This window comes from Bacillus sp. 7884-1 (assembly GCF_002272245.1).
Lineage (GTDB): Bacteria > Bacillota > Bacilli > Bacillales > Cytobacillaceae > Neobacillus.
On record NZ_NPDD01000116.1, the window covers coordinates 1 to 57,671 of the forward strand.

At 36.8% G+C, this 57,671-nt stretch carries 50 protein-coding genes and 7 pseudogenes (1 of these 57 running past the window's edge); 15 read left to right on the forward strand and 42 right to left on the reverse strand.

Annotated elements, in window-relative coordinates:
* Positions 1 to 198: 198 nt before the first annotated feature.
* Positions 199 to 279: pseudogene (locus CHI06_RS30485) on the reverse strand (LysE family translocator); the annotation flags it as partial.
* Positions 280 to 716: 437 nt separating this feature from the next.
* Here CHI06_RS30485 and CHI06_RS14245 point away from each other — a divergent pair.
* Together CHI06_RS14245 and CHI06_RS14250 are read left to right on the forward strand one after the other, a co-directional pair.
* Positions 717 to 1,637, forward strand: coding sequence for a hypothetical protein (locus tag CHI06_RS14245; protein WP_095249224.1), 921 nt, complete (start codon positions 717 to 719; stop codon positions 1,635 to 1,637).
* A 4-nt stretch (positions 1,638 to 1,641) separates the two neighbouring features.
* On the forward strand, positions 1,642 to 2,376 hold the full coding sequence (locus tag CHI06_RS14250) for an SH3 domain-containing protein (RefSeq protein WP_095249225.1): 735 nt from the start codon (positions 1,642 to 1,644) through the stop codon (positions 2,374 to 2,376).
* A gap of 158 nt (positions 2,377 to 2,534) precedes the next feature.
* Here the strand turns inward: CHI06_RS14250 and fbp are convergent, their stop codons facing one another.
* From fbp to CHI06_RS14270, 4 genes are all read right to left on the reverse strand, one after another.
* A complete protein-coding gene (fbp, locus tag CHI06_RS14255; RefSeq protein WP_095249226.1) occupies positions 2,535 to 4,466 on the reverse strand; it encodes a fructose-1,6-bisphosphatase in 1,932 nt (643 codons plus the stop codon).
* Between the two features lie 239 nt (positions 4,467 to 4,705).
* Positions 4,706 to 5,275 carry an MFS transporter gene (locus CHI06_RS14260; RefSeq protein ID WP_257009297.1) on the reverse strand — a complete coding sequence of 190 codons (570 nt, stop codon included), beginning with the start codon at positions 5,273 to 5,275 and terminating at the stop codon, positions 4,706 to 4,708.
* A gap of 150 nt (positions 5,276 to 5,425) precedes the next feature.
* Complete coding sequence (locus CHI06_RS14265; RefSeq protein WP_257009298.1) at positions 5,426 to 6,031, reverse strand: hypothetical protein; 606 nt, start codon at positions 6,029 to 6,031, stop codon at positions 5,426 to 5,428.
* A 197-nt stretch (positions 6,032 to 6,228) separates the two neighbouring features.
* A complete protein-coding gene (locus tag CHI06_RS14270) occupies positions 6,229 to 7,047 on the reverse strand; it encodes a helix-turn-helix domain-containing protein (RefSeq protein ID WP_095249227.1) in 819 nt (272 codons plus the stop codon).
* A 132-nt stretch (positions 7,048 to 7,179) separates the two neighbouring features.
* Here CHI06_RS14270 and CHI06_RS14275 point away from each other — a divergent pair, with 132 nt between their 5' ends.
* From CHI06_RS14275 to CHI06_RS14285, 3 genes are read left to right on the forward strand one after another with little or no spacing between them, the layout of a single operon-like run.
* On the forward strand, positions 7,180 to 8,340 hold the full coding sequence (locus tag CHI06_RS14275; RefSeq protein WP_095249228.1) for a Gfo/Idh/MocA family protein: 1,161 nt from the start codon (positions 7,180 to 7,182) through the stop codon (positions 8,338 to 8,340).
* A 25-nt stretch (positions 8,341 to 8,365) separates the two neighbouring features.
* Positions 8,366 to 9,091 (forward strand): ThuA domain-containing protein, encoded by a 726-nt coding sequence (locus tag CHI06_RS14280; protein WP_095249229.1) that lies wholly within the window; start codon positions 8,366 to 8,368, stop codon positions 9,089 to 9,091.
* A 60-nt stretch (positions 9,092 to 9,151) separates the two neighbouring features.
* Positions 9,152 to 10,243 (forward strand): Gfo/Idh/MocA family protein, encoded by a 1,092-nt coding sequence (locus CHI06_RS14285; protein ID WP_095249230.1) that lies wholly within the window; start codon positions 9,152 to 9,154, stop codon positions 10,241 to 10,243.
* Between the two features lie 198 nt (positions 10,244 to 10,441).
* On the opposite strand, the gene CHI06_RS14290 is transcribed toward CHI06_RS14285, so the two are convergent.
* The 13 genes and pseudogenes from CHI06_RS14290 to CHI06_RS14355 form a co-directional block, all read right to left on the reverse strand.
* Positions 10,442 to 11,218: a sulfite exporter TauE/SafE family protein gene (locus CHI06_RS14290; RefSeq protein WP_095249231.1), complete on the reverse strand. Its 777-nt coding sequence runs from the start codon at positions 11,216 to 11,218 to the stop codon at positions 10,442 to 10,444.
* A 51-nt stretch (positions 11,219 to 11,269) separates the two neighbouring features.
* Positions 11,270 to 11,497: a sulfurtransferase TusA family protein gene (locus CHI06_RS14295; RefSeq protein WP_095249232.1), complete on the reverse strand. Its 228-nt coding sequence runs from the start codon at positions 11,495 to 11,497 to the stop codon at positions 11,270 to 11,272.
* A 28-nt stretch (positions 11,498 to 11,525) separates the two neighbouring features.
* Positions 11,526 to 12,660 (reverse strand): annotated as a pseudogene (locus CHI06_RS14300) (MBL fold metallo-hydrolase).
* 40 nt (positions 12,661 to 12,700) lie between these two features.
* A complete protein-coding gene (locus CHI06_RS14305) occupies positions 12,701 to 13,276 on the reverse strand; it encodes a sulfurtransferase TusA family protein (protein WP_095249234.1) in 576 nt (191 codons plus the stop codon).
* Positions 13,277 to 13,328: 52 nt separating this feature from the next.
* Positions 13,329 to 13,625, reverse strand: a complete 297-nt coding sequence (locus tag CHI06_RS14310) for a rhodanese-like domain-containing protein (RefSeq protein WP_095249235.1) — start codon at positions 13,623 to 13,625, stop codon at positions 13,329 to 13,331.
* Positions 13,626 to 13,652: 27 nt separating this feature from the next.
* Positions 13,653 to 14,015 (reverse strand): rhodanese-like domain-containing protein, encoded by a 363-nt coding sequence (locus tag CHI06_RS14315; protein ID WP_095249236.1) that lies wholly within the window; start codon positions 14,013 to 14,015, stop codon positions 13,653 to 13,655.
* Positions 14,016 to 14,061: 46 nt separating this feature from the next.
* A complete protein-coding gene (locus CHI06_RS14320) occupies positions 14,062 to 14,541 on the reverse strand; it encodes a DsrE/DsrF/DrsH-like family protein (RefSeq protein ID WP_095249237.1) in 480 nt (159 codons plus the stop codon).
* Between the two features lie 117 nt (positions 14,542 to 14,658).
* Positions 14,659 to 14,922: a metal-sensitive transcriptional regulator gene (locus CHI06_RS14325; RefSeq protein ID WP_095249238.1), complete on the reverse strand. Its 264-nt coding sequence runs from the start codon at positions 14,920 to 14,922 to the stop codon at positions 14,659 to 14,661.
* 13 nt (positions 14,923 to 14,935) lie between these two features.
* Entirely contained in the window at positions 14,936 to 15,307 is a 372-nt protein-coding gene (locus tag CHI06_RS14330) for a hypothetical protein (RefSeq protein WP_095249239.1), read from the reverse strand.
* A gap of 493 nt (positions 15,308 to 15,800) precedes the next feature.
* Complete coding sequence (locus CHI06_RS14340; RefSeq protein ID WP_095249240.1) at positions 15,801 to 16,397, reverse strand: SAM-dependent methyltransferase; 597 nt, start codon at positions 16,395 to 16,397, stop codon at positions 15,801 to 15,803.
* A gap of 14 nt (positions 16,398 to 16,411) precedes the next feature.
* Positions 16,412 to 16,975, reverse strand: a complete 564-nt coding sequence (locus tag CHI06_RS14345; protein WP_095249241.1) for a redoxin domain-containing protein — start codon at positions 16,973 to 16,975, stop codon at positions 16,412 to 16,414.
* An 18-nt stretch (positions 16,976 to 16,993) separates the two neighbouring features.
* Positions 16,994 to 17,662 carry a hypothetical protein gene (locus CHI06_RS14350; RefSeq protein ID WP_095249242.1) on the reverse strand — a complete coding sequence of 223 codons (669 nt, stop codon included), beginning with the start codon at positions 17,660 to 17,662 and terminating at the stop codon, positions 16,994 to 16,996.
* Positions 17,663 to 18,039: 377 nt separating this feature from the next.
* A complete protein-coding gene (locus CHI06_RS14355; RefSeq protein WP_095249243.1) occupies positions 18,040 to 18,450 on the reverse strand; it encodes an Lrp/AsnC family transcriptional regulator in 411 nt (136 codons plus the stop codon).
* Positions 18,451 to 18,580: 130 nt separating this feature from the next.
* On the opposite strand from CHI06_RS14355, the gene CHI06_RS14360 reads away from it, so the two are divergent.
* The 6 genes and pseudogenes from CHI06_RS14360 to CHI06_RS14380 all read left to right on the forward strand — a co-directional run bounded on the left by CHI06_RS14360 (position 18,581) and on the right by CHI06_RS14380 (position 23,519).
* On the forward strand, positions 18,581 to 19,348 hold the full coding sequence (locus CHI06_RS14360; RefSeq protein WP_095249244.1) for an MBL fold metallo-hydrolase: 768 nt from the start codon (positions 18,581 to 18,583) through the stop codon (positions 19,346 to 19,348).
* Positions 19,349 to 19,772: 424 nt separating this feature from the next.
* Positions 19,773 to 20,062, forward strand: a pseudogene (locus CHI06_RS14365) (MFS transporter); the annotation flags it as partial.
* Positions 20,046 to 20,264 (forward strand): hypothetical protein, encoded by a 219-nt coding sequence (locus CHI06_RS14370; RefSeq protein WP_257009299.1) that lies wholly within the window; start codon positions 20,046 to 20,048, stop codon positions 20,262 to 20,264. The pseudogene CHI06_RS14365 and the gene CHI06_RS14370, both read left to right, overlap by 17 nt.
* Positions 20,248 to 21,450: an MFS transporter gene (locus tag CHI06_RS14375; RefSeq protein WP_095249245.1), complete on the forward strand. Its 1,203-nt coding sequence runs from the start codon at positions 20,248 to 20,250 to the stop codon at positions 21,448 to 21,450. Before CHI06_RS14370 ends, CHI06_RS14375 begins: the two co-directional genes overlap by 17 nt.
* Before the next feature lie 139 nt (positions 21,451 to 21,589).
* A pseudogene (locus CHI06_RS30490) lies at positions 21,590 to 21,948 on the forward strand (MBL fold metallo-hydrolase); the annotation flags it as partial.
* Positions 21,949 to 22,209: 261 nt separating this feature from the next.
* Positions 22,210 to 23,519: pseudogene (locus CHI06_RS14380) on the forward strand (MFS transporter).
* 162 nt (positions 23,520 to 23,681) lie between these two features.
* On the opposite strand, the gene CHI06_RS14385 reads toward CHI06_RS14380, so the two are convergent.
* The 9 genes and pseudogenes from CHI06_RS14385 to CHI06_RS14425 all read right to left on the reverse strand — a co-directional run bounded on the left by CHI06_RS14385 (position 23,682) and on the right by CHI06_RS14425 (position 31,519).
* A complete protein-coding gene (locus CHI06_RS14385; RefSeq protein ID WP_095249246.1) occupies positions 23,682 to 24,314 on the reverse strand; it encodes a nitrite reductase in 633 nt (210 codons plus the stop codon).
* Positions 24,315 to 24,362: 48 nt separating this feature from the next.
* A complete protein-coding gene (locus CHI06_RS14390) occupies positions 24,363 to 24,797 on the reverse strand; it encodes an OsmC family protein (protein WP_179292623.1) in 435 nt (144 codons plus the stop codon).
* An 86-nt stretch (positions 24,798 to 24,883) separates the two neighbouring features.
* On the reverse strand, positions 24,884 to 27,316 hold the full coding sequence (locus CHI06_RS14395; RefSeq protein WP_095249248.1) for a heavy metal translocating P-type ATPase: 2,433 nt from the start codon (positions 27,314 to 27,316) through the stop codon (positions 24,884 to 24,886).
* Between the two features lie 125 nt (positions 27,317 to 27,441).
* Positions 27,442 to 27,597, reverse strand: coding sequence for a copper ion binding protein (locus CHI06_RS14400; RefSeq protein WP_095249249.1), 156 nt, complete (start codon positions 27,595 to 27,597; stop codon positions 27,442 to 27,444).
* A 75-nt stretch (positions 27,598 to 27,672) separates the two neighbouring features.
* Positions 27,673 to 28,005 (reverse strand): metal-sensitive transcriptional regulator, encoded by a 333-nt coding sequence (locus CHI06_RS14405; protein WP_095249250.1) that lies wholly within the window; start codon positions 28,003 to 28,005, stop codon positions 27,673 to 27,675.
* A gap of 279 nt (positions 28,006 to 28,284) precedes the next feature.
* Positions 28,285 to 28,878, reverse strand: a complete 594-nt coding sequence (locus tag CHI06_RS14410) for a cytochrome c biogenesis CcdA family protein (RefSeq protein WP_306453814.1) — start codon at positions 28,876 to 28,878, stop codon at positions 28,285 to 28,287.
* A 141-nt stretch (positions 28,879 to 29,019) separates the two neighbouring features.
* Positions 29,020 to 30,136 (reverse strand): annotated as a pseudogene (gene mnmA, locus CHI06_RS14415) (tRNA 2-thiouridine(34) synthase MnmA).
* A 58-nt stretch (positions 30,137 to 30,194) separates the two neighbouring features.
* On the reverse strand, positions 30,195 to 30,737 hold the full coding sequence (locus CHI06_RS14420) for a cysteine hydrolase family protein (RefSeq protein WP_095249251.1): 543 nt from the start codon (positions 30,735 to 30,737) through the stop codon (positions 30,195 to 30,197).
* Positions 30,738 to 31,078: 341 nt separating this feature from the next.
* A complete protein-coding gene (locus CHI06_RS14425) occupies positions 31,079 to 31,519 on the reverse strand; it encodes an Lrp/AsnC family transcriptional regulator (protein WP_095249252.1) in 441 nt (146 codons plus the stop codon).
* A 121-nt stretch (positions 31,520 to 31,640) separates the two neighbouring features.
* Here CHI06_RS14425 and CHI06_RS14430 point away from each other — a divergent pair, with 121 nt between their 5' ends.
* Positions 31,641 to 32,192, forward strand: a complete 552-nt coding sequence (locus tag CHI06_RS14430; protein WP_095249253.1) for a cysteine hydrolase family protein — start codon at positions 31,641 to 31,643, stop codon at positions 32,190 to 32,192.
* A gap of 365 nt (positions 32,193 to 32,557) precedes the next feature.
* Here CHI06_RS14430 and CHI06_RS30495 read toward each other — a convergent pair whose 3' ends face one another.
* Positions 32,558 to 32,815: a Uma2 family endonuclease gene (locus CHI06_RS30495; RefSeq protein ID WP_306453817.1), complete on the reverse strand. Its 258-nt coding sequence runs from the start codon at positions 32,813 to 32,815 to the stop codon at positions 32,558 to 32,560.
* A gap of 305 nt (positions 32,816 to 33,120) precedes the next feature.
* Positions 33,121 to 33,999: an AraC family transcriptional regulator gene (locus CHI06_RS14440; RefSeq protein ID WP_095249254.1), complete on the reverse strand. Its 879-nt coding sequence runs from the start codon at positions 33,997 to 33,999 to the stop codon at positions 33,121 to 33,123.
* A gap of 207 nt (positions 34,000 to 34,206) precedes the next feature.
* Between CHI06_RS14440 and CHI06_RS14445 the strand changes: the two genes are divergently transcribed.
* Positions 34,207 to 35,511: an alpha-glucosidase/alpha-galactosidase gene (locus CHI06_RS14445; protein WP_095249255.1), complete on the forward strand. Its 1,305-nt coding sequence runs from the start codon at positions 34,207 to 34,209 to the stop codon at positions 35,509 to 35,511.
* 223 nt (positions 35,512 to 35,734) lie between these two features.
* Positions 35,735 to 36,436 carry a YesL family protein gene (locus tag CHI06_RS14450; RefSeq protein ID WP_095249256.1) on the forward strand — a complete coding sequence of 234 codons (702 nt, stop codon included), beginning with the start codon at positions 35,735 to 35,737 and terminating at the stop codon, positions 36,434 to 36,436.
* 488 nt (positions 36,437 to 36,924) lie between these two features.
* Here CHI06_RS14450 and CHI06_RS14455 read toward each other — a convergent pair whose 3' ends face one another.
* The 10 genes from CHI06_RS14455 to CHI06_RS14495 form a co-directional block, all read right to left on the reverse strand.
* The gene (locus CHI06_RS14455; protein WP_095249257.1) at positions 36,925 to 37,917 is read right to left on the reverse strand and encodes a glycoside hydrolase family 43 protein; all 993 of its coding nucleotides are present in this window, start codon (positions 37,915 to 37,917) and stop codon (positions 36,925 to 36,927) included.
* Between the two features lie 100 nt (positions 37,918 to 38,017).
* Entirely contained in the window at positions 38,018 to 40,387 is a 2,370-nt protein-coding gene (locus tag CHI06_RS14460; protein ID WP_095249258.1) for a glycoside hydrolase family 2 TIM barrel-domain containing protein, read from the reverse strand.
* A 127-nt stretch (positions 40,388 to 40,514) separates the two neighbouring features.
* Positions 40,515 to 42,095: an extracellular solute-binding protein gene (locus tag CHI06_RS14465; protein WP_095249259.1), complete on the reverse strand. Its 1,581-nt coding sequence runs from the start codon at positions 42,093 to 42,095 to the stop codon at positions 40,515 to 40,517.
* A gap of 73 nt (positions 42,096 to 42,168) precedes the next feature.
* Positions 42,169 to 43,071, reverse strand: a complete 903-nt coding sequence (locus CHI06_RS14470; RefSeq protein ID WP_095249260.1) for a carbohydrate ABC transporter permease — start codon at positions 43,069 to 43,071, stop codon at positions 42,169 to 42,171.
* A gap of 15 nt (positions 43,072 to 43,086) precedes the next feature.
* Entirely contained in the window at positions 43,087 to 43,983 is an 897-nt protein-coding gene (locus CHI06_RS14475) for an ABC transporter permease (protein ID WP_257009307.1), read from the reverse strand.
* Between the two features lie 706 nt (positions 43,984 to 44,689).
* Positions 44,690 to 47,836: a glycoside hydrolase family 2 TIM barrel-domain containing protein gene (locus CHI06_RS14480; RefSeq protein ID WP_095249262.1), complete on the reverse strand. Its 3,147-nt coding sequence runs from the start codon at positions 47,834 to 47,836 to the stop codon at positions 44,690 to 44,692.
* 182 nt (positions 47,837 to 48,018) lie between these two features.
* Positions 48,019 to 49,056: a LacI family DNA-binding transcriptional regulator gene (locus CHI06_RS14485; protein WP_095249263.1), complete on the reverse strand. Its 1,038-nt coding sequence runs from the start codon at positions 49,054 to 49,056 to the stop codon at positions 48,019 to 48,021.
* A 254-nt stretch (positions 49,057 to 49,310) separates the two neighbouring features.
* Complete coding sequence (locus CHI06_RS30505; protein ID WP_306453815.1) at positions 49,311 to 49,538, reverse strand: Beta-galactosidase C-terminal domain; 228 nt, start codon at positions 49,536 to 49,538, stop codon at positions 49,311 to 49,313.
* A 125-nt stretch (positions 49,539 to 49,663) separates the two neighbouring features.
* The gene (locus CHI06_RS14490) at positions 49,664 to 51,349 is read right to left on the reverse strand and encodes a beta-galactosidase (protein ID WP_257009308.1); all 1,686 of its coding nucleotides are present in this window, start codon (positions 51,347 to 51,349) and stop codon (positions 49,664 to 49,666) included.
* A gap of 92 nt (positions 51,350 to 51,441) precedes the next feature.
* On the reverse strand, positions 51,442 to 53,739 hold the full coding sequence (locus CHI06_RS14495) for a glycoside hydrolase family 127 protein (RefSeq protein ID WP_095249264.1): 2,298 nt from the start codon (positions 53,737 to 53,739) through the stop codon (positions 51,442 to 51,444).
* 154 nt (positions 53,740 to 53,893) lie between these two features.
* On the opposite strand from CHI06_RS14495, the gene CHI06_RS14500 reads away from it, so the two are divergent.
* Positions 53,894 to 54,766, forward strand: coding sequence for an AraC family transcriptional regulator (locus tag CHI06_RS14500; RefSeq protein ID WP_095249265.1), 873 nt, complete (start codon positions 53,894 to 53,896; stop codon positions 54,764 to 54,766).
* A gap of 210 nt (positions 54,767 to 54,976) precedes the next feature.
* Here CHI06_RS14500 and CHI06_RS31090 read toward each other — a convergent pair.
* The 3 genes and pseudogenes from CHI06_RS31090 to CHI06_RS14515 form a co-directional block, all read right to left on the reverse strand.
* Positions 54,977 to 55,333 (reverse strand): annotated as a pseudogene (locus CHI06_RS31090) (CAP domain-containing protein); the annotation flags it as partial.
* A gap of 985 nt (positions 55,334 to 56,318) precedes the next feature.
* Positions 56,319 to 57,092 carry a glycoside hydrolase family 43 protein gene (locus CHI06_RS14510; protein WP_095249266.1) on the reverse strand — a complete coding sequence of 258 codons (774 nt, stop codon included), beginning with the start codon at positions 57,090 to 57,092 and terminating at the stop codon, positions 56,319 to 56,321.
* A 57-nt stretch (positions 57,093 to 57,149) separates the two neighbouring features.
* Positions 57,150 to 57,671: the 3' portion of an alpha/beta hydrolase gene (locus tag CHI06_RS14515; protein ID WP_095249267.1), read on the reverse strand. 285 nt of this gene lie beyond the right edge of the window; 522 of the gene's 807 nt are visible here — the last part of the coding sequence; its start codon lies off the right edge, out of view; it ends in the stop codon at positions 57,150 to 57,152.

Here is a 57,671-nt window from a genome sequence, read left to right on the forward strand (position 1 = left end):
AAATCAATATTTTTAGTGGAGTATTTTCTCTTAAAATGGGGGGAAATAAGCACAATTAATAGAATTTTATGAAAATACAGAAAATTAATTGATTAAAATATGTATAAAGGACTAGTTACGTATATGGTATTTTTGGACATTTTTTCACTATGTAGAAATATAATATTTATTGCCAAAATTGGAAAACAAATAAACGCCTGTCGATAATATGACGATATTAGTAGGTCCTGGTGTAAAAGTAACAATAAAACAGTATATTAAAAAAGATGTAATATTCATGAGGAAAACTCCTTTCAAGGTAATCTCATAGAATTATACATCTTGAAAGTAAATGGCTGATAGTATATTATTGCAGGATTATTCTATAAAGTTAACTCTACAAATTTTGGGTGCCGATACGTATTATTTCATTGTGTAGCATAAAATAAAGGCTTTGTTATCTTTGATTTTAAATAAAAGCTTAGGAGGTCTTCTTTCTTTCAAGCAAAACCCCTTTGAGAGAAGGGGTTTTTTTCACACTTTTATCTCGTTTTAGGTGAAAAAAGAAATCTACTTATTCATAATAAGTGGTGGTTATAACCTGTCTAGTAATCTTTTGAACTTTATAACCAAAGAATGCAAAGATAGGGGGGCTTTTCTTCCGATTGTCTGCATAGAATGTAGACAAGGATAAGTGCTCTCTCAATGAAAATAGTTAACCTGGAGGGAATAACCTAATGCATTTTATTGAAGATGTTAAAGACGTGAAATTTAGTTTTTTGGAAAAACCGCCAGCGTCGTCTATGACTTATGCCTTTGTTTATGTTAATGATCACAATAAATACTATGCAGTTAAAAATGGAGAGCGTTTGTCACGTAGTGAATTGCGAATTGGCAAATATAAAAGGGTTTATACAGTTAATATGCAGCAGCAAACCATCACCTACAAGGAGGAAGTCCCATCGGCTACAAGAGGAAGAAGGTTTTCTGTCAATTTGTTTATCGACATTGCCGTTGAACACCCCGAACGGGTAGTTCAACAAAATGCAGGAGAAATTGGCAACATTATTAACAATAATCTGCCCTTCTGGGTGGAGTCGGAAGCAAGATTTTATTCTATAGAAGAGGATCTGAGTTTTGCCCGGCATATTGAAGAATTTTTTCAAACCTCGCCATTAGTCAAGGTGTTAAGAGAGGCTGGTATTGTTGTTCGAAATGTTCGTGTTTTGATCCGGCAAGGTATTCGGGACCAGCGTCATGATGTGGCCATCGCCGATTTAGACCGGAGCGCAGAACTATCTGCCTATCAAGAGGCTCTGGACTTGGAGGAGGCACGCCGGATTTCGGCCTCAATTAAAGAAGCCCTCCAAGCAGGTGATTTTATCACTGCTGGGAAGCTTGGAGAAAAGAATGAAATGGCAAAGCGGTTAGTGGAATCGGAGTTTAGCCAAAATCAAGCCTTCAAATATGAGGTAAACAAACAACTTTTTAACTTAATCAACGATCACTCTATTGACCAGTTTGAGGCAGAACAAAGATTGGCCAAGCTAAAAAAGCTATTCCCCTATCTCCCCGACAATCTGGAAAACATCAATAGAAAAAAACAGATTTCTGGTCCAAGGAGAGAACTTCCATCGTATTTAAATAAAGGAGATTAGGATTGTGGAATCCATTTTAAATCAGCTTTTTTGGATCTGGTCACTTATTTCTGTCCTGCCGGAATGGATGCGTATTTTTTTGGCTCTCTTTGTGCTCCTGCAGGTCGCAAGGCTGAGTTTGTTGTACATGGTTCCTCCCTTCTTAAACTTGTTGTGCCGTTTGTTGAAAAAAATGCTTTATCTCCTTTCTTACCCAATCATGGCACCTCTTAGCACGATGCAAAGAAGCCGGAGAGAAGCAGGAAAATCTGGAATCCCTGTTTGGATTGATATCATTGAAGGAATGTTTGCCTTGTTCGAAAGATTTTTCAACAAAATGATTCAGCTTTTCATGAAACGGAAAAGGAATAAGACAAGGATTAAAAGATGGACCTTCTATTCTGCCACAGCTTTAGTGATTTTGCTTACTGCTGCAATCATGAACAATCCAAATGAGTGGTATACACAAAAATGGAAGAAAGCTGATGTATGGTTAAACCAAGAACATGTGCACATACAAGCAACCGGGGCTTCCCCTGATCAAAAAGAATTAATTTTAAATAAGAATTATGAAGAAGGCGGGAATATTCGTGAAGTTCCCGCACTCACCGCGCCCCGTCTATACACTATTACAAATGGAGAAATAATGCTCTTTTTGAATGAAGAACAAGTAGATTCCAAAGGAATTAAGTGGCTAAAAGTTCAAACCGCAAACGGGATCGTAGGCTGGATTTCATCCTTGATTGTCAGGGAAAAATAATAAATTGAGTGGGATATTGCCGTCTTAGTGTCGCAATGAATTGAACAATTCCCATGATTTAATAATCCTTTTTCCAGTTCATAGAACAACCCATTTAAGGAGAGTTGACTTCAATGTGAATAGTCCCCTCTCCTTAAATAAATCTCTTCCTAATTGTGTTAATTCATATAGCGATATTCTCTTAGACTATTCAAAATAGAGATTTCCTGTAACAATTTCTCTCCAACATTTGTTTCTCTAACCTTTTTTCTCTTTAATTCTTCATCCACTACTCTTTTAATGGATAAAACATCTGTCCCGTTAAGTAGAACATCTTCTTTTGAATTAAAATGCTTATGGGCGACCAGTTGCATACCGTAGGAATTATAAAGTAACGTATATCCAGCTATACCTGTAGTTGATTGATAAGCTTTGGAGAAACCACCATCGATCACGATCATCTTACCATTTGCTTTAATTGGATTTTCTCCCTCAATTTCTTTAACCGGTGTATGGCCATTTATAATATGACCATGGTCAGGATTCAGATCAAATTCTGTAAGGATTTTGCGGCAAATTTCTTCATTTTCGCGTAAATGGTAATATGGGTTCTTTCTCTCTCTATGGGTTGCCTTGTCCTTAATAAAGTACCTCTCAAAAGTTGTCATTTCTCTTTTCCCAAAGAGTGATGAATATTCTCCTGTCCATAAATACCAGACCATATCAGTCGCAAGATCATCTGTCTCTTCAGGATGTGCAAAAGCATGCCGTAAATAATGTTCAAAAACATCAAGTAATTCACGACCTGCATGGGTATTATTTTCAATAGTCATTTTTTCCATATTCCCTTCTTCATCTAAAGGAATACAACCATGTATTAATAGGTTCCCGTTATATTTTAAATAAAGACTACCTTTCTTCAAAAGGAAATTCATATGTCTGGCCAGCTTTTCTGAATGCTGGACTGAAAATAATAATCTTTCCATAACCTGCTTTTCTTCTTCTAATAACTGATCAGGCTGCTCGGGATTTACAGTTGCAAAGCAAATATTTTCTAGAGGGTAGGTTTTCCCATAAATCGTTATTTCGTTCTTGTCATAATCAATTTTCTCCAGCAAAAGCCTTTCTGACATATTAAAATGCGGGCGCCGCTTTATAATAGGCATTTCGAGTTTGAACTGAATCATTGCAATAGCTTGATGAATTTTCGTTATTTGTAATTTTTCCTGATCAGATTGTTTCTTATCTGAATGTACCTTAGGTCTGAAAGCTGGATTGTCCTCATAGTATTTCTCGGCAAGATTCAGAAGGGGTCTAAGATTGATTCCATATACATCTTCAATAATATCCAGATTGTCGTATCTTGCGCAAATACGAATGATATTAGCGAGACAAACCATTGAACCAGCAAAAGCACCTAGCCATAGTACATCATGGTTTCCCCACTGAATATCTACGGAATGATAATTGATCAGAGTATCCATGATTTTATCCGGTTCAGGTCCACGATCATAAATATCCCCAACCACATGAAGATGATCGACAACTAGTCTCTGAGTTGTATAAGCGAGCCCTGTTATGAGTTTATCTGCCTGACCTAAGGAGATGATTTGCTGGACAATTTCTGTATAATATTGCTCCTTATTTGTAGATTGATTCGTTTTGTATAGCAGCTCCTCTATTATAAACACAAACTGACTCGGCAATGCTTTTCGTAATTTCGAGCGTGTATATTTGAAGGAAGCATGAGAAATAAGCCTTATCATCCGCTCAATGATTACTATATACCATTGGTTTAATTCATGTTCATTGACAAAATGATTTTTAATTAATTTTAATTTTTCTTCAGGATAATATACTAATGTTGCAAATTCATTTATTTCTTTTTCAAATAAAACATCTTGAAACAAGTCTCTGATTCTCTTTTTCACATTCCCTGATCCATTTCTTAACACATGTTGAAACGCTTGATACTCCCCATGTAAATCACTGACAAAATGTTCTGTCCCCTTTGGTAGATTAAGAATGGCTTCCAGATTAATAATTTCAGTTACCACTTTTTCTTCACAATCATATTTTTGGAGAAGTAAATCTAGATATTTTGAGTTCAAAATCATGTATCCCCTTTCAAAATTCACCATTTATTTTCTATCTAATAGATTGAGATTAATTTATTATTTTTATTATCAGATCAAATAATAGTTATTTTACTATTTAGAATTCTCCTGTCAACCAATCTTAATGAAAGATTATATTCTACATTTAACGTATTGATGAATTTGTTGAAAAAAGCCGCACACATTAATTTGATGTGATACGGCAATGGAATTTATCGTTTGCTTGTTTTTTGTTAAACTGCTGTTTTATGTTTTGTTTTATTATGATTTTTTTGATAATTTATTAGATTCTCATACCCAATCTTGTTATTACCCCATGCTTTTTCATATTCCCAGCCAGTTAATTGTTCAAAAACCTGACGGGCTTCTGGAGTAACATCCTTTTTAGAGCCGCCATTTTTTAACCGCTCAATCTCATCTAAGAGAATAACATGATTTTCTTTTGTTAATTTGTAACGATAAGAGATAATCAAACCTCCCGCTAAGAAGAAAAGGGTACCAAATAACAGAATAGAAATAATCATGGTTACAGCAGATTCTGGTTGTGATCCTTGTCCAGATACAAAGCCTGCTTCTTGTAAGGCAACACTTACTAAAAAGACAGCTAAAGCTTGTGTTCCTTTCCTAACTAAACTCATTACACCAGCGAACACACCTTCACGTCTTTGACCCGTTAAAGCTTCATCTACATCTGGAATAAAGGCATAGTTATTCCAAGGAATGTAGTTCAAACCACCACGACCTAACCCACAAATCCCAATCATCACAAACAATAATGCAGTTTTCCCCATTGATTTTTTCAATTCCGTATCCTTGCTCATTTTTAGCAACAAAATGATAGTTATTTATATCAACCATTCCTTTTTCTGAATAAAAAACGTGATCCCTATCTGAAATCACAATATTTCCAGCCCAATCTCCATTAGGTTTTGGTAAATCGCTTACAATAGTATCTAAATTAACACGAACCAGAAGTTTGCGATTTTTTCAAAGCTAAGGTTCTCATAAGAACGGATTAGGCGGACTGAAGTTAAATACCCATTATCGCCATCTAACTCCATCCAATGGTTTTCCCCTTCATACTTATCTGCCTGATTAAGTGCAAGATCCTTGTCCTTCTCTTTTAGTCGGTTACTGCTGGAACCGGCTAAAAATTCTCTTCCTGCAGAATCATACAGAAAAATGGATTGAATATATTTCTCAGAACCAACATATTTTACTAATTTATCTTCAATTTCCTGTTCAAGGCGATAAATATCATATTTCTCTACATTTCCTTGAAGCTCTATTAAGATTCTTTGAATATCCTGATCAACTGCTATTTCATAGCTTACTTCTTCCACTCGTTCAAGTTTCTCTTCAATGCTGTTCGATGACATCATCAACACTTGTGAGGATTTTGCATAGATTTGCTCATCATAAAGGGAAAAAGCATATCGAATTCCTCCCAGTACAAACACTAGCGTGGTCACCATAATCAATGAAATCGTTAAAAAAAGCTTTACGTTCAGCTTAGAATTATTATAGATATTCGTGAAGTAGAACCATAACTGTTTCATGTAAATAAAAAAAGCTCCCTTAGTTGAAAAATAGCAAAATAATTCAATAAAATAATTTATTTTTTTATAAAACGGTTACAAAAAAACATTTCCACTACCTACATAATCATAGTGTAATAAAAATAGAAAATGATTCCCACCAAAAAACCGACTTTAATGTTTAAAAAACAGTGGGTTCATTATCCCCATTTTCCTTTTTAAACCTCGGATGAAGTAATATTATTGATAGGATACAGATCAATAAACGACTGGGGTTGTTTTTCTCGGTATTCTTTTGGTGTACATAATTTTATCTTTACAAAGTTGCGATTAAAGGACCGTATGCTTTCATAACCACAAAGGAAAGCAATTTCTGTAATATTTTTCTCTGTATAGATTAATAGATAACAGGCATAGTTTACTCTGGTTTCATTTAAAAAATCCACAAAAGACTTACTAATATGAGTATTAAAATACTTCGATAAATAGTTATAACTGTAACCTATTGTACCAGCGATACTTTTTAAAGAAATCGATTCTGTAAAATGGTCCTGGATATAGGTTAACAACTTATGGAGCAGCTCTGGATCTTGTTTTTCTCCTCTAATTAAGCTGGTTTGTCCCATTAGCTCTGATAATAATAAATAGAGACAGGCTTTTTGTTCTAGCAGATTTGGGTTATCTTTGAAAAGTGTCCTAGAAATTAGTGTATTCGCTTCCAAAGATAGGTTGAAAACTGGATTTTCAAGTGAACTATTTTCTATCATACTTTGAAATGTTGGAACATAGTCTGGCGAAAAAATACAAATTTTAGATAGAGAGTGTGATTTTGTAATAAACGAGTGAATCTCATATGGCAATATGAGTAAGAATTGTCCAGTTTTCAAATGAAAACTTCTTTGATTAATAATCACTTCCATTTCTCCATCAACGAGGAATAATAATTCATAACAACGGTGGAGATGGCTTGGAAAGTTTAGATTCATCGTTTGATAGTTTGATATTAAATCAAAATGGTGTGCTTCATATATTAACATGCTAAGAACATCCTCAGTAAAGAGTAAATTTTGTCTAGGATTATATAAGTTTTTACTTGTTGTGTCAAACCTGTAAATGATAGATTTATCGATATTAGAGTTATCTTGATGACATACAAAAGGAGATGCGCTATGGAAAAAATTAGAATCGGAATGGTCGGCTATAAATTTATGGGTAAAGCACACAGTCATGCTTACCGGGATCTTCCACTCTTTTTCCCGAATACGATTCATCCTGAAATGAAGGTTATTTGCGGCCGTGACCTTAATGGCGTGACAACTGCAGCCAAGCAATTCGGCTGGGAGGAATATACAACCGACTGGAAAAGCCTCTTAGAAAGAGATGACATTGATTTAATCGATATCAATGCACCTAGTGATGTACATAAAGAAATAACGATTGCTGCTGCTCAAGCCGGCAAGCATGTTTTTTGCGAAAAACCGTTAGCGCTTACATTGAAGGACTCGAGAGAAATGCTTGATGTCGTTGAGGCTGCTGGGGTCAAACATATGGTTGGATTTAACTATCGCTTTGCCCCCGCCGTAATGTTGGCTAAAAAGCTTATTGACGAAGGAAGGCTGGGCGATATCTATCATTTCCGTGCCTGGTTTTTACAAGATTGGCTCGTGGATCCAAACTTTCCGCTAGCCTGGAGACTTCAGAAAGAAATTGCAGGATCTGGCTCCCACGGAGACCTCGGGGCTCATTTAATCGATCTGTCTCACTATCTAATTGGCGATATAACCGAAGTAATTGGTATGAACGAAACCTTTATTAAAGAACGGCCCATTCCGTCTCAGATGACAGGCTTATCAGCAAAAGGCAGCGAAAGTGATGAAAAGGGCGAAGTGACAGTGGATGACGCTACCCTATTTTTATCTCGGTTTGCTAACGGAACTTTAGGAAGCTTTGAAGCTACTCGCTTTGCAGCTGGACATCGCTGTACCAATTCATTTGAAATCAATGGCAGTAAAGGCAGTGTTATCTTTGATTTTGAACGGATGAATGAACTGCAAGTTTATTTCGTTGATGACCGAGACGATGTCCAAGGCTTCCGCCGTGTCTTAGCAACTGACCCACAGCACGCTTATGCGGAAAACTGGTGGCCGCCAGGACATACGATTGGTTATGAACATACATTTATTCATGAAATTGTTGAACTTATGGAGTCTTTCCGGGAAGATCGACAGCCTGTTCCAAACTTCCTTGACGGCGTAAAGTGCCAGGAAGTCTTGGAAGCGGTTGATTTATCGATTGAAAAACGTCAATGGATCCGAATTTCTGACGTTTAAAAACATATAAAGGAGTGCTTTTACCATGAAAAAAAGTGCATTGATTGTTTGGGGTGGATGGGATGGACATCAGCCAGAGCAGGTATCAGAAATTTTCAAAGGAATCCTTGAGGAAGAAAACTTCCAAGTAGAGGTATCCAATTCACTAGACTCTTATGGAGACAAGGAAAAGTTAAAATCATTGGATTTAATCGTTCCCCACTGGACGATGGGTGAAATTGAAAGAAAGTATGTCTTAAATATCTCTGAAGCAGTCTCTGCAGGTGTTGGTTTAGCTGGGTGCCATGGAGGAATGTGTGACTCTTTCCGTAATAATGTGGACTGGCAATTTATGACAGGCGGTAATTGGGTTGCCCATCCTGGAAATGATGGTGTGGAATACATGGTGAACATCAAGCATACCTCTAGTCCACTAGTAGAGGGTCTTTCCGATTTTAAAGTCGTTAGTGAGCAATATTACCTTCACTACGATCCAGCTGTTGAAGTATTAGCTACCACTCGCTTTCCGGTTGTTGACGGCCCTTATGCTGCGAATAAAGCCATTGATATGCCAGTAGTATGGACCAAACGCTGGGGTCTGGGAAATGTGTTTTATAGTTCATTAGGCCATCAAGCTAATATCATTGCCATGCCGGAAGTTTCACTCATTATGCGCCGTGGATTTTTGTGGGCCACTGAAGGAAAAAAAAGAGATGCAGCGTCTAATTATGGAAATGTACGTAACTACACAGGTATGGGAGACAGTCAGTAAGTAAAGGGAATTTCGAGGAGCTTATTGAAAGTTAAACATAATAAACTGGAGGATCCCCTAATGAAAAAACTTAAAATTGGTATCATCGGTTGTGGAAATATTAGTTCTATTTATATGGAAAACTGTCAGAAGTTCCCTCACCTAGAGCTAATTGCCTGTGCGGACTTAGATGTACAGCGAGCACAATTACAAGCTGAAAAGTTTGGTGTCCCTAGGGCTTGTTCGGTAGAAGAGTTACTGTCTGACTCAGCCATTGAACTCGTAATTAATTTAACCATTCCTAAAGCACATGCCGCTGTCTGCATACAGTCACTTGAAGCAGGCAAGCATGTATATACAGAAAAACCACTGGCTGTGACACGCGAGGAAGGAAAACAAATTTTAGAAACCGCTAAGAAGCACAATCTTCTTGTTGGCAGTGCACCTGACACCTTCTTAGGTGCTGGTATTCAAACGGCTATCCATTTAATTGAACAAGGTGAAATTGGTGTACCGATTGGTGCATCCGCCTTCATGATTTGCCGCGGGCACGAACATTGGCATCCAGACCCTGCTTTTTATTATGATATTGGCGGCGGACCTATGTTTGATATGGGACCTTATTACCTAACAGCCTTAGTGGCTCTGTTAGGACCGATCAAACGAATTTCTGGTTCTACTCGTATCAGTTATCATGAAAGAACGGTGCAAAGCACACCGAAAGCAGGTACTAAAATTGAAGTATCAACCCCTACACATATCTCAGGTGTGATAGATTTTGCATCGGGTGTAATTGGAAGTATTACAACAAGCTTTGATGCCTTTGGCGGAACATCACTGCCCCCTATTGAAATTTATGGAAGTGAAGGAACGCTACTTGTTCCTGATCCTAATACATTCGGCGGACCTGTAAAAATAAGGAAACGTGACGAAAAAGAATTTAAAGAGGTGCCTCTTGCAAATGGATATTCCCAAAACAATAGAGGGCTTGGTGTTGCTGATATGTCCAAATCCATCCTCGAAGGTGGGAAGTATCGAGCAAATAGCGAATTAGCGTATCACGTATTAGAAGCGATGCATGGCTTCCATGATTCCTCAGATAGTGGTAAACACTATATAATGGAAAGTACATGTGAGCGCCCTGAATCTGTGTTATTGGAATTACAGGCTTAAGTATTTCGCGATAAAAGAATACTTTCATAAACGATATAAAAGGGCACCCCTCATTCTTGGAGAGCCCTTTTTACATGTTCGCTGCTCTGATTGCGTCGGTCCCAAACAGCCCTCACACCTCCATAAATTCACAAACAATAAAACTTCCATTTACGTTATAGGTTTTTATCTGCTTAAATCTTTTTATGTTACTTAGGATTATAGTATTTCCATCCAAATCTTTATAGCTGTTGCTAAAATTAATAAAGCTAATACAACTTGTAAAATCTTGGTGTTTACCTTTTTTCCAGCCATTGCACCTAATGGTGAGGCAATTAAACTGGCAATAATCATAATTACGGAAGGTAAGAATTCTACTTGTCCCGTGGTAATTTTCCCCACAGTGGCACCGATTGAAGATAGAAACGTAATAGCCAATGATGAAGCAATCGTCATACGTGTTGGTATTTTTAATACAACAAGCATGATTGGAACTAATAAAAATGCTCCTGCTGCTCCAACAATTCCAGAACCAATTCCAACAATTGATGCTAGAGATGCTGCAAGCCATTTATTAAACTTCACTTGATCAAGAGGAATATCATCAATTCCTTTTTTCGGAACAAACATCATGACAGCGGCTATTAATGCTAATATCCCATAGACTAAATTAATTCCTTGCTCTGTCATTAACCTTGAACCATAACCACCAACAAAACTACCAATTAAGATACTTGCTCCCATATATCCAATTAGTGTTTTATTTAAATAGCCACCTTTACGGTATGCCCAAACCCCGCCGATTGTCGCAAATAATACCTGAACAGCGCTTATTCCTGATACTTCGTGGGCACTAAATGCTGCTAAACCAAATAAAGGTGGAATATATAAAAGCATTGGATATTTAATAATTGAACCGCCAATTCCTAACAACCCAGATATATATGAACCAATTAAACCAATTAAGAAAATAGTAATAATAAATCCAATATCCATCGTAAAGCCTCCCCTTTAAGAAAAGGGAACCCCATTTGGTTCCCTATTTCTTTAACCTTTTATAATCCAAAACTTTAAAACATCGTTTTCCACTTCGTGCTTAATTAACTCGTGACCGCCAGATTTTGCCCATGCTGTAAGGTCATTCTTTGCTCCTTTATCCGTAGCATGGATTTCTAAAACTTGGCCGCTTTCTAATTCATTCATTGCCATTTTTGTCTTAACGATCGGCATTGGACATGCTAACCCTTTTGCATCTAAAACTTTATTTGCTTCCACTTCTTTTACCTCCTAGTGTTTGTTGTACTTATCGAACTGCACAGCGATTTGGTCCGATTTCCATTTCACGTTGCTTTTCTTCATCGGGATTGATTTTCCCCATATTCGTTTCACGAATTTCTTGATACGCATTTGGTTGTGGTGGTAAGTTTTCCGTTACTAATTTTCTGAACTCATTTTCGTCTTTAATATTCAAGCCATGATTCTTGGCATAAAGTGTCCCTAATTTCTCTGATACACTACCATCTTCATTCAATTCTTCAATGATCATAAAGTGAGCAGGAAGGACAATTAAATCCTCTGATAATTCTCTATAGCGTTTATATAAACTTTCTCTTAAATCCCCTACCCAATCTTGAGCCAAGCCAGCTAAATCAGGTCTCCCAATTGAGTCAATGAACAATATATCACCTGAAAGCAAGAACTTTTCATCTACAATAAATGAAGTAGACCCAATGGTATGACCTGGAGAATATAGGGCATGGATATTAATTTTTACATTTCCAATTTCTATAAGGTTTCCATCTTTTAATGATTGGTAAGCAAACGTAACTTCTGTTGCATCTTTTGGAGGTAGCCAATAAGTTGAGCCTGTTTTTTCCGCAATGGTTCTTCCACCGGAAATGTGGTCCGCATGTAAGTGTGTGTCAAAAACATGAGCAATTTTTGCACCAATACTGTCAGCAAACTCAAGGTAAATGTCAGTCATACGAGTGGCATCAATAATAGCAGCATCACCGTTCGACACAACCATGTAAGATAAACATCCTTTACCAATACGTACAAACTGATAAATTTCGCCTCCATCTCTTAAATCCCCGACTTTTACAGGTTCTAGATGTTCACTCCAAGCTTTCATACCACCCTTTAGGTAAGAAACAGTAAGCCCTTCATCAGAGAGCATTTCAGCAATCATAATAGATGAACCTTCCTTCGCACACACGACCAAAACTTCTTTATCAGAAGGAATCTTACCCATAATACCTTCAACACCATCTAGCAATTCAAAATAAGGGATGTTATAATACTCGAAGTTTTCTCCTTCAATTTTCCAATCCTGAAAGTCACTCTCATTTCGAACATCTAGAATGAATAATTCTTCCTTATAAAAGACTTTTTGGGTAACATCTTTTGAAGTCATTACATTTACCGTCATTCCGAATTACCCCCTATGGTATGTTTTGTATTAAAAAACTTTAATGCTTACTTCAGAAAACTAGTTGTTTTCCCTGACCATTGACTCATCCCTGGTACTACGTTAATAACTTTAGTGAATCCCTTCTCTGTTAACTTCTGTGCAGCAAGATCACTACGGTTTCCAGTTCGGCAGACTACAAAAATGCCTTCTTCTTTGTTTAATTCATCAAGCCGATTTTCTAACTCACCCAATGGGATAGAAATAGCATTTTGGATATGATTAAAGGCATATTCTGCTGTCTCCCTAACATCCAGAACAACAATATTTTCATTTGCTTTAAGTCTCGTCTCAAGTTCTACATTGTTAATCACATATTGGTGTTTTCTCTCTAACGTTTCATCACTTTCGGATTTTCTTAGGTAGTGCTTTAAAACCATGCCTTCCTCTAATGTACCTAAATACTGATGCCCTCTGCTTTCAGCCCAAGCCTTAATGTCAGCTTTTGAACCTTTATCTGTTGCTTGGACTTCTAGTACATGACCAGCTTCTAATTCATTCATTGCCTTCTTGGTCTTAACAACTGGCATAGGACAAGCTAATCCTATTGCATCCAAAATTACGTTTGCTTTCATGTTCTCCATCTTATTGCCTCCATTTATATACCTAACAGGGTATTATTTTTATTAAAAAAATTTATTCAACTTTTCCTTCCCAGGAAAGCATTCCACCTGTCATATACATTACTTTATATCCTTGATACTCAAGAAATTGTACAGCTTGAGCACTTCTGCCACCGGAGCGGCAAACGATAATATATTCTTTTGATTTGTCTAATTCATGCATACGAAATTCTAATAATCCTAACCGAATGTTTATAGCACCGGGAATCTTTCCACCTGTCACCTCATCCACTTCGCGAACATCAATAATATCTAATTTTTTTCTTTCATTTTTTAATTGTTCAACTTCCTTTGCCGTTATTGCTTTCATTTTAAAATCCTCCTCTATTTACAATTTTTATGACCAAGCGTTCATGCCGCCTTTTACGTTTGTTACTTTCGTATAGCCTAATTTTCTTAATATCTTACTTGCTTGCCCGCTTCTCATTCCACTTTGACAAATAACAATTACTACTTTGTCCTTTGAAAGTTCTTTCTCCGCTTTTTGTGCAAGTAGATTAAGTGGAATATTCTTAAATTCCCTAATGTGATTTCCTTTATATTCTCTAGATGTTCTTACATCTACAAACATTTTATTTTTATCATTTAATTCATTTTTTAATTCTGCAGTTGAAATATTTCTTACACCTTTAGTTGGCATGAAACGATATACAATAAATAAGATGAAAAGTGAAATGAATACGTAATTTATATAATCCAAGTCTAGTCCCTCCTATAGGTTTGGGGAAGATATTCCCCCTTATAAATTAAATGAACAGGTTGACATTACCATCCTCAGCTTCTGATAGATATGCTGCAACTCCTGCATATTCAATATTATCTAACAGTTCTTCTTTTTGAAGACCTAGTAAATCCATCGTCATGGTACATGCTATTAATTTTACATCTTGCTCTTGAGCCATCTCGATTAGTTGAGGAAGGGGCATTGCATTGTGTTTTTTCATTACTTTTTTGATTAGCTTAGGTCCAAAACCAGCAAAGTTCATTTTGGATAATCCCATGTTATCAGCGCCTCTAGGCATCATTTTGGCAAACATTTTTTCCAGAAATCCTTTTTCAACTGAAATAATTTCATCCTTTCGTAAAGCATTTAATCCCCAAAAAGTGTGAAAGATCGTTACTTCATGATCATATGCAGCTGCACCATTCGCAATAATATAAGCTGCCATTGCTTTATCATAATCTCCGCTTAATAGGACGATTGTTGTTTTTTTCTTTTCTGTCATTATTAAGACCTCCTATATTAATTACCCATATGGGTATTTATTTAAACGAAAGCAAAGTTACCTCTACCCCTACGGGTATGATAGTAACCAAAATAAAAGAGGGTGTCAACCCCTTTTTTATCGACTTCTTACTAATAGGTTTACTGCTTCTTTTACTAATTCTTCGGTACTTCTTTCATTCGTTTCATCCGCTTTTTTAACACACTCCACTAAATTTGAACTAACAATTACTCCTATTGTTCGATCAATTGCTGTTCTAGCAGCAGATAACTGAGTAATAACATCTTTACAATCCTTATCTTCTTCCATTAACCGTAATATTCCTCTTAACTGCCCTTCGATCCGTTTCACCCTGTTTTTAATTTGATCATTATAATCCATTACTTTTACCTCCTTAACAGTTAACTTTTACTTCTAAATGACATTCATTTAAATTATTTTGACTAACAAATGAATATCCAACAATTCGATATCCCTTATGTTTTAATGCACGGATTCCAACATTTTTTTCAAGTAAACTTGATACAACTAAATGTAAATCTCTATGTGGGATCTCATTAATATGCCTTTTAAGATAGGCTATTGGAATATTCAGTGCTCCTTCAATTGGGTTCTTATAGGATTCATTATAATCTCTTACATCAAGAATTTCTAATTTAGTCGAATCAAGTTCTTCTAATTGAGAACATTTTATACCCAAGACTGGAAAATACCTTTTATATAGTATAACTAGTATTACTAGTAATCCTAAAATTAAATATATCATTTATACCCCCTACCATGAAAACAAATATCAATAACACGATTAATATTATACCCCTATAGGTATAGTGTCAATAGTTATTATTCAAATTTACTAAGATGTATTGGTATACAAACCATTATTTCCACCAATATATACTGCCTTTCATATACATTGGTTTAATTGGTTTGAAGTCATACTATTACCTTATTTCTTTTTTAAATGATTTTTTCATCTTGTTCAGTTTTTAAGAGTGTATGTCCTGCATTTTTTGACCAAGCTGGAATGTCATTTAAAGCTCCACTATCTGTCACATGGTTCTCTAAAACTTGAGTAAATTGAGTATCTTAGTATGATTAATACCATTTAATTTGAAAATCGAATTAAAATATACCCTGGTAGGTTTATACCGATATGGGTATTATGACTCGCAAAAAAATAATGTAATGACACTTTTACATATGTTCACATTTTCTTCATATTTACTGTGTAAATCAATTTGAAAAAATGTGATTTCTCAAAGTTTTTGCCCAACAAATTGTATGACATGGGATAAACCATTATGGAGCTTCCCTTCATGCCGGGTAACCTCCCCCATAAAAAAGTGGATAATCCTCCAATCTGAAAAGAAATGTAAAAATTCTTCTGGATTATATAAAAAGGCCAAGTCCTTGGGTCCGCCACTTCCATATGGTATTTGGTATATTGAATATACCTCTGTTACAAAATGCCCACCTGGCTTAATCGTTTCTTTAACACCTTGGAGTGTCTTCTTGCGCAACTCTGTTGGAAAATGCCCAAAAATGCAAACAAGCTGATCCCATTTCTCTTTTTCCCAGATTACCTCATTTAGATCAACAAGCTCAGTACTAACCGTTACACCTCTGCTATCGGCAAGTTTTTTTGTTTTTGCTAAGCCTGATTCCGAATAGTCCCAAGCGGTTACTTTAATTCCTTGTTCAGCTAAAAAAACTGCATTGCGTCCTTCACCTTCTGCGATTGCCAAAGTATCACCGGATAATTGAAGTTTTTTCTGGATATCTGCTAAAAATACATTGGGTTCGCTTCCATAAACATATTCCTCATCCTGAAATCGAATATTCCATTGATTCATAATCATTCTCCTTTTTAATCCATATTGTTTATTAATTCTGTCATCATTTCTTTATCCATGGGACCAATTATTTTTTTACGTATGACGCCTTTCGAATCGATAAAATAACTTGTTGGGATTGTAATTGCTTGATAAGTTTTCCCTATTTCTCCACTGCGGTCCAGTAATATAGGAAAAGTTAACCCATAATCTTGTACAAAAGCTTTAATTTTTCCTTCGTCTTTTTCTGTTTCTGTCAGGTTTACAGCAAGTATTTCCACATTATTCTCTTTCTGATTATGATAAAAATCTTGCATATGTGGCATTTCTGCTTTGCATGGCGGGCACCAAGTCGCCCAAAAATTTATAATTACTTTTTTCCCTTCTAAATCGGAGAGAGCCATTTCTTCCCCGGCTAATGTCTGTAGTTGAAAATCAGATGCTTTTTCCCCTTCATGAATACCCTTTTCAAAATTATTACTCACCGGTTTACTATTTTGATTCATATTTTTAGATTCACTGGTTGAAAAGTTATTATTGTAAAATCCCCATCCAATTATCCCCACAAGTCCTAATATGACGAGTGTTTTTTTGTACATTTCATTCACTCCTAACGATTAAGAAACAGGCTTTTTATCCCAATAAAAGAGGGAAACTACTATTAAACCAATGAAAAACCATTGCTCCATTGAAAATAAGAAAAAGTTAACGGCAATATTCTCATAAATGAATGAAAGGATAAGATTTAGAAAAGAAAGAATGATAGTGAAAGTAAAGATGTTTTTTTGAGTTAAAATGTCTCGTTTAATGAAGGCTAAAGACAAGCATGAAGCAGTACATAACCCAAAAAGGAGATGGCTAAGATTTTCGCCATTTAGAAAAAAATATCGTAATATGTGATACCCACTTAATGTTGAGAAACTAAAAATGAATGCAGATTGTAAGATTAACATATTAGGTATTTTTATCTTCCTTGCTTTGAAAAAGAAATATAAAACTGATCCAATAATTGCCAGAATTAAACCATTGCTGCCCCCTGTAAAATATAATAAAGAGTATAAACTCTTCATAACCAATGAGGGTTCCAGTAAGATTAGACTGATTTTCCATATAATAAAACCTATAAATAAGGTATTTGCTATTTCGTCGAATATCTTCTTAGTAGTCTCATCTTTTTCCGTAGGCATAAACCACCATTTCAAAAAGAATAAACCAATGATCACTGATATCCCTAGCAATAACCATTTAACCAGAATGGCGAATGAGCCTATTTGAATAACTTCCATAAGCCCCCCTAATCATTATTAATTGAATTTAAAATCATATACCATTTTACTGTATAATGGTTATTCATTTTTACATCAAAAAAGGGCTAACCAGCCCCTTTTTAAAATTTATTTAATAGAATGATGTCACTACTATCGCAGAAGTTAAACCCGAAGCACTTTAAATTGTCCGCCTCCGAGTATGGACTTAACATAATCGATCTTTACATGATCAAAATAAACTTTATTTCTTTCATTTTATTTATGATGTTTGTATATTTCACTTTAATATAAAAGTGGTAATTATTATCCCTAAAATTTTTCTAAAGCAGCAATTTAGCCTATTTAGAAAGCCGTTGATGTCAGCAACAACATAAATATTTTAATTTTATATTGCTCTATTTATTAATAACAATCGATAATTTATAGCTTACCAAATTGCTCAAACCTATTAAAAATCCATCTAATATTTCATTGGTTTGAAATTTGCATTCGAGAAGATAACAACTTTCTCCACTGATTTTGAAATTGTTTATGACGTATTGTTCTTGGTTTTTTATGAGCGACAAATAAGGTTGATGATTCGTGTTTTTCGTATAAATATGTAGAATTGCGTGAATTGCATACCCCATTTTTACCTGATTAACATTAATGGTGTATCCCTCTATAATCCCACTGTCTTCTAATTTCGCCACTCTAGCTGAAGTAGCTGGTCCAGTCAAATGGACTTTCTCGCCTAATTCTTTCATTGTAATCCGACTGTTCTTCGATAATTCGTCTAAGATCTGAATATCCGTGCTATCTAACATTTATACACTCCTTTCATTAATAAAGTAAAACCGCCAAAACACTTTATTTAATCTATGTATCCTGCAATGGGTTACAGTATAGAATATACATTGTTCAAAGAAATTTTAAAAGAAAAGGAGTTAATGAAATATGAATATACAACTAATTCGAAACGCTACACTCGTTCTTCAATATGCAGGTAAAAAGTTTCTGATTGATCCATTTTTAGCAGATAGAGGGACTCTTCCGCCTTTCCCTTCATTAAAACAAGACGACTCAAATAATCCTTTATTTAGTTTGCCAATATCTATTGACGATATTATTCATAATGTTGATGCTGTAATTGTCACTCATCTACATTATGACCACTGGGATGATGCTGCCAAAGAGGCATTGCCAAAGGATATAAAGCTGTTTAGTCAAAACGAAGAAGATGCCGCTGAAATCAGAAACTCTGGTTTTCAAAATGTAGAAGTCTTACAAAAAGGTACCGTTTTCGAGGGCATACAATTAAGCAAAACAAACGGAGAGCATGGAAGAGGAGATATATTAAAACTTCCATTAATCGGTAAAGTGAGCGGAGTTGTCTTTAAGCATTCTGATGAAAAAACGCTATATATTGCTGGAGATACAGTGTGGAATAAGTATGTTCAAGAAGCTATCGAAACACACAAACCAGAAATAATTGTCGTAAATGGTGGGGATAACCAATTTCCAGAAGGTGGTTCTCTAGTAATGGGGAAAGATGATATTTTTGAAGTTTATAAAGCTGCTCCTAACGCAAAAATTATTTCTGTCCATATGGAAGCAGTCAATCATTGGGCATTATCAAGAGAGGAATTAAAAAGCTTTATTAATGAAAAAGAAATCTCCTCTAATGTTTTAGTACCTAAAGACGGAGAAACATATTCATTTTAAAGAATCAGAGCAGACAGAAATTGCAGTTTTAATTTTATATGAGTGGAAAGACAATCATGTCTGTTGAAACCAAATAAGAGTTGGTTCGTCGTTTTTATGCAGCACTTTTCCAAACAACCAATGTGTCTTCCTCTCTTAAAAAATCAAAAGCATCGTCTAGTCCGTTCTTGATGATTTGTCTTCACTAGCATTGTCAGTGAAGATTTGTTGGCATCCGCGTTGTGGTAAAGCATTCTTTTGTTGGATAAATTTCTGATCTTAAATAAAAACCCAGGTTAATTGTGAATGTTAATTTTATTTTGTGCAGTTTCTAAGCATTTATTTGTTTGTAGTGATACAAGGAGCTCATGATTATGTAGTTGATAATCATGAGCTTCTTAATTATTTATTGAACGAAACCTTCTAAAAGAGGATGGGCAAGAAATCGCCTCTTACAGGGATGCTTGTAGATAAAGGTGGTCGTACTTCAATGGCTGTTGCTTCTGGTGCCACGCTTCTGGCCTCTGGTATGCTGGCACCTTTTGCCCTGCAGATTCAATGGTACTACTTATCTGTGCGTTAGTACTACTTGGTGTTGGCTGGAACTTTAGCTTAATAAGCGGAACGGTTCTCATTGTAGATGCAACACATCCATCTATTGGTGCAAAAACACAGGGATCTGCTGATGTCTTGCTTGCATTATCAGGTGCCACCGGCGGTGCGTTATCAGGATTGGATTGATGCTAAGGTAATAAGCGGAGATGTAGCAAAAACTCCGACCTTCGCCTTCTTAGGTGTAGTCGATTCCATTATACTAGAGCTTGCATACGGTAATGATGAAAAACGGCTTAGAAGCCTCTTGGACAGTATTGTGGAGAGGTATTTCACATCAATGATTATACAGAAAGAGGTGTTTATATATGAAGAAAACAATTAAAGAACAAAAGTTGGTATTAATTATTCTTTTAAGCAATATATTCATTGCATTTCTAGGTATAGGTCTCATTGTCCCCGTTATGCCGTCTTTTATGAATATCATGCATTTATCGGGAAAAACGATGGGCTATCTTGTCGCCGTACTTGCGGTGGCACAACTACTTATATCACCGCTCGCAGGACGATGGGTTGACCATTATGGCAGAAAGAAAATCATCATAATCGGCTTGTTTCTTTTTGGTGTTTCAGAACTTATCTTTGGTCTAGGCACGAATGTATCAGTGCTTTATATATCAAGGATTCTAGGGGGAATTAGTGCCGCCTTTATTATGCCAGGTGTTACTGCATATGTTGCAGATATTACATCTGTTCAGGAACGTTCAAAAGCGATAGGCTATATTTCTGCCGCCATTAGTACTGGCTTTATTATCGGACCTGGCATCGGTGGCTTTATTGCAGAATACGGTATACGTATGCCCTTCTTCTTTGCGGCAGGCATTGCCTTTTTAGCATGCATTTCATCAATATTTATCTTAAAAGAGCCGCTGACAAAGGAACAGCTTGCAGAAATTTCTGCTAATACAAAGCAAACAAACTTTATAGGCGATTTCAAAAGATCACTTAATCCGCGTTACTTTACTGCCTTTATCATTGTATTTGTACTTGCTTCCGGTTTATCAGCATATGAAACAGTTTTCAGCCTATTTTCTGATCATAAATTTGGCTTCACGCCGAAGGATATTGCAGCTATTATTATAATCAGCTCAATCTTTGGAGTTGTTATGCAAGTATTTATGTTTGGAAAAATGGTAGATATACTTGGTGAAAAGAAACTGATCCAATTATGTTTAATTATAGGTGCAATATTGGCGGTGGCGTCCACTGTAATCTCTAGCTTATTGGCAGTGCTGGCGGTAACTTGCTTCATCTTCCTCGCATTTGACTTGCTTCGCCCGGCATTGACGACTTTTTTATCAAAAGCTGCCGGGAAAGAGCAAGGATTTGTTGCTGGAATGAACTCAACCTATACGAGCTTAGGTAATATCGGTGGGCCAGCGATGGGTGGAATATTATTTGACATAAACATCCACTATCCTTATCTTTTCGCTGCTGTCATTATGGTCATTGGCTTCGGTATTACAGTTATGTGGAAAGAAAACCAATTGGGAGAAAGCTTAGCGAAATAATTAGAAAAGTACGAGACACCTTTGGAACAATAAAAGGCCCAGATTGTACCTGTGATGATCATTCAAAGTAGCATTCCTTGTGGAGTTAGAAAACTATCTAACTCGAAAAGCTATACTCTTAACTTTGAACATTTAAAAACTGCCATTAATAGGTAAAGTGTGCGGCGTTGTTTTTAAACATCAAAATGAAAAAACATTATATATTGCCAGTGATACAGTGTGGAATGAGATGTTCAAGAAGCTATCGAAATACACAAGCCAGAATCATTGTAGTATTGGCGGAGATAACCAACTTCCAGAAGGTGGTTATCTAGTAAGGGTACAAATGACATTTATGAAGTATATAAGGCTGCCCCTACCGCAAAAATTATTTCTGTCCATATGGAAGCGGTCAATCATTGGACATTATCAAGAGAGGAATTAAAAAGCTTTATTAATGAAAAAGAAATCTCCTCTAATGTTTTAGTACCTGAAGACGGAGAAACATATTCATTTTAAACAATAAAAACAGACAGAAAACATAAATTTCTTGGCATGCAAAAAAGAGTCAAAAAACTCATTATTACTTTTTAAATTTACTGCTGACAACCATGTCCGCAGTATTTCTCTATTGAATCCTCTCTTTTTTAGAACAATTCCCCCCTAGGTGCATAACCAACTTACTACTTCAATAAAGAGGTAACCGAGCAAGTTTAGGATCCTCTTTTGTGAATAACTAAAAAATTAAATTGTTAGGAAGTGTAATGTTTGATAACTGAAATGGAAGATTCCGAAAAATCAATACAGCAGCCTGTTTGGTTGCAAAGTTATATTGATTCTCCCGAAAAACAAAAACATCTTTATAAAAAAACATTAAGAATTGTTATCCTTTCACAAATCTTTGGAGGAGCAGGACTTGCAGCCGGTATAACGGTAGGCGCCCTTCTTGCACAAGATATGCTAGGGACAGAAAGCGCAGCTGGGATTCCAGTTGGCTTACTCACTTTAGGATCTGCAGGTGCCGCACTGCTTGTAGGTCGGCTTTCACAACGTTTTGGCCGCAGAGCGGGACTTGCCGCTGGTTTTCTTACCGGAGGACTGGGTGCAATCGGAGTTATCATCGCCGCCTTAATCAACAATGTTATGCTTTTATTCGCTTCCCTACTTATTTATGGAGCTGGTACCGCCACAAATCTTCTAGCACGATACGCGGGTACAGATTTGGCGACACCAAAACAACGGGCAACTGCTGTGAGCATGGCTATGGTTTCTACTACCTTTGGTGCTGTAGCGGGTCCTAACTTGGTCGATACGATGGGGAAATTTGCACACTCTATAGGTATTCCTACTTTGGCTGGTCCCTTTATCCTAGCGGCGGCTGCTTTTATCCTTGCCGGATTTGTTCTATTAATTTTTCTTCGTCCAGACCCTTTGGTTGTATCTAGAGCAATAGCGAAAGCCAAGGAGATAGACAGTGCGGTACAGGCAAAATCAAATTCAGAAAATTCCACAGCAAACAAAATGGGAATTATTGTAGGTGCTACAATTATGGTATTAACACAATTTGTTATGACGGCCATTATGACCATGACACCGATACATATGAAACACTATGGTCATGGTTTGAGAAAAGTGGGTTTGGTCATAGGTTTTCATATAGGTGCCATGTTCCTTCCTTCACTTGTTACAGGCCTACTGGTTGATAAAGTCGGTCGTCCTACTCTACTATGGCTGTTGTTTCTGGTGCCACGCTTCTGGCCTCAGGCATACTAGCAGCTTTTGCTCCAGGGGAATCAATGGTCCTTCTTATCTGCGCACTTATACTGCTTGGTGTTGGTTGGAATTTTGGCTTAATAAGCGGAACTGCTCTTATTGTAGATGCAACACATCCATCTATTCGTGCAAAAACACAGGGGTCGGTTGATGTCTGGCTTGCATTATCAGGTGCCTCCGGCGGTGCTTTATCAGGAATAATAGTCGCTCATTCTAATTATGCGGTACTATCACTTTCTGGAGCTATTATTTCACTGCTGCTCTTTCCTATAGTTATTTGGTCTCGTAAGACTCAAAGATTCAAAGCAAAGAGTTGATATAAATTTTCTTATATTATTAAGATAGGATCCTATGTCGCTCTTCTCCTAAAGAGTAGCAAGTGTTGCAATATGAAAATCAATCATGTACTGCACTATCAATTAGAATAGGGCTTTCCAACAAATCGGAAAGCCCTATTCCTTTTATTCTTTGACCTACTTTTATTTACCGGCTAGTTGGTTTTTTAAATTATCAAATCCAAAACGATTAATAAATTTAGAAAATGGTTCTCTCTTCTTACCGTATCCAGTATAGATATCAATAATCTTTTCGACCACTTCATATAGTTGTTCAGGAATTAGCTGTTCCATCAATAAAGTACCTATTTGGGTGTCCTTCCCCTTCGCTTTTCCTCCAATATATAAATCATATCCGTTTTGTACTTTCATGACGCCGATATCATTTACTAGAGGTTCACCACATCCAACTGGACATCCTGTATACGCTGGGCGAAGTGTAAAGGGAACTGGTTTTCCTGCAATTCGCTTATTTAGTTCAATGGCTACAGGCATTCCTTCTTCTTCTTCGCCTTTACAAAAATTGCAGATTCTTAAGCTTTTCACAAAATTTCCTACTGGATAACAGGACAATCCCACTTCCACAAATTTTCCCTTGACGAATTCCACCTTACTTTCAAGTACCTCAATGTAAAGTTGTTGGAAAGTGGTCAACTCTAGTTCATCTCCATCATTCATGTACTGGGCAATGACACCCAGTTGTTTAGCATTTAATTTTGAACCGAATGCTATCCCACCGTTAACAGCCAATTTAACCTTTTTTTCACTTTGGTTCATTACCATTCTCCCATCCTACTTAACATTTATTCTGATAATCATCGTTTCTTACTTCAAAGAAACCTTCCCTTTGGCTTCAATAACAACACCAGCTTTTTTCAATAAATTTCCGACTTCACATCCTCTATCTGCTCCTTCAATTGCTCTTTGTGCGGATTGAACTTGCGCTTCAGTTGCATCAACAGATAAAATAATTTGTGGATAATGAGTAATGTTAAACCCATTATCGGATATAGTTGCCTCAGAATTTACTGTAAGTTCTACTACAGGTACTTTTCTAGTTTCAAGCATAAAAGTAAGAGTTGCTATATAACAAGTTGTTGCAGACGAAATGAGAAGCTCACTTGGATTCGCTCCATTCCCACTGCCTCCCTTTGATTCTGGAACAGCGACATTCGTCTCAAGATATTCTGCCTTTAGCATCCCATTCCCTGCTATTCCATCATTCCAAACAGCCTTTACACTTGTTTTCATTTCCGCCATCGTTCCCATTCCTCCATTGAAATTATTCCTATACATTTATCGAGTAAACGACGCTTACGCCGTTTACTCAGTAGTTATCATTCTTTTTATTTTTCTAATTTAATTCTTTGTAAGCGTAATGCGTTCAACACCACCGACACGGAACTAAATGCCATCGCTGCACCAGCGACCCATGGTGCAAGGAATCCTGCTGCCGCAATGGGAATCCCGATGACGTTATAGGCAAATGCCCAAAATAGGTTTTGCTTTATATTACGCATCGTCTTGCGACTCATTAAGATCGCATCGGCAATACTGTTTAAGTCTCCTCGGATCAGTGTAATATCCGCAGCTTCCATTGCGACATCTGTACCTGTACCAATGGCCATCCCAATATCGGCTGTAGCTAGTGCTGGTGCATCATTAATCCCGTCGCCGACCATTGCCACTTTTTTGCCCTGTTTTTGCAACTTTTTCACTTCTTCTGCCTTACCTTCAGGAAGGACTTCCGCAATGACTGCGTCAACGCCTACCTCTTGCCCAATTGCATGTGCTGTACGCTCGTTATCACCTGTCATCATGATGACTTTGATGCCCATTTCTTGTAAACGGTGAATAGCTTGTCGAGATGTATCTTTAATAGTATCCGCTACGGCCACTAGCCCTGCGTATTGTCCATTAATACCATCTAGCATCGCTGTTTTACCATCGCTCTCCAATTTTTCCATTGCTGGGAGAACTGCCGTAATATCGATCCCATATTGCTGCATAAGTTTACGTGTACCAATGACAACCCCTTGACCTGAAACGGTTGCTTGAACACCATAACCTGGAATCGCTTCGAAGAATTGGACGTTGCCAAGTTCGATGCCTTTCTCTTGGATCCCCTGAACGATTGCTTCTGCTAATGGGTGCTCAGATTGTTTTTCAGCAGCACCGATTAGTGATAGAAATTTCTCTACATCTTGACCATCTGCTAATAAAACATCTGTTAATACAGGTTTACCATGTGTGACAGTGCCTGTTTTGTCTACTACCACTGTGTCAATGCCTTGTGTTTGTTCTAAATGCTCGCCACCCTTGAATAAAATACCAAATTCCGCTGCACGACCAGAACCAGCCATAATGGAAGTCGGTGTGGCTAAACCAAGAGCACATGGACAAGCAATAACAAGTACTGCAATTAATACTTCAAGTGCCGGTGTAAATTCGCCCGGTTGAACCCATATAATCCATACTAGGAAGGTAAGGATGGCAATTCCTACTACGATCGGCACAAAAATACCTGAAATTTGGTCCGCTAAACGTTGGATCGGTGCTTTCGAACCTTGTGCATCCTCTACTACTTTAATGATTTGGGCTAATGCTGTGTCACGCCCAACTTTTGTCGCTGTCATTTTGATAAAACCATTTTTGTTAATGGTGGAACCGTATAATACGTCACCGGCTTTCTTATCGATAGGCAAACTTTCACCTGTTAGCATCGATTCATCAACAGCCGTTGTTCCTTCTAATACTTCCCCATCAACTGGAATTTTCTCACCTGGTTTCACTAAAATGGTGTCACCAATGACTACTTCCTCTAACGGTATTTCTTTTTCTACTCCGTCACGTACAACAATCGCCGTTTTAGCTTGAAGCCCCATTAATTTTTTAATCGCTTCAGATGAACGGCCTTTTGCTTTTGCTTCAAATAATTTTCCTAAAAGAATCAGTGTAATCAGTACCGCACTTGTTTCAAAATATAGGTGTGGCTCATGGTGGGTTCCAACGGTAACGATCGCTTGATATACACTATAAAAATAGGCTGCTGAAGTACCCATGACAACGAGCACATCCATATTGGCACTACCATTACGTAGTGATTTGTAAGCACCAACATAAAACTGTTTCCCAATAACAAATTGTACCGGTGTTGCCAAAATTAGTTGAACCCATGGATTCATTAAGAAATCTGGTACATATAGGAACGATGTAAATGAAAAGTGCGCTACCATCGTCCATAATAAGGGTAAAGATAAAATGGCTGAAATAATAAATTTACGTTGTTGATCTTTAATATGCTTTTCACGGTGATCTACCTGTTCTTTATCCTCTTGCTTTTGGTGTGCACCGTAACCTAGCTTCTCTACCTTTGCAATAATATCTGCAATGGTTACTTCTGAAGGATTAAATTCAATGGTTGCTTTTTCAAGTGCTAAATTGACGGATGCAGTTGCAACACCTTCCATCTTATTTAACCCTTTCTCAATACGAGTAGAACAAGCTGCACATGTCATTCCGGTAATATCGAATTCTGCTTTTTGTTTCACAACACCGTAGCCAAGTGCTTCGATTTTCTTTTCAAAATCCTTTACACTCAGTTTGGACGGGTCGTATTTAATCGATGACTTTTCTAGTGCTAAGTTGACAGTTGCTTGCTCGACACCCTCCATTTTATTTAACCCTTTTTCAATACGGGTCGCACACGCGGTACACGTCATCCCTGTAATTCCAATACTCGCTTCTTTAACAGCTATACTTTTTGCTGCTGTACTCATAATGCTTTTCACCTCTATGATACCCGCATAGGGTATATTTTTTTAGAAAATAAGAGAGTGCAAAGGGAGCACTCTTACTCTACGTCATATCCTTGATCTTCAATCGTTTCTTTAATTTTTTCTAGTTAAACTTGTGATTCATTAAAGGTTACTTCTACTTGAGCATCGTCCAGTTTTACGTTTACTCCATTAACGCCTTCTAATTGACCAACACTTCCCTCAACTGCCTTCACACAATGTCCACAAGACATTCCTTGTACGTTTAATGTTATATTTTTCATGTTTTCTCTCTCCTTAAAATAATAGGTTATTTAGCATAATATACACAGTAGGGGTATATTAAAGGTAAATTTTTTTTACTTTTTCAATAGCTTTTGAATCGTCACAACTAATTCATCTAAAACCTCTTCATCACCTTCTGAAAGGCGATCGACCACACAACCTTTTAGATGACCTTCCAAAAGAATTTTGGCTACACTATTTAAAGCCGATTGTGTTGCAGAAAGTTGTGTGATCACATCATCACAGTAAACGTCTTTGTCGATCATTCCTTTGATGCCTCGAATTTGACCTTCGATACGATTTAATCGAGTGGTTAAATTATTTTTTACACGTTCCGGATGATGACTTTTCCTAAAAGACGTAACACCCTCAGTATGGCACGCTTCTACTATTTTTAAATTTTCCATCAACTTTACCTCCTAACTTAATTTTATATTACCATACCCTAGTAGGGTATGTAAAGTATTAAAAAATAATAAACCTTTATTTTAATGTTCACTCATAGCGACACATGAAATTTGGAGTCAGTCCCAATGTCACCAACTTAAGATTCCATAAAATGTATGTTAGCAACTGTATCTGTGCCTATAGTTCAAGTGTACGCGCCAAGCAAAGCTCCCTCCGGTTAACAGGCGGGCTTTATTTGACGCTTTCCTTTAATTAACACACTTCTAAATCCCGAAAAATTAAAATCCTTGGAAATCTCCAAAAATCGGTGCAAATAATGAATTGATAAGTGTAAGTCTATCAAAAAACAGAATAATTCCAATAACTATGATAATTCCTCCGCCAATTCTCATTACAGAGCCACTGTATTTTTTTACCCAAGTAAATTTAGTAATGAAAAACGCCATTAAAAGAAAAGGAATACTAAAACCTAAAACATAAGCTGCCATATACCATAGACCCTGTGATGGATTTGCACCTACAAATGCTAATGTAGCTGCTAAAATTGGTCCCATACAAGGTGTCCAACCTACTGCAAAAGCTAATCCAATTAGTACTGAACCTAAATAACCAGCTGGTTTATTTTTGATATGTGGTTTATGCTCCTTCATCAAAAATTTTGGTTGGAGTAGCCCAATGGTAATCACTCCAATGACCACCATTAAAATAGCACCAATTTGTCGAATTAAATCTCCATATCGAAAATACCAAGTTTCTAATAAAGTCGCACTTCCTGCTGTTCCGAAACCAAACACTAAATAAATTATTGAAAATCCAAACAAAAAGAAAATTGTATGCACAATTGCTTTGCGTTGTCCTTTTAATTCACCCATTTGTATTTCTGCTACACTCATTCCCGTAATATACGATAAAAATTCAGGATAAGTGGAAATACACTAGGCGATATAAAAGTTAATGTACCTGCACTGAATGCAAGTAAAATAGAAATGTCCGCCATTAACGATCCCTCCCTTTTATCCTACATACGTTAATTGTTTGTTGTCACGATACACTTGGTTAATCGTTCCTCCACCGAAACATTCTTCTTCTTTATAGAAGACAACTGCTTGTCTAGGCGTTATCGCACGAATCGGTTCGTGGAAAATGACTTTAACTTTGGAATTACCCAACCGTTCTACCTTTACTTTTTTGTCCGGTTGGCGATAGCGGAATTTTGCAGTACATTCAAATGTATCAGGTATATCTCCACTTGCAATCCAGCTTATATTATCAGCAATGATACTGTCTGAAAATAGCATTTCATGGTGGAAACCCTGTCCAACATATAGGACACTTCCTTTCAATATCCTTCCCTATTACAAACCAAGGATCACCATTGCCTCCAATCCCCAATCCATGCCTCTGTCCAATTGTATAGTACATTAATCCATCATGATGTCCGACAACTTTGCCGTCGAATGTTTCCATATCTCCCTTTTGTGCAGGCAAATAACCACTTAAGAACTCCTTAAAATTTCGTTCACCAATGAAGCAGATTCCTGTTCTGTCTTTTTTGGATGCTGTCGCTAAATTAGCTTTGGCAGCTAATTCCTTTACTTTTGGTTTTTCCATATCGCCTATAGGGAATAACACCTTATCTAACTGCTCTTCTGTTAATTGATTAAGGAAATAAGTCTGATCTTTATTTTCATCTTTCCCTCTTAACATGTGAACTTTCCCGTTTTTTCTGACCACCTGTGCATAATGTCCTGTAGCCACATAATCGGCTCCGAGGCTCATGGCATAATCTAAAAATGCATTGAACTTGATTTCCTTATTGCAGACGACATCAGGATTCGGCGTTCTCCCCGCCTTATATTCTTCCAGGAAGTAGGTGAATACCTTGTCCCAATACTGCTTTTCAAAATTCACAGAATAATAGGGTATATCCAATTGATTGCAGACGCGGATAACATCCTCGTAGTCTTCTGTAGCGGAACATACACCAAATTCATCTTTATCGTCCCAGTTCTTCATGAATATTCCGATTACGTCATAGCCTTGCTCTTTTAGTAGCATTGCAGCAACGGAAGAATCGACTCCGCCTGACATTCCTATAACTACACGTGTGCCCTTTGGTACTTTCTTCATTCCGTTTCATCCTATCTATTTATTAATACTTCCTATAAAAAATAGTAATTTCTGCTGTTTATTCAATAATTTCTGTATGGAAGCAACGTTTCATATGGTTTAACATTGTTTCTCCAAGGTCAGTAAATGTTGCTACACCTCGTTTATGAATGGCTGTTTTGAATCCTTCTGCATCTGCTCCCGCGACTGTTAAAAAGTCACAAATATCCGTAGTTACCCCTACAGTATGAACCTTTACTATTCCTAAATTTCTCAACGTTTCAGCCAAATCTGTTTGAAAGAATGCACTATAGTTCGTTTTAGGCGTATAAAATAGATTGTCGTGATCTTTAATTTCTTGATACCAATCATATAAATCTCCGTATAATTGTTGCCCTTCTGTACCTACAATATTGTGTGGTGGCCATAATTCAAAGTGTGGGTCATTTGGTTGGTGTGCATCCATTGATATTACAACTACATTTCCTTCTGCTAAAAATCTGGCCGCCGTATCCTTAATATAAGGTACTATTTCTTGTGCAGGCTTGCCAACAGTTAATGTTCCATGATCAGCTACAAAATCATTACTCATATCAACAATTAATAAAGCTTCCTTTGCCATCTTCATTCAACCCCAAAATTATATTTTAAAAATGTAATCTTTGACTAATCGGAAAAAACGCCTTATAAGGGTACTGATTTTCGGTTGTATTTTTTTGTGTCCTTGATGTTTTTCATTTTGTTATCCCAACAGGCTTGACTTAATACCTCAGGATATTCCTCAGGATTTAAGGAACGTTTGGGCAAACACTATGGCCTTTAATCCAAGAAATGTGCCAATGGGGAGAACATAATCAAGAAAATTAAAGGAGCAAAAAGGGTATAATACCTCAGTATTTGAGGAAATTATACCCTTTTTGCTATACTTATGCTTTTGTTATTTTGTATTCCGTCTTATATTTATTATGGGGCAATCAACGGATTATGTTTTTTAATCTCTTGTATTGATAGATACAAAGTATAATTTCCATAATCGAGAATTTTATTAAGAAAAAGATTCAATTTTTCTTGAGAATTAACTTTTATTTTTATATGGTAACAGCCTTCTCCCGATACACGGTGAGCTTCAACTACCTCATTTTGATCATTAATAAAACGTATAAACGAATCATGGTTTGCTGTTTTCATATAAATAATGACAAACGCTGTAAAGATCAGTCCTACTTTCATTTCATCGACTATGAGAGAGTAAGCTTTAATCACACCACTTTCCTCAAGTTTTTTAATACGATTTCCTACTGCTTGTCCCGTCATATGAATTTGTTCACCTAAGTCTTTCCATTGAATACGTGAATTCTCGGATAGTAACCGAAGGATCTGAAAATCAATGTTATCAAGTTCCATAATAAATTCCTTTCACCATGAAATGATTTGAGCTAAAAGTGTTTCATCAAAGTATCGATAGAAATTAAGATATTGTATATCATCATACTTGTAATAAAAATTTTTTATTGAGGTGGATAAAATGAGTACAGCTTTAATCATTGTTGATATACAAAACGACTATTTTCCAAATGGAAAGATGGAGTTAAGCAATCCTGATAAAGCAGCCGCTAATGCTGCTAAAGTTCTTGATTGGTTTAGACAAAATAACCAAGATAATATTTTTCATGTTCAGCATATCGCTAGTAGTCCAGAGTTAGGCTTCTTCCTTCCAAATACAGAGGGAGCTGAATTACATGAAACTGTTCTACCATTAGAACACGAAAACATTATCGTAAAAAATTTCCCAAACAGCTTTTTAAAGACTGATTTAGAAAGCAAATTAAGAGATAAAGGAGTAACTAAGGTAGTGGTTGTAGGTATGATGACGCATATGTGTATTGATGCAACAGTTAGAGCTGCAGTGGATTTAGGCTTTGAAACTACACTTATTGAAGATGCATGTGCGACAAGGGACTTATCTTTTCAAGAAAAGAAAGTTCCAGCTGAACAGGTTCATTATGCGTTTGTCAGCGCACTTAACGGTATGTATGCCAATGTTATTTCGACCGAAGATTTCCTGCAACAAAGCTAACACAAACTTGAATAATAAATAATTAAATATCAATGGGAGTTGTTCATAAACAGCTCCCATTTTTTTTGATGTTAGACTATTAATCCAACCTTTATACGTTATATCTTCAGTTTCCTAAAAATTGTTTGTCATACAATATCAAACCGAACCAAAGGACACCAGGCCAATAATCAGCATTAGATCGTGATAAAGACAATTATGCATGAGAATAATACATTAATAGATAGGATTATTTTTCGTGTCCACAAAAGGTGTTCAAAGAGAAAGTGCCTGGCTCTCGTCTATTTCCCGAGCAACAGGTACTTTCGTCTATTTAAATATTGCTTCAACATCTACTTCGAAACCATTTATAATGCTAGATTTGATTAAACCTTGTTTTCATTTTCAATTAGGCGATATTGATTGTCTTCCCCTAATGAATAAACCATAATATTATTCAATATTGGATTGATAATCCAATATTCTTTAACTCGGAATTTTTGATAAAGATTCGTTTTAAAAATTAAGTCGTGTGATTGGTTCGAAGGGCTAATAATTTCAATGATCATTTCGGGAATACCGATATATTTCTGTTCAGTAAAACCTGTTTTGTCACATATGATTGATAAATCAGGTATTATTATTTTTTTTCGTCACTTTCTTCATCGACTAGTTCGATATCATAAGAGGCTGCAAGAACTTCGCAATCCTTTCCATCTAGTAAATGAAATAAAAATGCGGATAATTTCATAGATATTCTTTGATGTTTCGTGTTGGGGGACGGGGATATATAAACAACACCATCAAAATATTCTAATTGCTGATATGTCGATTTTCAGGTAATTTTATTGAAAACACCTTCTTTCTAACCAATTCTTATTAAAATTATATGAGAAAGCAATGAATAATACAAAGGTGAAAGGTATATTACGTTCCATATGCCATAAGCTTAATCAATGATTAAATGATCAATTCCAACAACGTCTTTACTATGACGAAACATCCCGGCGGATACACCAACCGCTTTGCGGAATACTTTGTTGAAATAGTTGGCATTTGCATACCCTACCTGAGCAGCAATGTCTGTAACAGAGGAACTCGTTGAACTCAGAAGCTCTGCCGCTTTTTGAATTCTGATTTTGGTAAGGTATTGGACAGGTGTCATATTTAGTTGGTGTTGAAACTGCTTTATAAAATAATATCTTGAGAAACCGGATACGGCCGCTATTTCGTCGAGTGTTATCGGTTCATGATAATGTGTTTGGATAAAGGATAAAGCTTTAGTAATCTGAAGAGAGAAACCGTTCGCTGTTTTTTCAATATTCCTTATGAAACGGTAACACTCCATAATAAACTCATATGCTTTTGCAGAAGCGTAATATGTATCTGTAATCTTTTGATCATATGTGTCTTGATAGATTTTAAGCAAAAGCTGGATGAGCTTTGAATCCGGAGGCACTTTCAAGACAGGACCGTTCTGTTCCTTCATAAACCGCCAGCACTCGGCGGCTTCTCGTCCCACTAATGTAATAAACATAAACTCCCATCCCTTGCTATCCTTTGGAAAGTAATAACGATGATCGCTAGGAATCTCGACAATGAAGGCTTCCCCTGCCTTCACTGTATAACTATTATCCGCTATTTCAAGACTTCCCGATCCTGAGAGAGTGTATTGAAACACATATGTGCCGACATCTTTCCGCTTTAACCCATGCCAATCATAAACTGCACCGGGCATTTTCTCTTCCCGGCCAAGCGAGAAAATGTTTGCCACATCGTTAGGAAGCACATCTTGAAAACGAAAACCGTACGTTCCATAATCCTTCATATGTTTCCCCCTATAAGTCAAAGACAATATTTTACCCTCCAATCACACTAACTTACCATTGAGAATCTTATATAAACATTTTACTATTATTATAACAACAAAAAATCAAAGATGAATATGGGACGTTAAGTTGTTCTCAAAACAATTTTTTATCCTATTAGAAGATTTGATAGGCAGTCCGAGTTTCACTTTACAGGAGGTAAATATATGTCAAAAATCACATTTATTGGAGCAGGAAGTACAGTTTTTGCAAAAAATGTTCTTGGTGACTGCCTACATGTTCCGGCATTAGCTGGGTTCGAGTTCGCATTATTTGATATCGATGAGCAACGCTTAGAAGACTCGGAAAATATGTTAAACAATTTAAAACAAAGCCTACGAGCAAACATAGTAGTGAAAGCGTATTCAGATCGCAAAGAAGCGTTGCGTGGAGCAAAATACATTATTAATGCCATTCAAGTTGGCGGCTACAAACCAAGCACCGTTATAGATTTTGAAATCCCTAAAAAATATGGCCTTCGTCAAACAATTGCTGACACAATCGGGATTGGCGGTATTTTCCGTTCGCTTCGCACTATTCCGGTTATGTGGGATTTCGCCAAGGATATCGAAGAGGTTTGTCCGGATGCTCTGTTTTTAAACTACACAAATCCGATGGCAACATTAGTAGGGGCAATGCTTCGCTATACAAATGTAAAAACAGTCGGATTATGCCATAGCGTACAAGTTTGCAGCGAGCACCTGTTCAAATCCTTAGGAATGGATCATGATGGAGTCGAAGAAAAAATCGCAGGTATCAACCATATGGCTTGGCTTCTTGAGATCAAACGCGACGGCAAAGATTTATATCCGGAAATTAAACGCCGTGCGAGAGAAAAACAACAAATAAAACATGATGATATGATCCGCTTCGAATTAATGGACAAATTCGGATACTACGTAACGGAATCATCTGAGCATAATGCCGAGTACCATCCGTACTTCATTAAACGCAATTATCCGCAATTAATTGAGAAATTCAATATCCCTCTTGATGAGTATCCACGTCGTTGTGAAGAGCAAATTAAACGCTGGGACAAAATGCGCGATGAGATGGTCAACAATGCACAACTTACCCATTCCCGTTCTCACGAATATGGTTCCCGTATTATTGAAGCAATTGAGACGAATGTTCCATTTAAATTTGGCGGCAACATTTTAAATAAGGACCGACTAATTAGCAATTTACCGGAAAAAGCTGTTGTTGAAGTATCATGCGTTGCTGACCGCAGCGGAATCACTCCTTGCTATGTAGGAGATCTTCCAGAACAGTTAGCCGCCCTTAACCGTACAAATATTAATACACAGCTTTTAACCATTGAAGCAGCGGTAACGAAAAAGAGAGAACACATCTATCAGGCAGCAATGCTGGACCCTCATACGGCCGCTGAATTATCAATGGATGACATCATTGCGATGTGCGATGATTTAATTGAAGCACACGGTGACTGGATTCCAAAATTCGAAGATTGAAAAACAATATCGTTCATATAACTATAAAAATATTACACATGTGAAATTTTATTATTTTATATGGAAGTATGTAAAAAAGATGTGCCTTCATTATAGGTATATCTTTTTTACTATCTAACTGAAACTAACACGTCTATGGTATAATGAAGGTGCTTACATAGGTATTTGTCTAACTATCTATATTTCTATTATCTTTCAACATAATTGGTCTGGAGTTGGAAATATGTATACTATATTTGGACGTTTAAATCCCGTTTTTGAGTGGGCTACAAAGCTTGCAGGTATAAATCTATTATGGGTTTTGTTTAACTTCCCCATTGCTTACCTAACATTATCTTTATTTACTGTTAAAGAGATGTGGCAGATAGGCTTTCTGATTATGACCATCGCTGTGCTGGTACCATTTATTTTTTTTCCAGCAACTACGGCTATGTTTGGTATTGTTAGAAAATGGGTTATGAAGGAAGAAGTGCCAATTATTCGATTCTTTTGGAAATACTATAAGGAAAATTATAAGAGGAGTCTTGTGGGTGGATTGATTTTTTCAGTTTCTTGGGCCATTGTTGGTGTTGACTACTATTATTTTCATACCCGCATTCACTTTGTTAGTTATCTATTTTTATTCCTCATGGTTTGGTTGTTAATTATTACTCTTTACTTTTTTGCCCATACCGTTCATACAGACACGAGATTCGGAGAAGGATTAAAAAATGCGTTCATTTTATCGATTGCTAATCCAATCTACTCGATTGGGCTTGCCATTACCAGTATGGTCATTTTGTATGTTAGTTTTATGAAATTACCATTTTTGCTGCCATTTTTCACCGGCGCGGCTATATCTTTTCTTGCATTCTTTGCTTACAATAAGGTATTTACTAATATTGTTCAAATTCACCAAAATACTTCAGAGGAAAAATCTTCTTGATTGAAGATTTTCAACTTGAGGTTAATAGTCGCTAGTTTGTGGAAAGCGAGCAGCTTAAATAAAAAGTCCTTGGATCTTTTTATTTAAGATGTTTATCCTTAATCGAGTTACCAACAAAAGTAAAATAGGCGGAGATTTTCCGGTTAAATGCAAAATGGAGCTCGTGTCATGGGATATAAGCGGAGGTTTTCCGCTTATTCAAAGCAAAATCTCCCATTTTCGAATTTTCCGTGCCAATAGGCGGAATCTCTCCGTCTATTATAGCTTTTTTTAATACTAATTACACATTAAGCGGAAATTCTCCGCCTATTTATCAGCTTGGGTGCTAAACCTGATCCCCCAACCGACAAATAAGAACCTTGAGAATAAAGAAAAAGACGTATGCCAATCCATACGTCTTTTCTTGTGTCTTTAATAAGAAAGAACCCGATAACAAAACCCTTATTTCAACCTAAGAGGACTTTTTATATGCTGTTCCATCTATTCATTTAAGTATGTAGATCCACTCTAGGTTTAACAACCTTAAAGCTATCCTCTGTTTCCTCTACTTCATAAATCTTCGCTCGAGATGCAGGTGTACTGAATGGATGATGAAGAATAAGCATCCATTCACCTTCAAATGTTTTAAAAAGCATGCCGTGACCACTATCACAAGCAACTAATGGTTCCAGTTGTTCCCACGGCCCCGCTAGCTTACCAGACTTAGATCTAGCAATCGTTTGGACATAGCTTCCATTGCTATAACTTGACCAGAGCATAACAAGGTGACCACCTTTTGTTCGATATAATTGACAACCATCAGATACATAATTTAAAGGCTTCACGGTGGGCTTTATTTCAGCATTGAGCCATGGTGCATCGGACGCCTTAAAAAGGTGTTGAGGTTCACCATCTGCTGCGGATAAATCGCTCTTCAATGGAATCGCTTCAAACGTACCATCAATCACCTGAATCCACTCATGACAATAGACCATCCACGGCTTTCCATTCTCATCCTCATACAAGGTTCCATCTAAGGTCATGAAGTCTCGAGGTGGCACTGGCCCATCTTTTTTTATCAATTCAAAGGGACCTTCTGGTGAGTCTGATACCGCGATGCTTGTACCACGAAGATGAGTGGTTTTCCAAACCTCCGGCGGTTCTGCTATAATGCTATCTTGATTATGTAACGTAACGAACAGATAATACTTACCAAGATAATGGTGAACCTCTGGAGCCCATGTCCCATGCTGTGGATGTGCCCAAGTTCCATCAGGAACCTCGAAAACGACATAAGGCCCTTCCCAATCATTTAAATCTTTACTCTTATACACTAGAACTCCATTTCTCTCTAAATCTGTTAATTGTGGAATTCCTGTTGTATACATATAATAAGTATTCGTTTCATTATGCACCAAGACATAAGGGTCATGTGCAGGAATATCTTTAAGTCGGTGCCCCTTTTTGGGATTCAAAGTATCGGACGCGCTATTATACGGCATACAAACATCTCCTGCTTTATCATATTTTTAAAAGAATTCAGCCGATATTAGACCTCCGGGTATCAGCTTAAATCGTCAGTACCCGGAGTCCCTAAGGCTTTTATTTAACATCAATAACTACAGCACAACCTTCCAAATCCTCAGAAGAAGTCTTTAAAATTATCGTCCCTACTTGATCAGTGGCTTTCACATAGATTAATAATTTTCCATGGAAGGCCTTTCGGTAGTTTGCTTTATAATCTTGATGGCTTACAGGGTTACTACATTCAATCCCAATAATTTCACCAGGTCCCTCGATGCTACAATGGATTTCATTTTCTGCACTATAGACAAGATTATTGTCTTGATCAAGGATATTGACTTCTATATGTGCTACATCCTCTTTGTCAGCTTTAAGAGTTATTGTATCCGAGTGCAACTGTAACTTAGCAGGTTTATCAGCTGTCTTTAATTCATGTTTACAAGAAATGTTTCCGTTTCTAATCCCTACCGCCTTTAATGTACCCTTAGAATATGGAAGGTCCCAATATATGGTTCCAGCTGGGAAGTCTTCACGTTTTTTGACACCAACAGATTCACCATTTAATATTAAATCCACTTCAGGACAGTTTGTGCAGCAAGCGACCCTTACTTTTTCTCCTTCAATACCATCCCAGTGGCAAACGACCTGATGGTCCCAGTAAACTTGATCAGGATTCTCTTCTTTAATGGAAGTCAAGCCAATATGGACCATATCTTGATCGGACCATTCACTTTGCTTGAAATGGAACAAAGGCTTTTTGAATCCAGCAAGATCAAGCAATCCAGGAGTTGCGTGACGAATCGGCCATCCACGAGCTTCTCCCAAATAGTCAATCCCTGTCCAAATAAATTGTCCTGATATAAAGTCATTATTTGCTACAGCCAGCCATGCATCGTGATGCCTTCCGTTTTCACTTCCATAAATCACTCTATTAGGATATTTTTTATGGTCTTCTGAATAAAGAAACTCTTGATAGTTATAGCCAACCACATCAAGGTTATCTGGAAATTCAGTTTCATTTGACATAATGACACTTGCCAGTGCTGCTGTAACAGGTCGGGTCGGATCATATTGCTTTACAACCTTTGCCAGCTTTTTCGAAATATCACCCATTCCCTTTGCTTCAGGTTTGTCAGCTTTGTAATGATCTCCAAGTACCGGATGTGAATATGGATCATTTGGATAATCAATTTCATTCCCAATACTCCAGAAAACAATTGACGGATGGTTCCGGTCTCTTAGTACCATATCCCTCAAATCTATCTCTGCCCATTCCGTAAAGTCGGAAGCATATCCGTCTAGTGCCGGCTCACCTTTATTCCAACCCTCTACCCATTTGTTCTTAGGATGTCCCCATTCATCGAATGCTTCATCTTGGACTAAAAACCCGTAAGAATCACACATATCTAGTAACTCTGGTGCAGGAGGATTATGGCTCATTCTAATCGCATTTACACCAGCTTCTTTTAATAGTTTCAAACGTCTGTGCCAGACCTTTTCAGGAACAGCTGCTCCAAGACAGCCTGCGTCATGGTGAATACAGACACCCTTCATCTTAATATTCTTTCCATTAAGATAAAATCCAGAGTCTACATCGAAATAAAAAGATCGAACACCAAGTGGGGTAGTCTCAAAATCTATTACTTCCCCATCTTTTATCACCTTCGTTTCAACACTGTATAAATACGGATCTTCCGGTGACCAGAGATTTGGCTGTTCTAGGAAAAGAGAATGAGAAAAGTCTTGTTCACCATTTGCTGGAATGATTTCCACAGATGAACAGTCTATTATTTTTTTGCCTGAAGCATCTTTAATTTGATGGTCAATTTGGAATGTAGCTTCGTTATTGTATTCATTTTTCAAACTTGATTGAATTTGGATTTCTGCTTCTGATGTTGAAATCTTTGGAGTTGTGACAAATATTCCATATGGCTTGATATACACATGATCAGTCAAATTGATAAATACATTTCGATAAATACCTGACCCTGGATACCAACGAGAATCAGCAAAATCTGCGTGATCTACTTTGACAGCAATCACATTTCCTTGTGTTTCGAAGTTTAAATAGGGGGTTAAGTCATACTGAAATGAGCTGTATCCATAGGGTCTTTTACCAAGAAATTGTTCATTAATCCACACTTCACTATTTTTATAAATACCATCGAATTGAATAAATACTTTCTTTCCCTTTATGCTATCAGGTACAATAAATTCCTTCCGATACCAACCAATTCCACCTGGCAAATACCCTGTTGAACTTGCATATTCCTTCTTAAAGGGACCTTCAATACTAAAATCATGTGGCAAGTCTAAAATACGCCAATCTGAGTCATCAAACTGAATTTTAAATGCATCAGGATTATCACCTTTTAAGAATTTCCAATCAAAGTTAAACTTTCTGCTCTTAACTGACAATTCCCATTCTTGCGCTATTACATTTACCATATTCAACTTACACCCCTTATCTATTAGTGTTAAAATATAATACTAATTTCTTAGAAATGGCAGACTGATAGATAAAGGGCTATCAAGAATGTATGATAGCCCTCTTTTCTTTTAATTTATTCTCTAATTAGTTACCTTCTACAAGCTTTTTATATTCATCCATTTGTTTTTGGATTTCTTTTTGAACCTTTTCATACCCTGCTGCTTCTAATCTCTTACGGAAATCTTTGACAGCTTTTTCTGGATCTCCTGCTTTACCGAATGCAATTGCTGGTACCAATTGTGAAGTCACTTGTGATAGAGCAGAAAGTTCAGCTTCAACTGGAGTACTATCAAATACAAATTGGCCATATGGGTAAGGCTTTTTAATGGTATCGTACTGCGCAAAAATCTCAGACATTCCTTCCCATTTGTCAGCACTTGGGATTTCGAATTTATCTACACGGCCACCCCAGAAGTTAGCAGAGAATGAATCTTTTGTTTCATCATAACCTTCAGGACGAACACGTTTGCCATCTACAATTTCGTATTGTACTCCCTCAATACCATAGTTAAATAATTTGTAAAGCTCCTCATCGTTTCGAATCAAATCGTAAACCATTAGGGCACGTTCAGGGTTTTTGCTGTGAGCACCAACCGCTGTTGCACCGTGAGTAATCGACATTGAAATTAAGTTGTCCCGTGTGTCCGACCAAGCAAATATATCTATTTCTGAACCTGGTTGTTTCACGTCCATTTGTGGACGTAAGGTTGAGAATGTTTCTGTATGGTGCTGGTCAGCACCTGTTTTTCCAGCTTGGAATAAAGCGCGGGTATCACCTTTATAGTTCAATACGTCAGAACGCCAGTAGCCTTTATCTGCCCAATCCTTCATCATCTTTGCATAGTCTACAAACACATCTTCGAACACTGGACTCATAACGGTATAGGCATCTTCATAGGAATTAGCCCAATAAATCGGGAATACTCCTGTAGTAATTGGAAGTTCAATTGCATCGGAATAAGAAGTTGTATAACCCCATGCAGTTGTAACGTTTGTTCCTGGTGTATCCCAAGGAATAACACCCTTTTTATTATCTTTAATACCTTGGAAGTATTTACCAAGTGTTTCGAAATCTTTAATAGGTTCAGTGATTCCAAATTCTTTTGCCCAATCTGTGCGATAGAAAAAGCCGTGGTTAACCCATTGAGTATAAGAGTCCTCAGGAATCATAACAATTTTGCCATCGTATTTTGTTTGCTCCCAACTTTCTTTGGAAACATCTTCAAATGTCTTAGGTGCATATTTAGGCAGCAGGTCCGTAATATCCATGAATGCACCTTTTTGTGCATTTCCCCAAGCATCCAACCAGTCAGTAGCGGTGATAATTAAATCAACAGGTTCTCCAGAAGCTAGAGTTAGATTATACTTTGTCATATAATCAGCCCATTCAATCCATTTCAACTGAAGTTTAGCGTTTACTTTTTCTTTTAATATAGTATTTACTTGTTTCATTACTTTTTCTAACTGTCCGTTGGTCGGTTTATCTCCCAACACCATCATGCTAATTGTTACCTCTTCAGAAGTATCAACTTCACCATTCGCGTTTGTCTTTGTACCAGATTCAGAGTTTTTTGAACCCGTTTGACTTGAGCCATTACAGGCCACAAGACTAAAAGTCAAAAACATTACCAAAAATAATACCAAGGTTTTCTTTATCTTCACCATTTTTTTGCCTCCCTTTTAACTTTTTTAATTGTTACTCTCTATGAAACAAGGAAGATTCCTCAATCATATTCCATTACCCTTTTACCGCACCAACTGTAATACCTTGAATAAAGTACTTCTGTACAAACGGATAAAATAGAATAACCGGTCCAGTAGCGACAATGGCTGTTGCCATTTTCATACTTTCCAATGGTATGTCTTGCGGCGTTACATTGGAGGATGCAGCCGAATTTCTTATGAAATCAGCACTAGTGATCACGTTGTAAAGAAACAACTGTAACGGTCTATATTCCATATTCGGTGAAAGGAAAAGCATTGAATTATACCATTCATTCCAATACCCCAGGGCAATGAAAAGCCCGATTGTCGCCAAGGCAGGGGTAGTCATTGGGAGAATAATTCTTAAGAAAATCGTGAAATCACCTGCACCATCCATCTTCGCAGATTCCGTAATCTCATGTGGAATTGACTTTACAAAAGCCTTCATCATAATGATGAGAAAAGGACTCAGCAATCCAGGCAGCAGTACTGCCAAGTAATTATCTTTAAGATGCAGATACTGCGTTATTAAGAGATAAAACGGGACAAGTCCACCTGAGAAAAGAGTGGTAAAGTAGATATAAAATGATATTTTATTACGATACAAGAAATCTTGGCGCTGCAAGGCATAACCTGTCATGGCTACAATAAATAAACCTACTGCAGTTCCGACAACCGTAATGATCAACGTTACCATATAGGATCCAATCACAAGTCTTGGATTCTTAAACACGATTTCATATGCAAAGGTAGAAAATTCTTTCGGCCATAAAGAGAAGCCCCTTTCCATAATAGCCCTCTCAGATGTTAAGGAAGATGACAAGATCAAGACGAACGGTAATAGACAACATAGAGCAAAAAAACCAATAAAACCATATCCAATAATACGAACCATTATCGTAGAAAAGTCTATATTACGTCTGGCTGAGTTTTCCATACATACGTTCCTCCTTTAAAACAAAGAGTTTTCTGGTGAAACTTTTTTCACAATCCAGTTGGCTGTAAGGACAATAAAGAGACCCAAAATAGATTGATATAAACTTACCGCACTTCCCAATGAGAAGTTAAAATTCGTCATCAACGTTCGGAACACGTAGGTTTCAATAATATCTGTCGTTGGATAGAGCATGGTATTATTGGCACCAACCAGGTTATAAAATAAACCGAAATTCCCTTTTAATACTCCACCTAAAGAGAACAATAGCAGAATGATAAATGTTGGCTTAAGATAAGGAATTATAATATATCGAATACGCTGGAAAGCGTTAGCTCCATCGATTTCTGCTGCTTCTAAAATGGATTTATCAAGACCCATGATCGCAGCGAAATAGATGATTGATCCATAGCCTGTTGATTGCCATAGGAACGTAATTACAATAATATAAGGCCAAATCGCAGGGTTCGAATAAGTCTCTACTGGATCCATGCCAATCATTTTTAAAAATGAATTAAGTATGCCATAATCGTAACTAAGTATGTTATAGGCTAAAAGTCCAACTAAAACGGCAGAAATAAAATGCGGTAGAAACATAAGTGTTTGTGATACTTTTTTGAACCATTTATTTCTTAGTTCGTTAAGCATGATGGCTACAGCTATTTGGAGGATATTACCTAAAATGATGAAAGCAATATTATAAGCAATCGTATTAAAGGTTAACTTCCATAAATCACCAGTCATAACCAAAAAGCGAAAATTATCAAAGCCTACGAACGCACTCTTAAAGATACCAAGTGAATAATCAAAGTTTACAAATGCAAGATATAGCCCCGGCATTGGCAGGTAGGCAAAGACTGCGAAGAAAATAATGGCAGGTAAACACATAATAAGAAGGGTTCGGTTTCTCCACATTCTTTTAAATACAGTATCTTTCGTCTTTGTTTCAACAATAGGTGTATGGTGTGATTGCACCGTAACGGTCTTCATATAAATCCCCCCTAAACAACACGATTTGGACACGAAAGCAGCAACCAGCTTTTACAAAATGTACTAACAAAGTGATCTAATAGATTACTATTACTAATCTATCTGTATAAAAAATTCTTTCTTAAACAATGAAAGAATTTTTTATATAGAAGATAAGTTACTTACTAATAACATTAACAAAAAATGAAATCGGTTTCAAAAACATTTCAACAAAACTCATGTTATTCATATCATGTATAATTTCTATGTAGTTCAAATGAAATGGGTTTCATTATTCCAAATAAAAAGTGCTGTTACTAGTTTGATACACCAGTAATTCTTTAGAACACTATTTTGAAAGCGGTTACCCTGTTTTTATTATATTCAGGTTCCTATTAAAAGTAAATACCATCTATTAAATTTTCCCATTGTTCTGAAAATTATTTTTATTTACATTTTCAAAAGTCTTTAGGTATTTCTCCTGCATTAAGAAATGGGTTTCAGGGCATTCTAATTCTTTTATTGAAACAGGTTCCCTTGGAAAAATAATAAACAATCCAAGGGAACACACTAACTTTATTACAGAAGTTCTTTTCTAGTTGCCAAATAATGCTCTTCCCTCATGGTTTTCAATCATCACATAGAGAAGGTGCTATAACTCCTTTATAGAAGCAATCCCCTTAATTTTAAAAGAATATGAGTAGCTTCGATTCGCAAAGAGGGTGAATTCAGGATGTGTTTTTTGTCCCCAGCTGTCATCTCCACCTACGCCCATTTGTTTATAATTAATCCTCACTACCGTCTTATCGCTAGGTGGTAATTTATATCCGTGATCATGTTCTTCAAGCTCAAATGGAGTGTATGGTAAAGCATTCACCTCAACCGTAGGGCTTCCAGAGATTTTTAATCCTCCCCCCTGTTGATTGGTTAACAATGCCCATCTTACGCCTGTTTTATTTCCGCATTCCTGTGGTTTTAAGTATGGTACATATTGATCTTTTACTTTACCAGTATATATTCCAATTTTTGCACCTTTCTCTTTATCCCAATAATTCTCATATGGGCCTTTTCCATACCAAGTGATGGTATCAAACCTGCCATCTAATGTTGTCATCATTCCAACCTCTGGTATTTCAGAAAGATCGTTCCCTGGTTCTAGCTGATAGTCTACTGTTATTTCTCCATCACCCAAAATGGTGTAAACAATCTTACAAGATGACATTGTTGCCGGCAAAATGAATTGCGTTGTAACTACAGTAGCCAAAGTACTCTCCACATCTACTAAAAACGATGTAAGAACTTTATTTTTTCCAGCTTCTCTCCATATAGAGCTGCGTTCATGCAATTTATTCCCACGGTCATTATCGGTCATCGCACGCCAAAAATTTAAACCTACTTCATTCTCAAGTAGAGTGATGCCATTAAAACTATAGGACTCTAAGGTTCCATTGTTTTTATTAAAAATAACATTAAACCTGTCACCACTAATAGTTACATAATTGTCTTCTTGAATTACTTTTGTTTGTGGCGAATTGACAGGCGTACTTTCTGATATTGCTTTAACAATAGGAAGCACAAATTGTTCAAAAGCAACTTCATGGCCTTTATCAGCCCAAATTGTGCTATTTTTCAAATGGAGGCTAACAGTTAAAATATATTCATCCGACTGTTTACATACTTCAGGAATAGAGTAAGCTAGTTTAATTGTTTTTGTGGTGCATGGTTCCACCTTTATTTCTGAGGTACCATTTTGAATTAACAAGCCATTTTCTGTTAGCTGCCAAACGAGTTCGTACTTTTGAAGGTCTGTAAACAGATAATTATTTACCACATCAACAAGTCCCTCTTGGAGATTAGTTGCTGTAAAACGAACATTCTGATAGCACTTTTTTACTTCGATTATCTTTGGTGAAATCGTCCCATCTGCAAAAATTAAACCATTTCCTGAAAAATTCCCATCATGAGGTGTTTCTCCAAAATCACCGCCATAAGCTAAGTATGCTACACCATCAGTGGTCTTTGTTTCCAAAGCCTGATCCTTCCAGTCCCAAATAAATCCTCCCTGTATAATAGGGTATTTTTCAAATAAATCAGTATACTTGTATAGGTTTCCACAAGAATTCCCCATAGCATGACTATATTCACATAGAATGTACGGTTTCGGATTATCAGTGTACTTAGCATATTCAGCATATTTCTTTACACCTTCAGGACTTACATACATTGTGCTTTCAATATCTGATGCTGCTTCTGATTTTCGGTAATGGAAAATTCCTTCATAATGAACAATTCTAGTAGGATCCTTCTCCTTTAAAAAATCATGCATCTTTATAAAATTATCTCCGCCAAATGATTCATTTCCAAGCGACCAAATAATAATCGAAGGATGGTTTTTATCTCGTTGAAACATTGAATTACATCGATCAAGGACGTTCTCTCGCCATTCCACCTTGCTGCCTGGCACTGCATCGCCTTCATCTTTCTGCCCATACCTCCATGTCCCGTGAGTTTCAAGATTTGTTTCATCAATGACATACAAACCATATTGATCACATAATTCGTACCACAACGGATTATTCGGATAATGAGAAGTACGGACGGCATTAATATTATGCTGCTTCATTAATTTAATATCATTAATCATATCATCGTAACCAACTGCTCTCCCTTTATCTGATGCAAACTCGTGACGATTTACACCTTTGAAGACAATTCGTCTGCCGTTGATTTTCATGAGACCATCTTTTATTTCAAATGTTCGGAACCCCACCTTACAGCTTTCCGTTTCTTTAATGATTCCGCTTTCATCTTTCAAAATCAAAACTAGTGTATAGAGGTATGGACTTTCTGCACTCCATTTAAAAGGATTACCTACATTGGTAGAAGTATTGATCGAAATGAAGGATTGATTTTCCATGTCCACCTTTATTTGAAGTGAGTCCTCTAATACCGGGTTATTTTCATGGTCATAGAGCATCGCTTCAACTGTATAACCATTTACTGTCTGCTCAAACGCATTTTTGATTTTTGCTTCGATTTTCAATTTAGCATCCTTATATTCCTGATCCAGCTCCGTGGTCACAAAGAAATCATTTATATGAATTTCTGGAGTAGAATACAGATAGACATCTCGAAAGATTCCACTCATCCTCCAAAAATCCTGGTCCTCTAACCAGCTCGCATCGCACCAACGATATACCTCAACCGCTAACTTGTTTTCGCCATCAATTAAGTATGGTGTTAAATCAAACTCTGCCGGTGTAAAGGTATCCTCACTATATCCGACAAACTCTCCATTCACCCACACATAAAAGGCTGATTCTACTCCTTGAAAGTTAATATAAACCGGCTGTTCCTTCCAATCCTCTGAAATCGTAAAACTCCGAATATACTGTCCAACAGGATTATAGTTTATTGGAGCAAAAGGCGGCTTTATATCTTCTTTTCCTTCCCAAGGATATCTAACATTCGTATATTGAGGATAATCATATCCTTGTAGCTGCCAGTGCGATGGCACCTTTATTTCATCCCACTCACTAGCATCATAATCCTCCTTAAAAAAGTCTTGATTTCTTTTTCTAGGATTCTCATAAAATGCGAATTTCCAGCTTCCATTTAGAGACTGATAAAATTCAGATGAAGTTCGGTCCCCTTTTAATGCCTCGTCTACTGTCCTGTAAGGCATTAATGTTGCATGAGCATCCAATCGATTCAGCTGAAAAATCTCAGGGTTGTTATTCCACTCGGGATATCCATTTTCAGGTGGAGTATATCTATATTTATTCATCAGTTTGAACATAAAACTACCTCACTTCCATAAACTTTATCAAAAAATGAAACCGGTTTCAAATCTACCAAAAACAAAGGAATATAATTATCTATTATAGTAAAATTGATTACTATAACTTAATATTCCTAAAAAAAAGAAACCCATTTCATAAATATCGTACCTCAAGATTTGGAAATGCGCAATATTTTATTTTATTTTTCTGATAATATTTTACAAGAATCTCTTAGTACGAGTGAAGTTGGAATAACCGTTTCTTTCTCTGCCTCTTTCTCATTAATTAAATCTACTAGTACATTAATAGCGGTTTGACCTAATAGATCATAATTCTGACTTACTGTCGTGATTCCAGGAGGGAAATGCTTTGCCAAATAAATGTCATCAAACCCAACAACTGAAACATCATCTGGAACCTTTAACCCAAATTTGGTAAGGACTTTTATTACCCCAATCGCTACTAAATCATTGGCACAGATAACCGCAGTAGGCCTCTCTTTTAAAGAGAGGAATTGTGCTGCAACTTCTTCACCAGATTCAATACTAAACCCGGCATCCAAAACCCAACTTTTATTGACACCTAATCCTTTATTTTCCATTATATTAACAAAAGTATTCTTTTTTACATCTGTTGAACTTACCCCTTCTAGTCCGCCAAGAAAACCAATGTTTTTATGATTTAGATTTACTAAAAGTTCAACAAGCATTTCAACTCCTGACTCTTCATCAGTTCTAACAATATGGGCATCTACCCCCGACATTTGACCATTAACAAAAACAACAGGAACTCTTTCCATTACTTTCTTCATTTCTTCAGCATATTCCTGATCGGTGTCAGTGTCATTAATTCTACCACCAAGATAAATAATCCCATCCACCTGTTTTTCTACTAAACTTTGCAAGTATTTAGATTCATTTTCTGAGTTGTTCATCGTATTGCACAAAAATGTTGTATATCCTAACTCCAATGCAAATGCTTCACTTTTTTGAACCAGTGTTGAAAAAAATGGATGATTTATGTCTGGTAAGATAAATCCAATGGTTTTTGATTGCTTATGTAATAAGCTTCTTGCTAAACTATTAGGTCTAAAATTATATTTTTCAATCACATCAACTATTTTCCGCATTGTCTGTGGACGCACTTTTGCATTTCCGGTTAAGACTCTTGAAACTGTAGCTGGTGATACATTAGCTTCTTTAGCAATGTCATATATTGTTATATTTTCCTTTTTCATAACTCTCCTCCACCGCTCATGATTTCATTGTACTCAAACAGGTTCAATGAAACCGATTTCATTTAATTGTAATGCTATAATAATTTTTAGTCAATACATATTGTTTTAGTTATAGTTGCCGAAAACTTGCGGAAAAAATCAAATTGTCCCGAATCCTCTTCTGGACGTAAAAAAGCCTTGATTTTCAAGGCTTTTTTTTTTGTTAATAATATTCAATTAATATGGGTACAAAAAAGGTATTATATTGGGAATATTTATGATTCTAGTATCAAAACATCAAAAGGATTTAAAGTATGTTTATTTGTAACCATATTTCCTGTTAGTATGTTTTTGTACTCTTTTTTAACAACAATCTCTTGCGGTCTTTCAGAATAATTTAATAAGAATGTGTACTCTATTCCATCTTTATGTCGAATGGCTAATTCGATCTCCTCTGACAACTCAAATTGATCATGATAGTTATTTAGTTCAAATTCCTTCAATAGTAAGGATGCATGCTCTAAATTAAATACTCCGCCAAAATAATAGCTGCTGCCTAATCCATAGTTTCGTTTTACTAAGGCAGGCTTACCTTCAAAATACGCACTAGAAAACGTACTAATTACCTCTACATCATCCGATTGTAGTTGTAGTATTCGTTAAAATCATTCGCCTCCAGAACATTTTCTCCCTTGAAGTTTATACTAGGTACCTCTTCAAATGGAGCAACTCTCGTGAAATCTTCTACGGTCACTCCAACTAAATCAGCCAAATATCCAGGGAATGCCTTCATATACGTTTGGCCGGTTTCATCCTTATAACCAGAACGACATCCAAATATGATTTTTCCGCCATCTTTAACGTATTCTTTAAATAATTCAGCTTGTTGTTTCGTTACTATGGCTGGATGAGGATAAACTAGTACTTTGTATTTCTTTAAATCATCTATAGTAGTTTCATTCCTTAAGTAAACAGCATCTGCGGGTACATGGTTGTATTGAAAGGCTTTAATCCATGCATCTTTACTTTTTGAAGCATATGGTCCATACCATTTATCAAATTCTCCGTCCCATTCATTATCATAGCTTGTTACAAGAGCAGCCTCCGCTTTATAGGAGGAGCCAATAATAATATCTCCAATTCGCTGGATTTCTTTGCTTACCTGGTCAACCTCCTTAACACGGCGATTTGGGAGGTTATGGTAGTCATTGATACCATGCCAGTAAATTTCTGTGCCTTTTGTAGCTGTTCTCCATCTAAAATACATCACCATATCTGCGCCATGAGCAATAGATTGGTAGGTCCATAGCCGAAGCTGGCCAGGTTTTGGCGAAGGTTGTTCCATTCTCGTTACCCAGCCTCCAGGACCAGATTGCTGTTCAAAAATTGCAAAGTTCGGGGAAATACTTCTGACAATACTTAAATTCCAGCTCCATTTCCGGTCGCGCAATGGTTTTTCTGAATTGTCTTCGATTACTCTTCCAAAGTTCGGGTAGGAATCATATGCAAAGAAATCGAGTAAATCATTGGTCATTTTGTGATTATCTAAATGATTAAACATCCCGTTGGTCGTAACCCACTGATTCGGTGCATGTTCACGCAGAATATCTGCTTGTACCTTTGCAAAGGAAATAGCACTATCGGAAATAAATCGTTTTTCATCCAGCATATGATGAGGGTTCGGTGAATTTGGCACTGTTTTACGAGTTAAGTAGACTTGATCCCAGCTCGTATACGTTTGGTTCCAAAATACTGTGCCCCATGCCTGATTTAAGTTATCTAACGTTTCATATTTTGCCTTTGCCCATTCCCTGAATGCCTTGTGATCGGCTTCTGAGTAAAAAACATCCATTTCACAATTTAATTCGTTATCAATCTGCCAGCCTACGATAGCAGGATGGTCTTTATAATGCTTAACCATTTTAGTGACAAGAATAGAAGATAACCTTTGATAGATTTCAGAGTTGTAATTATAGTGGCGGCGTGCACCATGTTGATACGAAATACCATCTTGTGTAACGTTTAGTACTTCCTGATACTTTTGTGTCAACCAGGCAGGAGGTGTTGCAGTTGGTGTCCCCATGATCACTTTTAAACCGTATTCGTGAGCCTTGGCTGCAGCCCGATCAAATAAATCAAACGAAAATATCCCTTCTTCTGGTTCAAATATCGTCCAGGCAAATTCACCCATACGGACATATGTGAAGCCTAATTCTTTCATTCGTCTGTAATCATCTTCCCATAGTTCCTCTGACCAATGCTCCGGATAGTAACATACACCTAACTTCAACTTATCCTCTATTAACTTTTTCACCAATAAGAACATCTCCCTAAACAAAAATTCTGACTGATTTTTGAAATTCTTTCCAGCTTAATTCCTTTCATGATTTTAATTGAAGAGTGATTTTAAATACCATTAAGGGTTCTTAACCCGTAAACTCCACCTGCAATTTTTCCTTTGGTTGAGGCGAATTTAACTTCAACTTTCTCTTTTCCTCTTGTTATTTCAGTTGGAATTTCGTAAAACTCATTAAATAACTCTTCTGAAACCTTACCTTCAAGCTTTTGCTCCCCAATTTTCGTATCATTTACTAGTATTTGAAAGTATCTTTCATAAGCTTTTCCATCAAGATATAAAATACCGTCGCCACTAAAATAGGTTACACATAGATACATACGTTTAGTTGGATCAACAGCCATTTCATAGCTGAAAAATCCATCATCTTGACTATCTCTCCATGCTCGATGAACTAGATTCAAGTAGCCTGAATTTGAATTTTTCGCCTTCATTGAATGTTCAACCTCTGATTGCTGCTCGTGCGGTTGAACTTGGTCAACTGTAAGTAATTGTAATTTTTCAAGTTCACCTTGTTCACTACTTAAAAATTCCTTATACGCTTCTTCATTCATTAAATCCCAGTATAAGGTGTATCGTTGGTGATGTAAGGCAAAAAAAGGAATGAGAGTCACTTTTTTCTTTCCTGGTTGTCCAATCTTATCGGTTTCAAATGTTAACGATGAACCTTCTACAGGATTTATCCATTTGTTTAAATTTGTTTCATTCGTAACTAAGGTGGGAACATCAATTAATGGGTAATTATTTAAAGATAAGTGATCGTCCAAAATATCTGTTTCAGGGAAGTTTTCTCTTCCCAATGCTCCGGCTAATGCAATAGGTCCATACATAAATGAAACTTTACTTGAATCGCTCTTAGAGACATAGGAATGAAGCTCCATAGGAAGGCTAAGTTCAAGTACATCACCTGAATTCCAATTGCCTGTTATCGTTAAATACCCGTTCTCACTCGAAGAATAAGTATGCTGATCATTAACCTTTGCACTCAACTCACCTGATATCCAAATTGGAACCCTTATATGAATCGTTAAAAATTCATTATTAGCCTCTTCGAAGATCAGTTTTGAAGACGGGTTATCAGGAAACGTAGTTTCTTGTTTTAACTTGATTTTTTCAAACCCAAGTTCAGAACTAATAAATAAATTCACATATAGTTCTTCATTTTCATAGTGGTAAATTTGTCGTGTATATCGTGCTGGGTTTTCCATTCCAGTACCAGTACAGCACCAGAACGAATCATCATGCGAGCAGTATACTTTAAAATGTCCAGGCTGCGTTGAAACAAAATATGTTTTCATTCCAGTATCAGGATCTTGTGAAGCAAGGATATGGTTATACAATGCCCTTTCGTAGTAATCCATGTATTCTACCTTATGTGTCCAATTAAATAAGTGCTCTGTTAGCTTCAGCATATTATAGGTGTTACATGTTTCATTCGTTTGAATACCAAGTTCTTCCGTATTTTCAAGACCAAAATGTTCATTTTTTGAATTCCCGCCTATGACATATGAACGATTTCTAGTGACGATATCCCAGAAGTAAATCGCACAATCATGGTAGTAAGTTTCCCCTGTAATTTCAAAGAGCTTAGCAGCACCAACTACTTTAGGAATCTGGGTATTGGCGTGTTTTCCTTCAAGTTCATCGATTCCTTTTGAAAGTGGATCAAGGATTGCTTTATGACAGAATCTAATCGCTAGTTCTAGATAGTCAGTGTTACCTGTTATTAAATAAAGATCAGCCATTGCTTCATTCATTCCGCCATGTTCACATATTAGCATTCGTTGGAACTCTTGATTTGAAAGATTCTCAGTTCCCCTCTTTGCCCAATCCGCTAGTTTAAGAACAACCTGAAGAGCCTTTTCATTGCCAGTTAGCTTATACGTATCGATTAGCCCAGCATAAATTTTATGAATGCTATACCACGGTACCCATGAATCTCCCAGACTAAAATTAGAAACCTGAAAATCTCCCCCTGCAAAAACCTTGTCAAAGCAATCTCGTGGAAAACCACTTACATACCCATCTGGGTCAAATGATTGCACATGTTCGAGTTCATTAATGGCGTAATCAAGCTTTTCCTTTAATTCTTTATCCTTTGTTACTGCATACATACTTGAAGCAGCTGACAACCAATGTCCGATTGAATGACCACTGATTCCTCTTTTTTCCCACCCGCCATAAAGCGGTTTTTTCGGTATTTTGGAAATGGCTTGGTAACAAGATGCTACTAATCTATCAACATCCAATGTCAATAAAAATCCTTTTCCAACTTCCTGTGATTCCTTAAAAATACCATCTAATAATGTAACATTCTGTTTTCGATACTCAACTTTAACATCTTTCATGAAAATTCACCCTCTTATGTATTTAATATCGTTATCAACCATTATGAATTTTCCATTAGTAAAATGGAATTCACAATATAATGAAATACATATCCTTTTTTTAGATTTTTTGTGGTAAGGTCGTTGTAGATATTATTTTTGAGGGTGATCTAGTATGCACACAATTCATTTGACCTCATATAGTCTTCCCTTAGTGAGAGAATTAGGTTTCATGCATGATGAAAAAGGAATATTTCGTCATCCTGATCGAAAGATGAAAAATATACATGTCTTTGTTTTTGTAGTAAAAGGAAGTATTCATGTAATTGAAGATGGGACGGAGTACAGGGTAACTAAAGGGTCATATCTTTTTCTAAGAAAAAATGTTTCCCATTGGGGAGGTGATTTCTATGAACCAGGAACAAGCTGGTTTTATGTTCACTTTTATGATGCTCCTGGGACTGATAGGAACGAAGCGGAAACTGAATTCAAGTATTTTCCAAATTCCTCGTTAATTTACGAGGAAACTTATGAAACAAAACTAAGTTTGCCGAAGTATGGCAAAGTATTAAGCCCTGATTTTTTAATGACAAAGCTAAAAACTTTGGTAACTCTATATGAGACCCCACACCCATTACGACCTATCCAGTTATCTTTATCGACCTATCAACTATTCAAAGATATTTACACAGATTATATAGAAGATCAGAACAACACAAAGAAGCATGTTGTGGTCAATCAAATGATTAAAATATTAAAAAACGCCCCTGATGAGAAATTAACAGGTGAGGAAATCGCAGATATTCTTGGCATGAACTATGCTTATCTATGTACACTTTTTAAAAAGTATACTGGAAAAAGTGTAAAAAGGTACCAAAACGAACTTTTAATTGAAAAGGCAGTTGAAATGTTTAAAAGAAATGCTGGAAATGTTTCAGAAATAAGTGATGCTCTAGGTTTTTCGAATCCCTTTTACTTTAGTCGAGTCTTTAAAAAAATCACTGGTGTATCTCCGACAACATTTATAAGTGAAAATTATAAGTATTAATCAATGAATAACTTCACCGCTAAAGAATCTTCATTACATCCTTTGACACTTTGTAACGTGACTGTTATGTATTAAACCATTCTATTTCTTTATTTTGTCTTCCATATCTTTAGTTATTAAAGAAAAAATGCAGCCTCTGCCCAATTATGTCTTGAACGGAGGCTGCATGGAGACAGGAATCCACATAGATTCCTGTCTTACTTCTTCCTTTTACTTACCAATAAACATTTGTGTCCAATGGTTGCCAGACTTTTCGTAACCTACTCCAATATGAGTAAAGTTAGCACTTAAAATGTTCTTCCTGTGTCCTTCACTGTTCATCCATGCTGTTACGACCTCTTGTGGTGTACGTTGTCCTTGGGCAATATTTTCCCCTGCTGACTTATACGACACGCCCATGTCCCTCATCATGTCAAATGGTGAACCATAGGTCGGGCTCGTATGTGAAAAATAATTGTTTTGCGCCATGTCTACAGATTTCTTTTGTGCAACTCCGCTTAATTGTGAATCGTGTTTTAAAGCCGGAAGACCGTTTTTACTACGCTGTGCATTGGTTAAATCAATCACCTGTTGAACGTATGCACTAACATTGCCAGTTGCTGGAGCCGGTGCTGCTGGTTTTGGTGCTGGTGCTGCTGGTGCTGCTGGTGCTGCTGGTTTTGGCGCCGGTGCTGCAGGTGCTGGTGCTGCTGGTTTTGGCGCCGGTGCTGCAGGTGCTGGTGCTGCTGGTTTTGGCGCCGGTGCTGCAGGTGCTGGCGCTGGTGCTGCAGGTGCTGGTTGTTGTTGAGTTGGTGCTTGTGTTGTTGGTTGTTGCTGCTGTGTTGGAGTCTTTCCTTGTTGACCTCCAAATTGATACCATTGAACAGATCCGAATGGAATGTACCTATACTGAGCATGTTGAATTAATATCGCTTTTGTATGAGGGTAATTCTCACTATTCAATGTTGTTCGGTCTGCTGAGATATTCAATGCATCATTATTGTTATTCATATTAACGTTATTGCGATTTACATTTCTGTTTTGGATTCGATTTGCCTGACGATCATTATTTACATTTCTGTTTTTGATTCGATTCGCCTGACGGTCATTATTTACATTTCTGTTTTGAATTCGATTTGCATGACGATCATTGTTTACATTGGTTACAAAATCATCATTATTGTTTCGATTTCGATCCCAATCGCTGTCATTATTATCATTATTGGTGTAATCCTCGGTTAGTGGACCATTATGGTCAATCCCGTCATCTCTTCCATTACCAACATTTAAAGTGGTTTGGTCTCGATCTATCCTGCTTGTACGGACTTCATCAGCTGCATCATTTCCATTGTTACATGCAGCTAGACCTAATGTTAAAACCCCTGATAGTAGTAAGCCTAATGGCTTTTTTATCAAACTGATTACCCCCTTGCAAAATTGTTTTTTTGCCTTCTTATTTTTGTTTTTTTTTCGAAAAATATTGATGGTAAAAAACGTCTATTTTCCAAATAAAAAAACCGAAAGGTAATTGTTACCAATCGGTTATTTATCATATATATGGGGTAAATTACTATTAGAAATCATTAAAGGTTTGAAACAGCATCGCATGCCCACCGTCCTCGTCAAGTAAAGGCTCAGGATTTTGAATCCATGGACCAAGTATATTGCCTGTTGTAGACCGGGCTATACCGACAGCGTATCCATTTTGACTCCTACTTGACCAAAGCATTTGCAGGTCCCCTTGTTGAGACCGATAAAGGTAAGGACCGTCTGTAATATAATCTTTTTCTCCTCTAACAGGAACCGTCCAATCAGCTTCTGAGGCCCTAAATAGAAGTACAGGCTCTCCAATGACTGTTTTAAAATCAGACGATAACCTCTGGGCCCACATTTCACCGTCATGAACCTGAAGCCATTCGCGGCAAAAAATAATCCAAGGCTTAATCTTATCATCAATAAACAATGTTCCATCAAGACATTCCCAATCACTAGGTGTAATGGGATTTTCAGACAAAGGAGAAAACGGACCTAATGGACTTCCGGCAACTAGGAGTTGAGTACCTCGGCATTTCCCTTCAGCCTTAAAACTAGCAAACATATAATATTGATTTTGATAAAAGTAAACCTCTAGTGCCCAAAAGTGCTGATCACCCCAAAAGTCTTCACCAGGCCGGAAGACTGGAAATGGCCCTTCCCAATGTTCTAAGTCACTGCTTTTGTAGGCATCAAAGCCAACCCCCTGCCCCTCCCAAACATTTTGATCCGTCGTTCCATAAAGAAAATAGGTTTTAGACTCATCGGTTAGGATAAAGGGGTCACGAATTCGTATGTCATTTTTAGTGAGCATGTTTTCTCTCCCATCACATCTTAAATCTGAAAGCATTTGGTATTTGAAAATTAACGACTAGAATCCTCTTTTTCTTAACCATGCCTCACATAACCCTGGCCAAGCTTTTGCCTCAGGATGTTCCTCAGCCATCCCTAATCCATGTCGACCACTTTCAAAAACATGAAGTTCAAAGGGAATCTTATACCTGTTTAACATAGAGGTGAAAAGCAAACTATTTTCAACGTCAACCGCTGCGTCATCAGCTGTATGCCAGAGAAAGGTCGGTGGAGTATCTTTTGTAATTTGAGATTCACTTGATAATAATTGAATCATTTCCATACTTGGGCTTTCACCTAATAAATTGTTTCTGCTTCCTTCATGGGTATACTCCCCCATGGTAATGACTGGGTAACAAAGAACCATGACATCTGGACGGCTGCTAATCCTTTCAATCGGATCTTCTGCCTGACTATTTCCTAAGTCAAAATGAGTTCCAGCGGTTGAAGCTAAATGACCTCCTGCAGAAAACCCAAGGATTCCAATACGATTGTGGTCTAATTTCCACTCAGAAGCATGATATCTTACCATGCGAAGCGC

Coding starts and splice junctions, on each gene's coding strand:
- CHI06_RS14340 (WP_095249240.1), bottom strand. CDS start 16,397: ATGAATCAATGGAATATTCGATTTCAGGATGAGGAATATGTTTATGGA.
- CHI06_RS14475 (WP_257009307.1), bottom strand. CDS start 43,983: ATGTGGAGAAACCGAACCCTTCTTATTATGTGTTTACCTGCCATTATT.
- CHI06_RS14325 (WP_095249238.1), bottom strand. CDS start 14,922: ATGGATTATAATGATCAAATTAAAAACAGGGTGAAACGGATCGAAGGG.
- CHI06_RS14320 (WP_095249237.1), bottom strand. CDS start 14,541: ATGACAGAAAAGAAAAAAACAACAATCGTCCTATTAAGCGGAGATTAT.
- CHI06_RS14495 (WP_095249264.1), bottom strand. CDS start 53,739: ATGAAAGATGTTAAAGTTGAGTATCGAAAACAGAATGTTACATTATTA.
- CHI06_RS14280 (WP_095249229.1), top strand. CDS start 8,366: ATGAAAAAAAGTGCATTGATTGTTTGGGGTGGATGGGATGGACATCAG.
- CHI06_RS14355 (WP_095249243.1), bottom strand. CDS start 18,450: ATGTTAGATAGCACGGATATTCAGATCTTAGACGAATTATCGAAGAAC.
- CHI06_RS14290 (WP_095249231.1), bottom strand. CDS start 11,218: ATGGATATTGGATTTATTATTACTATTTTCTTAATTGGTTTAATTGGT.
- CHI06_RS14330 (WP_095249239.1), bottom strand. CDS start 15,307: ATGATATATTTAATTTTAGGATTACTAGTAATACTAGTTATACTATAT.
- CHI06_RS14440 (WP_095249254.1), bottom strand. CDS start 33,999: ATGAAGGATTATGGAACGTACGGTTTTCGTTTTCAAGATGTGCTTCCT.
- CHI06_RS14390 (WP_179292623.1), bottom strand. CDS start 24,797: ATGGCGGAAATGAAAACAAGTGTAAAGGCTGTTTGGAATGATGGAATA.
- CHI06_RS14270 (WP_095249227.1), bottom strand. CDS start 7,047: ATGTTAATATATGAAGCACACCATTTTGATTTAATATCAAACTATCAA.
- CHI06_RS14395 (WP_095249248.1), bottom strand. CDS start 27,316: ATGAGTACAGCAGCAAAAAGTATAGCTGTTAAAGAAGCGAGTATTGGA.
- CHI06_RS14430 (WP_095249253.1), top strand. CDS start 31,641: ATGAGTACAGCTTTAATCATTGTTGATATACAAAACGACTATTTTCCA.
- CHI06_RS14480 (WP_095249262.1), bottom strand. CDS start 47,836: ATGTTCAAACTGATGAATAAATATAGATATACTCCACCTGAAAATGGA.
- CHI06_RS14310 (WP_095249235.1), bottom strand. CDS start 13,625: ATGAAAGCAATAACGGCAAAGGAAGTTGAACAATTAAAAAATGAAAGA.
- CHI06_RS14385 (WP_095249246.1), bottom strand. CDS start 24,314: ATGAACCAAAGTGAAAAAAAGGTTAAATTGGCTGTTAACGGTGGGATA.
- CHI06_RS14500 (WP_095249265.1), top strand. CDS start 53,894: ATGCACACAATTCATTTGACCTCATATAGTCTTCCCTTAGTGAGAGAA.
- CHI06_RS14360 (WP_095249244.1), top strand. CDS start 18,581: ATGAATATACAACTAATTCGAAACGCTACACTCGTTCTTCAATATGCA.
- CHI06_RS14510 (WP_095249266.1), bottom strand. CDS start 57,092: ATGCTCACTAAAAATGACATACGAATTCGTGACCCCTTTATCCTAACC.
- CHI06_RS14285 (WP_095249230.1), top strand. CDS start 9,152: ATGAAAAAACTTAAAATTGGTATCATCGGTTGTGGAAATATTAGTTCT.
- CHI06_RS14455 (WP_095249257.1), bottom strand. CDS start 37,917: ATGCCGTATAATAGCGCGTCCGATACTTTGAATCCCAAAAAGGGGCAC.
- CHI06_RS14470 (WP_095249260.1), bottom strand. CDS start 43,071: ATGGAAAACTCAGCCAGACGTAATATAGACTTTTCTACGATAATGGTT.
- CHI06_RS14410 (WP_306453814.1), bottom strand. CDS start 28,878: ATGGGTGAATTAAAAGGACAACGCAAAGCAATTGTGCATACAATTTTC.
- CHI06_RS14400 (WP_095249249.1), bottom strand. CDS start 27,597: ATGAAAAATATAACATTAAACGTACAAGGAATGTCTTGTGGACATTGT.
- CHI06_RS14485 (WP_095249263.1), bottom strand. CDS start 49,056: ATGAAAAAGGAAAATATAACAATATATGACATTGCTAAAGAAGCTAAT.
- CHI06_RS14450 (WP_095249256.1), top strand. CDS start 35,735: ATGTATACTATATTTGGACGTTTAAATCCCGTTTTTGAGTGGGCTACA.
- CHI06_RS14375 (WP_095249245.1), top strand. CDS start 20,248: ATGAAGAAAACAATTAAAGAACAAAAGTTGGTATTAATTATTCTTTTA.
- CHI06_RS14420 (WP_095249251.1), bottom strand. CDS start 30,737: ATGGCAAAGGAAGCTTTATTAATTGTTGATATGAGTAATGATTTTGTA.
- CHI06_RS14275 (WP_095249228.1), top strand. CDS start 7,180: ATGGAAAAAATTAGAATCGGAATGGTCGGCTATAAATTTATGGGTAAA.
- CHI06_RS14465 (WP_095249259.1), bottom strand. CDS start 42,095: ATGGTGAAGATAAAGAAAACCTTGGTATTATTTTTGGTAATGTTTTTG.
- CHI06_RS14460 (WP_095249258.1), bottom strand. CDS start 40,387: ATGGTAAATGTAATAGCGCAAGAATGGGAATTGTCAGTTAAGAGCAGA.
- CHI06_RS14350 (WP_095249242.1), bottom strand. CDS start 17,662: ATGGAAGTTATTCAAATAGGCTCATTCGCCATTCTGGTTAAATGGTTA.
- CHI06_RS14425 (WP_095249252.1), bottom strand. CDS start 31,519: ATGGAACTTGATAACATTGATTTTCAGATCCTTCGGTTACTATCCGAG.
- CHI06_RS14405 (WP_095249250.1), bottom strand. CDS start 28,005: ATGGAAAATTTAAAAATAGTAGAAGCGTGCCATACTGAGGGTGTTACG.
- CHI06_RS14265 (WP_257009298.1), bottom strand. CDS start 6,031: ATGAAACAGTTATGGTTCTACTTCACGAATATCTATAATAATTCTAAG.
- CHI06_RS14345 (WP_095249241.1), bottom strand. CDS start 16,975: ATGTACAAAAAAACACTCGTCATATTAGGACTTGTGGGGATAATTGGA.
- CHI06_RS14245 (WP_095249224.1), top strand. CDS start 717: ATGCATTTTATTGAAGATGTTAAAGACGTGAAATTTAGTTTTTTGGAA.
- CHI06_RS14445 (WP_095249255.1), top strand. CDS start 34,207: ATGTCAAAAATCACATTTATTGGAGCAGGAAGTACAGTTTTTGCAAAA.
- CHI06_RS14305 (WP_095249234.1), bottom strand. CDS start 13,276: ATGGAGAACATGAAAGCAAACGTAATTTTGGATGCAATAGGATTAGCT.